General features: G+C 64.2%; 51 protein-coding genes and 2 pseudogenes (2 of these 53 cut by a window edge). 13 read left to right on the plus strand and 40 right to left on the minus strand.

The window, feature by feature from the left end; all coding sequences use genetic code 11:
* The 26 genes from ABIB28_RS13380 to repC form a co-directional block, all read right to left on the minus strand.
* Window positions 1-310, minus strand: the 5' portion of a protein-coding gene (locus ABIB28_RS13380; RefSeq protein ID WP_354288598.1) for a DUF6884 domain-containing protein. It extends 182 nt beyond the left edge of the window; only the first 310 of its 492 coding nucleotides appear in the window; it begins with the start codon at window positions 308-310; the stop codon falls past the left edge of the window.
* Entirely contained in the window at window positions 307-594 is a 288-nt protein-coding gene (locus ABIB28_RS13385) for a hypothetical protein (RefSeq protein WP_354288599.1), read from the minus strand. The genes ABIB28_RS13380 and ABIB28_RS13385 overlap by 4 nt, the downstream gene beginning before the upstream one ends.
* A 12-nt stretch (window positions 595-606) precedes the next feature.
* A complete protein-coding gene (locus ABIB28_RS13390) occupies window positions 607-873 on the minus strand; it encodes a hypothetical protein (RefSeq protein WP_354288600.1) in 267 nt (88 codons plus the stop codon).
* Window positions 874-1057: 184 nt separating this feature from the next.
* Window positions 1058-1516 (minus strand): hypothetical protein, encoded by a 459-nt coding sequence (locus tag ABIB28_RS13395; RefSeq protein WP_354288602.1) that lies wholly within the window; start codon window positions 1514-1516, stop codon window positions 1058-1060.
* A gap of 75 nt (window positions 1517-1591) precedes the next feature.
* Complete coding sequence (locus tag ABIB28_RS13400; RefSeq protein WP_354288603.1) at window positions 1592-1795, minus strand: hypothetical protein; 204 nt, start codon at window positions 1793-1795, stop codon at window positions 1592-1594.
* 72 nt (window positions 1796-1867) lie between these two features.
* Window positions 1868-2092, minus strand: a complete 225-nt coding sequence (locus ABIB28_RS13405) for a hypothetical protein (RefSeq protein WP_354288604.1) — start codon at window positions 2090-2092, stop codon at window positions 1868-1870.
* Between the two features lie 97 nt (window positions 2093-2189).
* Entirely contained in the window at window positions 2190-3149 is a 960-nt protein-coding gene (locus tag ABIB28_RS13410; RefSeq protein WP_354288786.1) for a DUF2493 domain-containing protein, read from the minus strand.
* A gap of 227 nt (window positions 3150-3376) precedes the next feature.
* Window positions 3377-3607, minus strand: coding sequence for a hypothetical protein (locus tag ABIB28_RS13415; RefSeq protein WP_354288605.1), 231 nt, complete (start codon window positions 3605-3607; stop codon window positions 3377-3379).
* 306 nt (window positions 3608-3913) lie between these two features.
* The gene (locus tag ABIB28_RS13420; RefSeq protein ID WP_354288607.1) at window positions 3914-4225 is read right to left on the minus strand and encodes a hypothetical protein; all 312 of its coding nucleotides are present in this window, start codon (window positions 4223-4225) and stop codon (window positions 3914-3916) included.
* Between the two features lie 73 nt (window positions 4226-4298).
* Window positions 4299-4526: a hypothetical protein gene (locus tag ABIB28_RS13425; protein ID WP_354288608.1), complete on the minus strand. Its 228-nt coding sequence runs from the start codon at window positions 4524-4526 to the stop codon at window positions 4299-4301.
* A complete protein-coding gene (locus tag ABIB28_RS13430; RefSeq protein WP_354288609.1) occupies window positions 4519-5463 on the minus strand; it encodes a hypothetical protein in 945 nt (314 codons plus the stop codon). Before ABIB28_RS13430 ends, ABIB28_RS13425 begins: the two co-directional genes overlap by 8 nt.
* Window positions 5456-6067, minus strand: coding sequence for a DUF6927 domain-containing protein (locus ABIB28_RS13435; RefSeq protein ID WP_354288610.1), 612 nt, complete (start codon window positions 6065-6067; stop codon window positions 5456-5458). Before ABIB28_RS13435 ends, ABIB28_RS13430 begins: the two co-directional genes overlap by 8 nt.
* A 23-nt stretch (window positions 6068-6090) precedes the next feature.
* Window positions 6091-6726 carry a hypothetical protein gene (locus ABIB28_RS13440; protein ID WP_354288611.1) on the minus strand — a complete coding sequence of 212 codons (636 nt, stop codon included), beginning with the start codon at window positions 6724-6726 and terminating at the stop codon, window positions 6091-6093.
* 115 nt (window positions 6727-6841) lie between these two features.
* On the minus strand, window positions 6842-7111 hold the full coding sequence (locus ABIB28_RS13445) for an HU family DNA-binding protein (protein ID WP_354288612.1): 270 nt from the start codon (window positions 7109-7111) through the stop codon (window positions 6842-6844).
* A gap of 85 nt (window positions 7112-7196) precedes the next feature.
* A complete protein-coding gene (locus ABIB28_RS13450; RefSeq protein WP_354288613.1) occupies window positions 7197-8168 on the minus strand; it encodes a phosphoadenosine phosphosulfate reductase domain-containing protein in 972 nt (323 codons plus the stop codon).
* The gene (locus tag ABIB28_RS13455; RefSeq protein WP_354288614.1) at window positions 8165-9088 is read right to left on the minus strand and encodes an ArdC family protein; all 924 of its coding nucleotides are present in this window, start codon (window positions 9086-9088) and stop codon (window positions 8165-8167) included. The genes ABIB28_RS13450 and ABIB28_RS13455 overlap by 4 nt, the downstream gene beginning before the upstream one ends.
* A gap of 138 nt (window positions 9089-9226) precedes the next feature.
* On the minus strand, window positions 9227-11299 hold the full coding sequence (locus tag ABIB28_RS13460; protein WP_354288615.1) for a ParB/RepB/Spo0J family partition protein: 2073 nt from the start codon (window positions 11297-11299) through the stop codon (window positions 9227-9229).
* A 125-nt stretch (window positions 11300-11424) separates the two neighbouring features.
* Window positions 11425-15645 (minus strand): strawberry notch-like NTP hydrolase domain-containing protein, encoded by a 4221-nt coding sequence (locus ABIB28_RS13465; protein WP_354288616.1) that lies wholly within the window; start codon window positions 15643-15645, stop codon window positions 11425-11427.
* Window positions 15646-15712: 67 nt separating this feature from the next.
* The gene (locus tag ABIB28_RS13470; RefSeq protein WP_354288617.1) at window positions 15713-16228 is read right to left on the minus strand and encodes a type IV secretory system conjugative DNA transfer family protein; all 516 of its coding nucleotides are present in this window, start codon (window positions 16226-16228) and stop codon (window positions 15713-15715) included.
* A complete protein-coding gene (locus ABIB28_RS13475; protein ID WP_354288618.1) occupies window positions 16189-17124 on the minus strand; it encodes a DUF7146 domain-containing protein in 936 nt (311 codons plus the stop codon). Before ABIB28_RS13475 ends, ABIB28_RS13470 begins: the two co-directional genes overlap by 40 nt.
* Window positions 17063-17773: a hypothetical protein gene (locus ABIB28_RS13480; RefSeq protein ID WP_354288619.1), complete on the minus strand. Its 711-nt coding sequence runs from the start codon at window positions 17771-17773 to the stop codon at window positions 17063-17065. The genes ABIB28_RS13475 and ABIB28_RS13480 overlap by 62 nt, the downstream gene beginning before the upstream one ends.
* A gap of 49 nt (window positions 17774-17822) precedes the next feature.
* A complete protein-coding gene (locus tag ABIB28_RS13485) occupies window positions 17823-18329 on the minus strand; it encodes a hypothetical protein (protein ID WP_354288621.1) in 507 nt (168 codons plus the stop codon).
* Between the two features lie 292 nt (window positions 18330-18621).
* A complete protein-coding gene (locus tag ABIB28_RS13490) occupies window positions 18622-18945 on the minus strand; it encodes a single-stranded DNA-binding protein (protein ID WP_354288622.1) in 324 nt (107 codons plus the stop codon).
* A gap of 51 nt (window positions 18946-18996) precedes the next feature.
* On the minus strand, window positions 18997-19644 hold the full coding sequence (locus tag ABIB28_RS13495) for a hypothetical protein (protein WP_354288623.1): 648 nt from the start codon (window positions 19642-19644) through the stop codon (window positions 18997-18999).
* 433 nt (window positions 19645-20077) lie between these two features.
* Window positions 20078-20977: a replication initiator protein A gene (locus ABIB28_RS13500; RefSeq protein ID WP_354288624.1), complete on the minus strand. Its 900-nt coding sequence runs from the start codon at window positions 20975-20977 to the stop codon at window positions 20078-20080.
* A 223-nt stretch (window positions 20978-21200) separates the two neighbouring features.
* On the minus strand, window positions 21201-22553 hold the full coding sequence (repC, locus tag ABIB28_RS13505) for a plasmid replication protein RepC (protein WP_354288625.1): 1353 nt from the start codon (window positions 22551-22553) through the stop codon (window positions 21201-21203).
* A gap of 753 nt (window positions 22554-23306) precedes the next feature.
* Here repC and ABIB28_RS13510 point away from each other — a divergent pair.
* The 7 genes and pseudogenes from ABIB28_RS13510 to ABIB28_RS13540 all read left to right on the plus strand — a co-directional run bounded on the left by ABIB28_RS13510 (window position 23307) and on the right by ABIB28_RS13540 (window position 30822).
* Entirely contained in the window at window positions 23307-23546 is a 240-nt protein-coding gene (locus ABIB28_RS13510) for a helix-turn-helix domain-containing protein (protein WP_354288627.1), read from the plus strand.
* 19 nt (window positions 23547-23565) lie between these two features.
* Window positions 23566-23739: pseudogene (locus ABIB28_RS13515) on the plus strand (integrase); the annotation flags it as partial.
* A 130-nt stretch (window positions 23740-23869) separates the two neighbouring features.
* Window positions 23870-24331 (plus strand): hypothetical protein, encoded by a 462-nt coding sequence (locus tag ABIB28_RS13520; protein WP_354288628.1) that lies wholly within the window; start codon window positions 23870-23872, stop codon window positions 24329-24331.
* A 117-nt stretch (window positions 24332-24448) separates the two neighbouring features.
* Entirely contained in the window at window positions 24449-25651 is a 1203-nt protein-coding gene (locus ABIB28_RS13525) for an ATP-binding protein (protein ID WP_354288629.1), read from the plus strand.
* Window positions 25648-26757 (plus strand): metallophosphoesterase family protein, encoded by a 1110-nt coding sequence (locus ABIB28_RS13530; RefSeq protein ID WP_354288630.1) that lies wholly within the window; start codon window positions 25648-25650, stop codon window positions 26755-26757. The genes ABIB28_RS13525 and ABIB28_RS13530 overlap by 4 nt, the downstream gene beginning before the upstream one ends.
* A complete protein-coding gene (locus ABIB28_RS13535) occupies window positions 26754-29390 on the plus strand; it encodes an AAA family ATPase (RefSeq protein ID WP_354288632.1) in 2637 nt (878 codons plus the stop codon). The genes ABIB28_RS13530 and ABIB28_RS13535 overlap by 4 nt, the downstream gene beginning before the upstream one ends.
* A gap of 172 nt (window positions 29391-29562) precedes the next feature.
* Window positions 29563-30822: an nSTAND3 domain-containing NTPase gene (locus tag ABIB28_RS13540; protein ID WP_354288633.1), complete on the plus strand. Its 1260-nt coding sequence runs from the start codon at window positions 29563-29565 to the stop codon at window positions 30820-30822.
* Here the strand turns inward: ABIB28_RS13540 and ABIB28_RS13545 are convergent.
* A pseudogene (locus ABIB28_RS13545) lies at window positions 30810-33774 on the minus strand (Tn3 family transposase). The gene ABIB28_RS13540 and the pseudogene ABIB28_RS13545 sit on opposite strands and share 13 nt — an antisense overlap.
* Window positions 33775-33909: 135 nt before the next feature.
* On the opposite strand from ABIB28_RS13545, the gene ABIB28_RS13550 reads away from it, so the two are divergent.
* Window positions 33910-34479, plus strand: coding sequence for a recombinase family protein (locus tag ABIB28_RS13550; RefSeq protein WP_354288634.1), 570 nt, complete (start codon window positions 33910-33912; stop codon window positions 34477-34479).
* 330 nt (window positions 34480-34809) lie between these two features.
* On the opposite strand, the gene ABIB28_RS13555 is transcribed toward ABIB28_RS13550, so the two are convergent.
* The 9 genes from ABIB28_RS13555 to ABIB28_RS13595 all read right to left on the minus strand — a co-directional run bounded on the left by ABIB28_RS13555 (window position 34810) and on the right by ABIB28_RS13595 (window position 45464).
* The gene (locus ABIB28_RS13555) at window positions 34810-35688 is read right to left on the minus strand and encodes an SDR family NAD(P)-dependent oxidoreductase (RefSeq protein ID WP_354288636.1); all 879 of its coding nucleotides are present in this window, start codon (window positions 35686-35688) and stop codon (window positions 34810-34812) included.
* Between the two features lie 186 nt (window positions 35689-35874).
* Complete coding sequence (locus tag ABIB28_RS13560; RefSeq protein ID WP_354288637.1) at window positions 35875-37311, minus strand: NAD-dependent succinate-semialdehyde dehydrogenase; 1437 nt, start codon at window positions 37309-37311, stop codon at window positions 35875-35877.
* 9 nt (window positions 37312-37320) lie between these two features.
* The gene (locus tag ABIB28_RS13565) at window positions 37321-37959 is read right to left on the minus strand and encodes an isochorismatase family protein (RefSeq protein WP_354288638.1); all 639 of its coding nucleotides are present in this window, start codon (window positions 37957-37959) and stop codon (window positions 37321-37323) included.
* On the minus strand, window positions 37956-39839 hold the full coding sequence (locus ABIB28_RS13570) for a hydantoinase B/oxoprolinase family protein (protein ID WP_354288639.1): 1884 nt from the start codon (window positions 39837-39839) through the stop codon (window positions 37956-37958). Before ABIB28_RS13570 ends, ABIB28_RS13565 begins: the two co-directional genes overlap by 4 nt.
* Window positions 39839-41905 carry a hydantoinase/oxoprolinase family protein gene (locus ABIB28_RS13575; RefSeq protein WP_354288640.1) on the minus strand — a complete coding sequence of 689 codons (2067 nt, stop codon included), beginning with the start codon at window positions 41903-41905 and terminating at the stop codon, window positions 39839-39841. Before ABIB28_RS13575 ends, ABIB28_RS13570 begins: the two co-directional genes overlap by 1 nt.
* A 2-nt stretch (window positions 41906-41907) precedes the next feature.
* On the minus strand, window positions 41908-43020 hold the full coding sequence (locus ABIB28_RS13580; protein ID WP_354288641.1) for a class I SAM-dependent methyltransferase: 1113 nt from the start codon (window positions 43018-43020) through the stop codon (window positions 41908-41910).
* Window positions 43021-43032: 12 nt separating this feature from the next.
* A complete protein-coding gene (locus ABIB28_RS13585) occupies window positions 43033-43449 on the minus strand; it encodes a GlcG/HbpS family heme-binding protein (protein WP_354288642.1) in 417 nt (138 codons plus the stop codon).
* The gene (locus ABIB28_RS13590; protein WP_354288643.1) at window positions 43449-43793 is read right to left on the minus strand and encodes a hypothetical protein; all 345 of its coding nucleotides are present in this window, start codon (window positions 43791-43793) and stop codon (window positions 43449-43451) included. The genes ABIB28_RS13585 and ABIB28_RS13590 overlap by 1 nt, the downstream gene beginning before the upstream one ends.
* Before the next feature lie 51 nt (window positions 43794-43844).
* The gene (locus tag ABIB28_RS13595) at window positions 43845-45464 is read right to left on the minus strand and encodes a tannase/feruloyl esterase family alpha/beta hydrolase (protein WP_354288644.1); all 1620 of its coding nucleotides are present in this window, start codon (window positions 45462-45464) and stop codon (window positions 43845-43847) included.
* A 162-nt stretch (window positions 45465-45626) separates the two neighbouring features.
* On the opposite strand from ABIB28_RS13595, the gene ABIB28_RS13600 reads away from it, so the two are divergent.
* Window positions 45627-47015, plus strand: a complete 1389-nt coding sequence (locus ABIB28_RS13600; RefSeq protein ID WP_354288646.1) for an MFS transporter — start codon at window positions 45627-45629, stop codon at window positions 47013-47015.
* 10 nt (window positions 47016-47025) lie between these two features.
* On the opposite strand, the gene ABIB28_RS13605 is transcribed toward ABIB28_RS13600, so the two are convergent.
* The 3 genes from ABIB28_RS13605 to ABIB28_RS13615 all read right to left on the minus strand — a co-directional run bounded on the left by ABIB28_RS13605 (window position 47026) and on the right by ABIB28_RS13615 (window position 52063).
* On the minus strand, window positions 47026-47490 hold the full coding sequence (locus ABIB28_RS13605) for a hypothetical protein (RefSeq protein ID WP_354288648.1): 465 nt from the start codon (window positions 47488-47490) through the stop codon (window positions 47026-47028).
* Between the two features lie 141 nt (window positions 47491-47631).
* Entirely contained in the window at window positions 47632-50220 is a 2589-nt protein-coding gene (locus tag ABIB28_RS13610) for a TonB-dependent receptor (RefSeq protein WP_354288649.1), read from the minus strand.
* Window positions 50221-50380: 160 nt separating this feature from the next.
* Window positions 50381-52063 carry an alpha/beta fold hydrolase gene (locus ABIB28_RS13615; RefSeq protein WP_354288650.1) on the minus strand — a complete coding sequence of 561 codons (1683 nt, stop codon included), beginning with the start codon at window positions 52061-52063 and terminating at the stop codon, window positions 50381-50383.
* Between the two features lie 188 nt (window positions 52064-52251).
* Here ABIB28_RS13615 and ABIB28_RS13620 point away from each other — a divergent pair, with 188 nt between their 5' ends.
* The 3 genes from ABIB28_RS13620 to ABIB28_RS13630 are packed head-to-tail and all read left to right on the plus strand — an operon-like array spanning window position 52252 to window position 55330.
* A complete protein-coding gene (locus ABIB28_RS13620; RefSeq protein WP_354288651.1) occupies window positions 52252-53166 on the plus strand; it encodes a hypothetical protein in 915 nt (304 codons plus the stop codon).
* Window positions 53163-54527, plus strand: coding sequence for an MmgE/PrpD family protein (locus tag ABIB28_RS13625; RefSeq protein ID WP_354288652.1), 1365 nt, complete (start codon window positions 53163-53165; stop codon window positions 54525-54527). Before ABIB28_RS13620 ends, ABIB28_RS13625 begins: the two co-directional genes overlap by 4 nt.
* Window positions 54524-55330, plus strand: coding sequence for an alpha/beta fold hydrolase (locus ABIB28_RS13630; RefSeq protein WP_354288654.1), 807 nt, complete (start codon window positions 54524-54526; stop codon window positions 55328-55330). Before ABIB28_RS13625 ends, ABIB28_RS13630 begins: the two co-directional genes overlap by 4 nt.
* On the opposite strand, the gene ABIB28_RS13635 is transcribed toward ABIB28_RS13630, so the two are convergent.
* Window positions 55323-56885: an amidase gene (locus ABIB28_RS13635; protein ID WP_354288655.1), complete on the minus strand. Its 1563-nt coding sequence runs from the start codon at window positions 56883-56885 to the stop codon at window positions 55323-55325. The two genes, ABIB28_RS13630 and ABIB28_RS13635, sit on opposite strands and share 8 nt — an antisense overlap.
* A gap of 114 nt (window positions 56886-56999) precedes the next feature.
* Here ABIB28_RS13635 and ABIB28_RS13640 point away from each other — a divergent pair, with 114 nt between their 5' ends.
* Window positions 57000-57671: the 5' portion of an acyl-CoA dehydrogenase family protein gene (locus ABIB28_RS13640; RefSeq protein WP_354288656.1), read on the plus strand. It continues 480 nt past the right edge of the window; only the first 672 of its 1152 coding nucleotides appear in the window; its start codon is at window positions 57000-57002; its stop codon lies off the right edge, out of view.

The following is a 57671-nucleotide window of genomic DNA, read 5'->3' on the forward strand; positions in this document are numbered from 1 at the left end:
TCGGGCCGGCGTAGCGCGGCCCGATCGCCCGGCGTAGCTGGCAAACCGTTTTCTCGCCCCATAGACGCCGCTCTGCGGCCGTCAGATCGCAGAGGGTGGCGTCATAGGGCGCAAGGCGCTTGGTAGGCTCCACAAGGCCGTGTGCGGCCGAGCGGACGTACCAGCGCGCGCCGGTCTCCTCGACATAGGTTCGCGCTTTGCGGAACCAGTCGGAGCGGTAGAGGTCGGCTGCGGGAGCGCGCCAGTCGAGTTTCTTCGAGACGCAGGCGATCAGGCAGATTGGCGGCGCCGAAGGCGCGTCGCCGGTCATGGATCGATCAAGCCAGGACGGCGAGGGCGCGCCGGGGCACCGAGCTGGTCGATGGTGAGCTGACGATGGATTGTCGCCGGCAGGTCGGGGATGTGTCGGCGCGCGATGACGATCAGTGGGTCGGGCGCACAAACCTCGCCGTAAAATGCGCCAAGCCAGATTGAGGGCTGTTCGTCCTCATCCTGGCCGTCGCCGGTCCAGATCTGGAGGAAGAATGACGCGAGCGGCGCATCCCACCCGATCGACAGGCGGGTGTTACCGTTTTGGAAGTCGTGGCGGCTCATGCGGACGTCTCCCTATTCGGACAGTTCGACGAGGCGTTTTTCAGCGTCGTCGAGTGTCGTTTTGGTCAAGGCGTCCACCCGGCTTGGGCCTTGCCGATTGCGGATCCAGCGCAGGGCGTTACCGTTGGGCTCGCTGTCATCCTTGCCGAACAGGTAGAGGTCAAGGAGCTTGCTCTTCCAGCGTCGTCCGTTGCGGCGACGAAAATCGACGAGGGTGCGTAGTTCCTCGTCGGTCCATTCGGGCATGGGAACGCGGACGGGTTTGGTGGTGTCGGTCATGGTCCTCACTCGGGGTTGGGGCTTGTGGCTCGGAGGTAGCGGAGGAAATCCCGGCTCCAGGTGTGCGGGATTGGCTTGGGCGGGCGCTCATGCGTCACGGTCGGGCCGTCGAAGAGATCGGGCTGTCGCCCGATCACGAGGGGCTGGGTGACGTAGCGCGGTTGCCGGATGCAGTCGCGGGCCATCAGGCCGCGACCAATTCCGGGTAACCCGCGCGGAGGTTGGCGATCGCCGCTTCGCCGTCGGGGAAGGGCGGGCGCATGATGCTGATCGCGGAGCGGATCGCGCCAGCTAGATCGGCGTGGTGGATCCTGGGTGCCGTGCTGTCGGGATACTCGACCGGCGCGGTGAAGCCGGCATGAAACCAGCGTCCGAGCCCTTCGTCGACGCGCTCGGCGTAGCAGGCGTGGGCTTCGTCCGAAGGATCGAAGCGTAACGCGAGTTCGGTGTAGCGCCCGAAATCATGGTTGGAGGTGTCGTGCGCGAAGGCCGCACCGGCGGGGGGCAGGCCGTAGCGCGCGATAAGTGCGGCTTGGTAGCAGTCGACTTCAAGGCGGTTGAGCCGTTGGAAGTCGGGTGTCCGGCCGAGCTGAGCGCAATCTTCTTCGGCAGGGCTCGCGCCGATGGTCAGGGTTTCGATCATGGTGATGGCTCCGCGCGGACCGGGTATCGGACCGCTCAAAGCCGCAAAGTTGCCTCTCCTCTCTCCCGAAGCGTGTTACTCGGAGAGGGGCTGGGTGAAGGTGCCGCTACCATCGCGGAAAGCACCGACGACATTCCCGCCATCCCAAAATCCGCCAACGATTCCTTTGCGCGGGATGCTGCCGATCGGCTCGCGGCGTGCGACAAGAGGGCAGGCACGCCGAGTGTCGCGATCGACGGGATTGCCCATCATGTCCTGCGCCTGGCGGAGCGGCTTCATGGGTTCACCTCTAACATTGTTGGGGGATGCGAAAACGGCTGCCCCGTTCCTGCGATGCTCGGGAGGGCGGTGTCAGCCGCCCGTCGCGATGCCGAGCAGGAACGGATCGCACGATGCCGCGATGTCCTCGGGCGTCAGATCCTCGGAGGCGAACAGGTCGCGGTCGGACATGACCGCACGCGGAGCGGCAGGATTGTCAGTCATGACGACGTGGTAGGTGTCGCCGTCAGCGGCTGCGCGGCGCAGCGCGAAGCGCCAGCAATGCGCAGCCGTCTGGAATGGATTAGGGCGAGGCATCGGGTTACTCCATCGGTGTTGTGGGTGAGAATGATCTCCTGCGGCAAAGACGCAAGAGGCGAAGCCGCTGGCGGGAAGCCAGCGGCCGAGCCGAAGCTCAGGCGACCTTGCGGTCGCGCTGAGCGTTCTGTGCAGCGGGAGGGGTTCCGAGCGGTCCGCGGCGATCGACCACGCGGATGCCGGCCTTCTTGGCGTCGATCACTAGACGCTCGGTCACACCGTTGCCCTGGAAGGCGATGACGTAGCGGGGCTTCAGCGAGAGCATCTGCTCGTTGCGACGGAAGCCGGCACGATCACCCAACTTGCGATCGAGACCGAAGCGGACTTGCTGGATACCGTTCTGTTCGGCCCACGACGCCGCGATGCGCTCGATCCCCTTCATGTCGCCGCCATGGACGAGATACATGTCGCCGACGCGCTCCCGGACCGCACCCAGGGTACGCAGCAGATTGTCGCCAAACGCCTTCATGTCCTCGTCGGTCCGGAAGGTCAGCCGCCCCCCGGCGAACACGACGGGGGTGCCCTGTGCCGTGTTGGCGTCGCGGACGCGCTCGCGGCGAGCCTGAAGGAAGGCGCGCCCGTCAACGATTGCCGATGTCACCCCGAGCGAAATGCGGTTGCCGGTCGACGGGATCCAGGAACGGCCGGTCTCGCGGATATAGTGTGCCGCTGCGGTGTCGCGCATGTGTTCGTAGCAGGTGGCGGCTTCCTCGATCTTCTTGGCAAGGTCGATCTTGTCCTCGAGGTTGGCGGTGTTGATCTCCGAACCGTCTTGTTCGGCCAGGAGGAGCCTGATCTCGTCGGTGAGACGGTCGATGGTCGCGTGCTTCTTCGCCGCGGCCCGGTGGAAGAGGTTGACCAGGCCCCAGCCCATTTCTTCGATGTCGCGCTCGAGCGACGTGTTCTGGAGGGTTGCGAAGAGGTCGCTCCAGATTGCGGTGGTGGTCTGCTCAAGTGCCTCGGTCGAGGGCGGGCACATGCCCGAAACGTCTTCGGCGCGGGGTTCGAGGTGTCCAAGCTCCAGAGCGGAGAGTGTGGCAGCAAGGGAAGTGGTCATGGGGTCAAGCCCTTCATCTGATCGAGGCCGGCGGCCTATCCGCCGGATGCGCACCTCCTGGGCGGCCGAATAAGAGGCGCCCGCACCGCAAGCGTAGCGGAGGGAAACCGCAAAAACCGGGGTGGAGCGGGCAGCCGCGAAGCGGCAACTCGGCCCGGATTTTTGCGGTTGCGGGGGTCTCGCGGCCGCCCATATGCCGCATCTCTCTGGCGGAAGGCCGTCGGGCGTCAGGTGGCGTCGGGCGCAGACGTGACCACGTTTGCTGCTATGGTTGAAGTGGGGCTCAACCCGAACCCCGCAATGTCGTCGAGAAGTGCCTGTCCCGTTGCGCACAAACGGACCATCGCCGCTGGGGTGATCCTCAACGCTCCATCGGCGCCGATCGCATCGACGATGATGCGGATCTGGTCGACCAGATCCTCGCTCCGGGTCGCGGCAAAGCCCGCGCACGCCGCCACCTCAGAGAACAGGCCCGGGACGGGCAGGACGGAGGCATCGCCGCCATCCGGGACAAAGCGCCAAGGATCGACGTCCGCACCTTCAGCGATCGCGCTGACATAAGTGGGATGCTCCGTATCGAGGCTCTTCCACCCGTCGGTCGTATGCGACGCATCGATCGCGGAGCGGCAGGCGCTGACGACATCTTCCGCCTCGACCGTGATTTCCGCACGGTAATGGGCAGGGTACTCGAAAGGGGCGGGTGAAGGTCTTCATGGGACCGGACTCCTGAAGGTTGGCAAAATGGGCGACCCAAGCGGTTCGGGTCATTCGTAGCGGGGACGCTCGGCCGGAAAGGCGAGAGGGGGCCAGCCATCGTGGACGCGGGCCTCGAAGCGACCGGCGGAGAGGACGCTGCTGATCTCGCGCGCGTGATCGCCGACGTTCCAGTCGCGATCGAGATGCGCCTGAACCTCCAGCGCCATCATTCGGGTGCGGTCCTCGTGACCCTGGGCAAAGGTGACGCCGAATGCGGTCAGTGCCAGGTCGGTGCAGAGTTCGCCGGAATCGTAATACCAGCCACCTTCCTCGGGGCCGCCATAGAGCCGTTGGACGAGGTAAACGGCAACGCTGTGCATGATGATGATCCTTTCTCGAGCATGAGCCCAAGGCTCATCTGTCCAAAGGATGCCTCCCCTTCGGGAAACTGTTTCAGTCGATCACGCGCCAGCCAGCAGCGATCCAGCCTAGGCGATTGGGCGCATATTTCGCGGCCGTGGCGAGGATGATCTTGCGGCGCGTATCGGAGTCGCTGGTGTGGTCCACGATCGCGGCCGCGTCGGCGGCGCGCGCGGGCCAGCATTGATCCGTATTAAGCATCGTGACTGGAAACGCGGTCGATCCTTCGACGACGAATTGCTTGATGATCGGATTAGGCATCGTGACGATCTCTGGCGAGCGCGTCGGACGCGCGATGAAAGTCGTCGAGCCAGCGCTCCATCGGGGCGCGATGCTCGGGCGGAAGCGCGGCCTGTGCCGCCTGAAAATCGAGCAGCGCCGTCGGCGCGTCCTCGATGATGCGGTCGACTTCTGCCGGTGAGAGGAGGCCGCGTTCGCGGATGAACTCCGTGATGCTGCCGGGACGCGGCGTCGCACCGCGACGGCCAAGCACCGGCCTGCGCCACAGGCCCTCGACATTGCGGAGGCGGGGCTTGGCTCGCGCCTCCATCAACACGATGATGCGCAGCTCCTCGGTTGAAAGCTCCAGCACCTCGTCCGGCTTGATGCTCCCGCAGAAGTAGCAGCTCGACTTGGGTGGGACGGGGAGGCCGGCGCGCGCGATGCGCGCCTCGCAGTCGGCTCGCGACCATTCCCATTCCCGCAAGGGATAGCGGTAGACGTAGCGAGGATTTTCGCACCCGACCGCGTGATGGTAACGCTGCGTGTCGCGTCCCGAGGCGTCGTAGCCGATCAGTTTGACGACGCGCCCGCCTGCGTCCCAGCAGCGGCGCGCGGGTTCCCACTGGGCAGTCCAAGCATCTTGCGGGGCCGCCTTCCATTTTTGCGAGCACGATCCCCCACCAAATACCACGGAGGTCAGGGTGGCGTTGGTCAGCATGTTCTCGGCGATGCCCGCATAGGGCGGCCAATGTTTGAAGTTGCGGGGCTGGTAACGGACGATCTCGGACGGGATGCCGCGTTTGGACATCCAGGCCCGGAACACGGGGATGAAAGCATAGGTCGCCGATTTCTCGGCGCCGGGGTCGGCGAAGAGAACCATGTCGACGGGCTCGCCGCGTGTCGCGAGCTCGACGATCATGGCGGTGGAATCGACGCCTGCACCCCAGGCCGCGATGACGGGCGGCCGGTCAACCACTGGCGGCGTCCTTGGGGACGATCGCCGGATGGATGATCCGGTAGGCGCGTTTGCGAAATGCCGGAATCCGGCAGAGCAAGCGACTTTCCGGGTCGCGGAACAGCGGGGTCTTGCCCTTGGGATTGGCGACCACCTCGAAGCGGGTGCGGTCGCTGCCGTCGCTGAAGCGCATGGGCTCATCGAAGATGATGGTCTGTCCAGGCTTCGGGGTCGGCTTGGCGCGATCGAGCTTGCGCGCGAGCAGGTTGGCGCGGCACCGCGCGCGCCATGCCAGGGCGTATTCGCTGTCCGTTTCGGTCAGCTCGTCGAGGATGGCGCCCGGGCATTCGCTCTCGTTCGGCCCTACCGTCTCGTCCATATCCTTAAAACCGAACGTGCAGCCGTCGCGCGCGCCGGTGCTGGTCTTGGTGAGGCAGACGATAGCGAACACCAGTCTGTCGGCGTCGTCGTCGATGCGCTCGCACGCCGCGTAATAGGTCGATCCGACCATGGCAGAGGCCAGCACGGTCAGACGATGTGTGTCGCGCTGGTAGGTGAACTGGTTGTCGAGATAGGAGCGCGGGGTAGCGAAGCCGCCCAAATCGCGCATGAAGAGCCAACCCATGATAAGTCTCCTGTGTGTGAGGATCACGCGGCAGCGGTGAGGCGTAGAGCGCCCACATCGCCAATCGTCGCGGTGAGCCGACGCTGAAACGCGCTCGCGTCCAGCAGCTCGGCGATCGGCGCGCGCTGAACGGGGCCAGCGTGTTCGCCGCCCCGGCAGCGGTTGAAGGTAATCTCGCTGTCGGGAAGGAAGCTGTGCGGACGCACACGGATCGAAATATGCGCGTGGCGCAGTTCGGTGGTGCCATCGTCGGAAAGGCCGCGCATGTCCGTATTAACGAGGATGTCGTGCGCCGCGAGGCCAATCGCCTCGGCGAGCGAAACGAGAGCGAGGCGCGCCTGACGATGGAAGGTTCGCTTCGCCGCAGGATCGCCGACGACGCTGTTGCCGGCAATGTCGAGCAGGGCGGATCCTGCGATGACGGTCAGGCGGTCTTGCGCGCAGCGCAGACGCAGGTCGTTGGTGCTGGGCGCACCACGTTCGGCGACGGATGCCAGGTTGCGGATCAGCAGCAGGATCGACGCATCGCGGTCGATCGGCTTACCGGCTCGCCTGCAGTCGGCAACGCCCGCGTTCAGGGCATGGAGCGCTGCGGGCAGGGTGCCGAGCGCATCGGGGGAAAGCGCCTCGTTGTGGCGGTAGTGCGTATCGTAGAACATGGCCGAACCTCCTGAGCCCCGGGGCGCGCTCAAAAGGCCGAAGGCTTCCTCTCCTCTGTCAGAAAGCCGGTCTCGGTCGTGAAGGAGCCGGCGATCACTCGCCGGCGTTAAAGTTTCAGAGCTTGTCCTTCAGACCCTTGGCAGGCGTGAATGCCACTTTTTTCGAGGCCGCGATCGTAATCGCTTCACCGTTCGCCGGATTGCGGCCTTGACGCTCCGGACGATCCTTGACCGTGAACTTCCCAAAGCCAGGAACCGCGACCTCTTCGCCTTTAGCGGCCGCGCGCGCGATCTGATCGAAGACAGCCGTGATCGCCTTCTTTGCGTCAGCTTCACTCGATCCAGTCGATTCTGCGACGCCCTTGGTCAGTTCACCGATATTCATGGTATTTGCGCTCCCTTTGAAAGTCGCCAAGTTTAGCTATAGCAACCAGTGTGGTGAAGCCTAAAAGCCCTTGGCGTGGCGGCGTTCATGGCGGGCCTGCATGGTCGCCAAAGGCGCCGGCAGGGAGCGTCCAGCGATCCGCCAGGATCGAGAGACGCCAGACCGGATCGTCGGCTTGCGCCAATTCGTCGGGATGCAGCGTCACTGCCGGAAACGCAGTGCCGCGGTTAGCGAGCTGTGTGACGGTGAGCAAGCGATGGATGGTCTTACCGCTCGCGGCTTCGTGAGCCGCGACCCGTCGAAAAGCGGCAGGGAAGACGAGCCGAAGCGTCGCCCATTGGTCGGGCGATCCGAAGATGCAGGCTCGGCATGACAGGCGGCCCCATCTCAGGACGTAGGCCGGGTGAGGACGAATCCGCGCTTGCGCAATCACGTCCCAGATCAGGCGTTCGGTCCAGTCATGGACCGGGCGCCAATGATGGACCGCACGCGCGAGGGTCGATGTGCGATGCGGTTCGAGCGTCGCGTAGCGCGCGCGCGACGAACTTTCCTCGGCGCGCTCGCCTGTGATGACCAGCGTGCGGCCGTCGAGGAAGCGCGGTTGATTTCGGATCGCGGCCGCGAGGACGTCGATCTTCAGCGCGGGGCTGCACCAGCGCACCCGAAGATCGGGAGACGTTTGGGGGAAGAGCCCGCGCGTGCCGGCAGGGCCGTTGCCTCCGGCACGGCCGATGCCGGTCGGCGTCTCGAACAGGATGGGCGCGGTCGGCGCGTCGTCGCGCGCCAGCTCGCGCGCGAAGCCGCCCTCGCGCCAAGAAACGTAAAGCGCGATGCCGAAGTGGTCGGCGATCGCGCGCACGTATCCGGGTGTGCACGGCCAATCCATGAAGGTCGGGCCATGGCCGTCGACATCATGGTGATGCAGCTCGATCGCGTGTGCCGGCACGCCGAGGCTGAGGAGGTGGAGCAGGGCGGCAAGGCTGTCCTTGCCGCCACTGAACGCCACGACGAAGCGCCGGTAGGCGCCAAGGTCGGGGAGGGCGGCCTGCCCGGTCATGCCGCTTCACGGATCTGTTCCTCGGGTTCGGCCGAGGTGTCGAGGCCGGTCGCGCGCAGCAGATAGTCGGCTGCGGCTTCGGCCTTCGCCGCAGCGGTCATAATCGCGCGGCTGTCCTTACGCAGGACCTTCAACCAGGACCCAAGATACGCCGCGTGATCGTCGAGGTGCGACGTGGGGAGACCGAGATCCGCGCCGAGCAGCGCGGATGTCATCTCGGCGACCAGTTCCTCGAATGCGTAAGCGTCGTCGCCAAAACGCTTGCCGAACTCGCGATTAAGCCGGTTGGGGTGGCCGCTGGCGTGACCTGCCTCATGGGCTAAGGTCGCCGCGAAAAATGCGCGAGTGGAAAACAACTCGACAGGCGGCATCGTGATGCTGTCGGCGATACGGTCGTAGAACGCTCGATCGCCGCGCTGATCAACCTTCACGGGTAGAGAATCGATAAAACGCTGCGCGCGCTCTGGGAGCGCGTCGGCCGGGGGCACGACGTTGACTGGGCTCGGATAGAAGTCGGCGGGCAACCCGTCGATCTGGTCGCAATTAAATACAGCATACGAGCGCAGCACCCGGCGCATTTCATCGGTCATGTCGCCGGTGACGACGGATTCGACCGTTTTGCTGTAGGATTTGTAGAAGATCGCGATCTGCGAACGCTCGCCTTCACGGACCTGGCCGCCAAGCACCTGGCTTTGCTTGTAGGTCATCCAGGTGCGCGAGTTGTAACCGGCACTTTCGGCGCAGAGCCACAGCCAGAAGCAGTTGATACCTTTGTATGGGTCGCCGGTTGCGCGCAGCGGACGGCCGCCAAGGCCGGGGCGCCACGGTTTGACCCAGGGCCGTACCCCGGACTCGAGCTTGTCGATGATCGTGTTGGTGATGATGTCGGCAGGCGACAGCTTGTCGGTGGTCTTTGCCACGATCGTTCTCCTGATTAGGTGAGGCAAACCCGCATGAGCATCCTCCCCTCTGGAAGAGACTGTGACGGGTCACAAAAAGAGGGGCGACACTCCGCAAAGAGTGCCGCCCCCAGGTGCCTCGACATGTGTAAGCCGGCGTCAGGCTGCTTGGCTGAAATCCTCCTCGTTCTCGTGGGCGTCAGGATCGATCACGGCATCGTCGTCGCCGTCGAGGTCGGTATCTTCGTCCTCGTCAGGATCGATGCCGGTCTCGTCCTCGGCGAAGCTCGAGCGCAGCGGGGTGCGCGCCGCCTTCTCGATTCCGTCGAAGCGCATCGCATCGGGCAACCAGGCAGTCGCCTTCTCGCGGATCTCGGCCTCGACGATGCCCTGTCCGTTGCACAGCGAGGCACAGGTGCCGGCAAGGTCGCCCTTCTTGGCGTTCTTGTAGCGGCCGCGCAGGATCGGGCCTCCGATCTCCTCCAGCGCATCGAGCATGACGGTCTTTTTGACCCGACCGAAGAAGTTCTCGGCCGTCGGGCGCCACCAATTCTCGACCTGGATATCGAGGAGGCGACCGAGATGGTCGTGGAAGCCGTTGCTACGATACCCCTCGGTGACGTTGAGGGTCGGTTCGAGCGTGCGTGCGATCGAGAACGCGACCCACGCGCCCCGCGCCTCGTCATCGAGCGCCCGGAAGGCGTCGAAGCGCGCGGTCATGGTCGGCGATCCCGCCCAGCTCGTGTCGAGCTTCTGGCGCTGGTCGTCGATGGTCTGCGACGCCATCGATCCCTCGTCGCGAAACCCGAAGATCGGGAAGCTCGCAGCGCTCGACTTCAGGGTCGAGTGGTTAGGAATATGCGCCTGCTCGAACACCACGTTCTGCGCCATCAGGAAGATAGTCACGTCGAGCGCCATCGCCGGGTCGCTGACGATATGAGCGACGAGAATCTGGCGGCGCTGCGTCGCCAGTTCATCGATCAGCGTGGCGCTGAGCTTTGGACCCTGTTCGCCGTCGCCGGCATCGCCTTCGCCGGCTGCGCCGCCCGACTCCTTGGGCGGTGCGTTCGGATCCACGACCGGCTTTTCGCTGAACAGGCGGGTGTGGACGCGGGGTTCGCCGTCACCGCCGATATAGACGAACGTGCCGATCTGCGCTTTCAGCACCGGATCGATCTCGTGACGGGCGTCCTCGATCGTTTCCAGCTCGCGCTCGATCGCCTCGATGCGCGCGTTCGCGGTCTCGGCTTCGGTGCTGCCGTTGGGCAGTTCCTGCTCAAGCTGGTCGATCAGCGCGTCGTTTTCGGCCGACAGCGCCTCGACACGCGCCGTCTCGTCCTCGGTGAGGGCGCGGGCGGGAGCGTGATACTCGTGAAGCTGACGCTCGAGGTCGTAGGGGACATGCGTCGCCGCGACCGGGGTGACGAACGCGAGGCCTTGGTCTCGTGCCAACTCGGCCGCTGCGGCTTCGAGCTTGGTGGCGGCGAGCGTCTCGATCAGATCGACGTCGATCCAGTTCTCATCGCCTTCCGTCGCGAACAGGTCGCCCTCGATGCGACCGCCTGCGGCGACATAGGCTTCGCGACCGACGAAGCGCGCCTTGGCGTCGTTCGCTTTGACGGTGCCGTTGAGGATCGCGCGACGGATATTGTCGGGATTGTCGCCGTAGTAGGACGTGCTCATCTGCGTCAACACACGGGCCTGGCGGTCGACGTCGGTGGTGACGGCGTAAGCCTGCGCAACGCCGAGTGTGATCTCGCCGGCTGCGAGTGCCTCGAACACGGGAGGAGCAAGTTCGGCGAGGCGCACGCGCTGTTCCACGAACCGGGTGGTGACGCCCTGCCGCTTGGCGACGTCTTCAGCGGTCATACCCTTTTGGATCAGGAAGTTGAATGCGGTGCACTCATCGGCCGGATTCATCGGCACGCGCTGGAAGTTTTCCGCGAGGCTCGCTTCGGTCGCGTTGTCGTCGTCGCTCAGCACGAGGACCGGGACGGTGTGATCGACGGGGAGGGTGCCCTGATCGATCAGGCGCTGGAGCGCGCGCAGACGTCGACCGCCCGCCTTGACGGTGAAGTGCCCCGCCTTCTTGAGCGGGGTGACAACCAGGTTCTGCAACAGGCCCTGGGCTGCGATGTTGGCGGCGAGGGTATCGATCCCTGTATCGCGGTTGGATTTGCGGACATTGTCCTTCGAGAGCGAAAGGTTCTTGACCTTCACGGACTGGATCATCGGTCGTACTCCATGTGGGATAAGCGCGCCGCTGTCCGGCGGTCACGCGAGCCTGCTCATCAAGCTCACAAAGCCGAAGGCGCCCTCCCCTCCCTCGGGAGAGCGGAGAGAAAGTCCTTGGTCGGTCAGGCGGTGATGCGGTCGATCACGGTCGCGGCAGTGGCGACGGGCACGAACATCCGCGTCTTGTGCTGGATGATCTCGGTGAAGCATCCGGCCGCCTTCAGCTCGGGCAACCGCGTGTGCGGCCAATCTAGCAATTCGAGACGCTGCTGGCCCGCCACCAGGCTGCGCTTCAGCCGGTATGCGCCCACGGCCGTGATCTCAGCCGTCCCCATGACGTGTTTGGCGGTTTCGGCACCGGACACGGTGATGGTCGCGGCGATGCCGAAGGCGTCCGCGAGTTTGGTGACGAGTGGGGCAGGGACGATGCGGCCGAGGAAGGACTGGCCGTCATCGGTATTCAGGCGCCAGACCTGGACGTGATCGTCGGGAAGGCGGTCCCAGACCGGCAGGAGCAGGCCGGTGACGAGGTAGAGCGTGTTGGTGCGGGTTTTGCCCGACATCTCCTCGACCTCGGCCTGCCACAGCGTCGAGAACTCGGCTTCGCTCGCATCTTCCCACATCGTCTCGAGGAGAAGATCCTGCCGCATCCGCTCCGTGCGCGTGGGGCGCACAAGCTCGTAACGGCGCACGATCTCGCCATCATCGTCGGTTAGCGAGTAGGTGCTGCACCGGATCGCGGCCTTGCCCGACTTGCGGTTGACGATCGGGCGGGCATCGTCGCCGAAGATCTTGAGCGCGCGATCCAGCGCGAGCGGCTTGTAGCGTTCCTCGGTTTCCAACCGGAGGATCTCGGTCTCGGCGCCGCTGGTCTGGTCGCGCCGGATGACGGTGCGATCGAGGATGGTGATGCGCTCGGCGTTGATGCTCTCGACGCCAAGATCGAGCGTGCCGGCTTCCTTGGCCGCCTCGATCCGGGCCTCGATCAGGCCGAGATATTCGTCGAAGATGGCGTTTTGCATGGCGATCCGGAGAGCGAGGATGCGGTTCAGCCAGCGCTGGATGGGCGGCATATCCTCCTTGAGACCGCCACCTTCGCCTTCCAGCTCGAGACCAGTCAGCTTCTGAAACTCGTCGAGCGTGGTCGAGCGCAGCTTGCCGTTGGCAAGCAGGCGAAACCACTGTTCGAGCGACTCCTTGGCATAGTCGCTTTCGAGATTGTCGCGTGGATCGAACAGGTTCTGACCGCCCGTCTGGCGCTGGCCACGGGTGAGCGCGCCGAGGCTGTCGAGCCGGCGCGCGATCGTCGAGATGAAGCGACGTTCGCCCCGGCAGTCGGTCGACACCGGCCGGAACAGCGGTGCAGTCGCCTGATGGGTGCGGTGCGTGCGACCGAGCCCTTGGATCGCGGCGTCAGCGCGCCAGCCCGGCTCGAGGAGGTAATGATTGCGGCGCGACTGGTTTTCGCACGTCAGGCTCGCATGATAGCTGCGGCCCGTGCCGCCAGCATCGGAGAAGATCAGGATTTTCTTGGCACCGCCCATGAAGGCGTCGGTTTCTGCCAAGTTGGTGCGGGGCGAGCGGCTTTCGACGCGCTGGCGACCGTGCGCGTCCATGATGACGCGACGGCTACGCCCCGTGACCTCGGCGACCGCATCGGTGCCGAAGTGCCCGATGATATGGTCGAGCGCAGAGCCGACGATGGGCAGCGCGCAAAGCTGCTCGAGAAGATTGTCGCGCATCTCGAGCGCTTCCTGGCTGAACACAGGGCGGCCATCGTCGTCGGACATCGGTTCGGATCGGGTTTTGCCGGTATCGTCGACGAAGGTCTTCATCTGCCGCACCGGGAAGGCCGCGGTCAGATAGGACATGAGGAACTCGCGCGGCGACAATTCGATGTCGAGGTTCGCCCGCTCTTCGACGGTCAGCGCCGCTAGGGCCCGGTTGAGCATCGCCTCGGACGTCGAGACGAGCTGGATGACGACGCTCTCGCCGCGCGCGAGGTCGGCGTGGATCGCAGGAACCAGCGAGGGCAGTTTCATGCCGATGAGGAGTTGGCAGAAGAAGCGCTGCTTGGTGGATTCGAAGATCGACAGCGCGGCCGCCTTGGCACCGCTGTTGTAGGTGTCGTTCGAGAAGCTGTCCGTGACGCGGGTCGCGTCCAGCGCCGCGCGAAGGTTGGCGTGGATGATCGCCCACGCGTCGGCATAGGCGTCATAGACCTCGATCTGGTCGGCGGTCAGCTTGTGTTCGAGGATGTCGTATTCGACACCGGCGAAGCTCAGCGCGCGCGAGACGTAGAGGCCCTGCATTTTCAGGTCGCGCGCGATCAGTTCCAGTGCGGCGATCCCCCCACGGCGCAGCGAGTCGACGAAGGTCCGGCGATCGGCGAACGCCGTGCCCGGCCCCCACAGGCCAAGCCGCGTGGCATAGGCCAGATTGTTAACGTCGGAGGCGCCGGTCGCGGACACGTATAGGACGCGGGCGCGGGGCAGGAGATTCTGCAGGCGAACGCCGGCGATGCCCTGGTCGGAACCGTCCTTGGTACCAAAGCGGCCTTCGCCGCCTGCGACACCGGCCATTTCGTGCGCTTCGTCGAAGACGATCATGCCGTCATAGTCCTCGCCAACCCATTCGAGGATCTGCTGGAGCCGCGTGCCCTTGTCGCCGCGATTGGAGCGCAGCGTCGCATAGGTGAGGAACAGGACGCCCTCGGCTGCACCGATCGGCGTGCCCAGCTTCCACTGGTTGAGATGCTGGATGTCGAGCGCGAGACCGTCAACCGCGGTCCAGTCGCGACGTGCATCTTCGAGCAGCGTCTCGGTCTTGGAAATCCAGATGTGCTTGCGGCGTCCGCGCAGCCACTGGTCGAGGATGATCGCGGCGACCTGGCGGCCCTTGCCGGCGCCGGTGCCGTCACCGAGGAAGAAGCCGGTCCGGTAAGGGCGGCCATCCTCGGATGGTGCGATCGCGAGACCTTCCTCAACGGGTTTGAACAGGCCGGGGATGTCGCGCTCGAAGGCGTCGCCGGCATAGATCAGTGTCTCGAGCTGCGCGTCGGAGAGCGTCTTCGCATCGACGACGGCTTGGGGCAGGGTCGGGACATAGATCGGCCGCGGCGCGGTAATTGAGCCCATGGCGATCGATTCCACCAGAGCGGTCGGGTGCGCCGATGCGCACGGGATCGCGATGCGGCTCGGCCGATAGGGCAGGTACACGCCGACCGCTTCGCCGGTCGGGAGCGGCTCGGCGAACACGGTGTAGTTTATCGCGGTTGCGATCTGTGACTGCGCGGCTTTTGCAGGTGGTGCGCTTAGGCGCGGTTTGATCGACAGGCCGCCAAGCAGCGAGCTGCGCCCGCTGGGGCGTGCGAGCAGCGAGGACGCGGGCATGACGGGCGCGGTTGCGGGTCGAACGTTGCGGGCGGCGATCGCCGCGAGCGCCGCATCGAGCGTCGCGCAGCGGATCAGCTCGGCAGGCGTGCCGGTGCCTTTCTCCAGCACCATGATCTTCACAATCTGGCTGGTGCCGTGCTTGGCATAGGCGTTCGCCGGCAGTTCGAGGTGAAGCGTGAGCGTGCACCCCTCGGTCGCCTTGGCCCAGGCGCGGCTCGACGTATCGACGCGGGTCGGCAGGATGGCAGCGCAGCGACCTCCGGCACCGAGACGCATCAAGGCAGCACGAAGATGCCGGAACGCGGCCAGCGGGTCGGCGTGGCGACCGATGCTGCGCGAGAAAGGCGGGTTGATGAGGACGGCCGTTGGCCGGATCGTTGGTTCGAGTAGATCGTGGATCAGCTCGCCGTCGTGGCGCGTGACAGCGACGCCCGGGAAGGCGGCCGCGAGCATCTCGGCGCGGGCTGGATCGATCTCGTTGAGGACCAGGCGGGCCCCCACGCGGTGTGCGAAAACCGCGAGAAGGCCGGTGCCCGCAGAGGGTTCGAGGACCAGATCCGTAGGCGCGATCCTGCCAGCGAGCGCAGCGAGGTAGGCGATCGGGGCAGGGGTTGAGAATTGCTGAAGCTCGACCTGTTCTTCGCTGCGAACCGTGTGGGTCGGCAGGCTGCGGACCAGCTCGGTGAGCGCGGCAAGGCAATCGCCCGGTGCGGACGGCAGATCGGCCTTCGCCAGGTGCATGACCTCGGCGAGTTCGAGCATGTCGTACGCGTCGCGAAGCGACCAGCGACCATCGGCCGAGGATCCGCCATAGGCTTGCTCCATGACCCACAACAGCGTGTCGCGCTGGAGCGACCCGTTTCTGTCAATGGTGTCGGCGACCGCCTTGGCGGCGGTGATCGAGGGTTCGGTGAAATCGAGTTCGAGAGCTGCGGCTGAAGTGCGCATCGAGGGCCTCCGGTTTTATCGCCCGGTGCTCATCACCGGATCAACAAGCCGAAGGCTCCCTCTCCTCTCAATGCATGGTGTCGGGATTCGCCTTGCGATCAATGATCTGGACGGGACCGTGCCAGCCAAGCAGCGTGGGAATGATGGTCGCGACCCCTTTGCCTGACCGGGTCGGCGCAGCCACGAGAACGGTATATTCCCTGGAATGGCGGCGGAAATGGAGCCACTGGGCGAAGCGTCCAGCCATCGTGCCGCGGTCGTGAGCGACGTCAGCGTCCAGCGCGGCGATCGCGCCCGACGCGTCGTCCAACGCGCCGTCGAGGCCGCTCATCGACATGCCATCGAGGTACATGGGGAAGAACTGGAACTCTTTGAGCACGGCCTGAACCCGTTCCCGAACCTGACGCGAGGGGCGCCGTGCATAGGGGGCCAGTGCGTTGTCGATCGCGCGGTGAGCGCGAGCGATGATCGTGATGACGTCGTGCGCGCGGTGCGGTTGCGCAGAGAAATTGCGGGGAGAGGTGGAGGCGTGAATAGCGTTTTCTACTTCGTAAGCCGAGGCGCAGCCGTACCGATACCGCACGAAAGTTGCGCTCTCCAGGCGTCGTTCCAGTCGTCGTGACGCTCGGGCACGCGGTTGACCAGCTCGCGCCCATTGGCAGTGAGATAATCGCGAGCCTTGGCGAGCAGTCGATCGGCCGCCCTCCCGCGATCGCCATAGACAATGATGCGGCGCACCTTCTCCGGGATGGCGACGAAGGCGAGGCGTTCGACGCCGCCCAAGGCCCAGGTCGGCGTGCCGAACCACTCCATCGCCGACAGGGCGTCCTCGATGCCTTCGGCGAAGCCCAGCTCGTCCGTCGCCGGCGCAAGCCGGATCGATGCGGTGCCGAGCAGGCCAAGCGAGACCTTGGGCTTTGGCATCGGTTTGTGCAGCACGTTCTCGGGATCGAGGAACGTGCGTTGCACCGCGACCACGCCCAGATCGTTTTCGACGGCCGCGATCATGGCGGGCATCGTCCGCTTGGACGGCCCGGAGCCGTGGATGGTCGCGGGGTTGAAGCGCAGCGATTTGGGGAAAGGGCCAGTGAGGCCGCGTGCGAGGAGGTACTCCCCGGCGAGCGTGCCGTCGACGGGAACGCTGGCTTTCCAGAGGCGGAGCGCGAGCGCCCCCATGTCGCGCTTGGGTTTGGCCTCGGGCATTGACACTGCCGCGCGATCGTGGAGATTGCGGCGCTGCAGGGCCTTCAGCACTTCAATCGTTGTGCAACCGGCGAAGCAGTGGAACAGGATCGCAGTGTCACCGAGGCGAACAGACAGGCTCGGAGAGCCGTCGTCATGCGCTGGGCAACGACATTCGCCGCGCGTGCCGCGCCAGATCCCGCCGAGTTTCTCGACGATATCCTTGGCGCGGATCTCAGCGTCGAGGGGAAGACGTGCCATGGCGATCGTCCTGTGGGTTTGGTGGAATTCGGTCATCGGTGCCTCCGCAAGTCTTGAACAGAAAGGCAGTGGGCATCCTCCCCTCTGAGAGGATCTGCGCGAGCGGGCAAAACAAGCTGTTAGCAATGTAAGCCAGCATGTTGCGCTTGTGCCACAAGTGGCACACGTAGACACGCCACGCGCGAATACCAGCGACGCTCCGTCCAATCGGAGGAGCCGGGTCTTTTAGCGGTAAAGCCCGGAAAACAGGTCGCCGAGCGCGCCCGCGAAAGGCGTTCCACCAGCGGCGCCGGCGATGTTCGGGCCCGTCGTGGATCATGTGGCAGCGTTGGCAGAGCGCTGCGAGGTTCCGCCAGCGCGGTCCGGAATAGGTTGGATCGTGGTTGAGATGGGCGGTTGCAAGATAGACGGGCTTGCGCGTCATACCGATCGCCTCGAGCGGCACGAAGGCGGGCTGGCGGCGAAGCTGGCGGCCTCGGCCGTCGCGCCAGACGTGGATTTCGGTATCCCACCAGATGCCATCGGTGCCGAGGAGCAGCGTGGCGTAGCGTCCGTGCGGGCGCTGGCAATGTTCGCAGCGCCCGCCTGCGCGTGTGAAGCGCACGATCCGGCTGATCTCCGGCCAGTCGATCGGGTAGAGCCAGCGATGTTCCGGGCGGATCGGCATCGCAAGATTCTGAATCATTCGTCCAAAGAACGAAAGGGGAAAGTCTGCGGCGGGCAAGCATAGCCGATCAGCCTTTTGGCTCGGGGGAGGGGCTCTGCTGAGCAGGTCTCTGCGGCCGGGCTCGCCTTGACGTGTTCCCGGCAGGAAACGCTGGTTGCGCTTCCGTGTTCGACGCGGCGAATGGTTCGTCGATCAGCGTTGCCAGAGCGGCCAGGTCGCGAGCATCTGTAACGTGCGCTCTTATGATCGAGACCAGAGCCCGGTGGAACTGCGGATCCCTATGGGCTTCGGCCAGAGCAAGGTCGCCCAGGATGAACTTGCGGCGATTTTCCAGTTTCCGTTTGGCGGTGTTCTCGCGTGCGAGGACAGAGCCGAGCCGGTTTTGCATCTGGGTCGCCTTGATCGCTGCTTTTTCGGCAGTTATCGCTGCGATCAGAAGTCTCCTGTCGGTCGGCATCAGCTCGGCCGTCTTGGCCAGCTCTAGAATAACGGACTGAGGAAGCGTCGGTTTTTTGAGTTGCCGCATCGCTGGGAGATGATGGGCGAGCCATTCAACGTCGATCTGTGCTGTCATGCCCGAAGCCTCGGTATCGCTCCGGTTGGGTGAAGCGACTGAAGCCGTGCGGCGATATCGGCCATGCTGAGCCTTCCGGCGAACAAGCGGATGGTGCGATAGCCGGCCGAAGCGGTCATTGCGTCGTTGGGCCGTTGGGCCGTTGGAATTCTTATGAGGGCCGGGAGGGCACGCCTTGCCTGCGCCCTCCCGGCTAGGCGAGGATCGTCACCCGGATGGGCCGAGACCGCGTGCGGGCTCGGTCGGTGCGCAGCCCCGATAGAGCCGTGCCGAAGGCCGCCCGCGCGTCCCATCAATTATCCTCGGTTTCGGCCTTGGTCAGGACCGAAAAGGTGTCCGCGATCAGCTCTGTCCGATAGGACGTGTCGTTCGCTTCACCATGCTGGCTCTCGCGGACGCGCCCAGTGATATGAACCAGGTCGCCTTTGGCAGCATTATCGACTTGGGCGGCGACGTTGGAGAAACACACCACGCTGTTCCAGTGGGTGTCGGTCTTCCATTCCTCACCGTCACGCCGGTTATAATTAGCGGCCACGCTGACGTATTTCACCTTCTCGCGCGATGTGATCTTGCCGATCCGCCCGATGATCCGGAACTCCGCGATATTCTGGGGCATCATAGTCTCCTTGGCTGAAGTGAAATGCTGAATGGGGGCGGCTAAAGATCGCTAGTCGCGCTCCTGCTCGCTTTGCCGGAAGTGATATTTCGCGATATTCCCTGGCGTCGCGTAGAGCTGATACGCTTTAGTCCAGTCGTGGCTGATGTCGCGCTGGGCGGCGTCGAGCAGCACCTGATGCGTGCAGACTAAACGCCACAGCACATAGGCGAGGACGTTCTTGTCGCCGGCGTTCGCCTGCCCTTGCCGCGATTGAAGCCACAGGTCGCGCATGTCGAGCGGCGCCCCTCCAATCGAGATTGGAATCAAGTGATCCAGCTCGTAATCGGCTCCAGCCTCGCCGGGGTGTTGCGCTTCCATCATGCGGCGCTTCAGCGGGCCGGTGACCGCATAGCTGGGACGGGCCGACCGGGCGTAGCCGGGGCGGCAAATCGTGGCGTCGATGTTAGCCTGAGTGATCGCGGGGTCGATCGCGCCGGGTGTTTCGGGCGGAGGCAGCAGGTTCGAGCGATTCCCCGTCAAGACCGGGTCGTGAGCGACCTTCGAAAGGCCGACGACGGCATCGCAGATCGAGCCGTCTCCGCGGGCGGTGCAACCGAAGGGGTTCGCGTTTGAGGCGTCGCGATCAGTCGAAGGACGGTGCCACAGGAATACGGCCGCAAGAATTGCGGCGCCGCCGAGGATCGCGCGGCCCCTCATGCGAGGATAGCCAATCGGAAAACAAGGGCGGGCCAGCCTATGAACGGCGGCGCTGTGCCGTTCGGGGCGCTGTGTCGATCCAACATCACGTCATTATTATGCTATCGGACAAATATGGACAGCATTAATTTAGAGGCCCGACGCATCGCGCGTCAGGACAGCCCAGCTTCATGAAGCGGAGACCAGATAATTGCGTAACATGAGCATAAAGACGGCCATTTAAGAACGCAGAACGCCGCACGCTTGCCCCGAGACACCGCGCCGCTTGTGGGTCAGCCGTCAGTTACATCATTGTGTGACGCGCTTGGTTGAGCGGTTCAGTAGTGCACGAAACGTTGAGCCGCCATCAAAACACGTTTCTCCAGACCCAGTTAGGGCTGGCTATCGAACCGCGGAGTCCGCGCTAGACGATCATTTGATGTCGTCCGCAATATCATGCCGCCTGGATCTCAAGGCGAGACACAGGTACACGATTACGCGGTGTCAGCACCACGACGGTGTCGAGTTTGGTCACCCGGCGTCCTCGCGTGTCGAGACGGAGTTCGCTCGGCACGACCTCCTTGAGCGATAGCTTATACTCGGGGAGGTCGTCACGGGCTTGCACCGCTTTCAAATGCTGCTTGAACTTCGAAGCTTCCGCGGTCGAACCGACCTTTCGCGACAGAAGCTCGATTGGCAACTCGATTTCTTCGCCTTCGCAGTGGCAGTGCGCAATCTCATAGAGACGGCGCTCGATCGTGCCGAGCCGGAAGTAGTCGTGGTGATAGTGGTAAATATGGCCGTCGAGCTGGATGGCACGATGCAACCATGGACAAAGCCGCACTTTAACGACTCTCAGTTGCTGTTCCCCATTGGGAAGAACAGCATATTCAGCCGTCGCTTCCGACAGCCATGAAAACCAACCCTTCTCAATCTTGGAGCCGGTCTGGATGTTGGTCTTGATCTGCGTGCCCTGCAGCCGCTCCAAGGCGTCGGTGAAGCGATCATAATCGCGCTTCGAAGGGCGGGGGACCCCGGTAATGCGGAAGAAATCATGCGCGGTGAAGGTGAAGTTCTGATCGACTTCCTCGCCCCGACTGATCGCCTGGGCCATCAGCGATGCGACGTAGAGGATGATCTCCTTGTCATACATCGTGGCGATCCCAGTTGCGCTCGGTCTGATCTGGATGCTCAGCTTGCCGATCTTGAACTCGAGTTCTTTCTCAACCGGCACCTTGGAAAGCGCGAAGAAGGGAAAGTCCATAACGCTCCGCTCGCCCCGGACCTTGCCGTGAAGCGGGCTGTCGGGCTCGAAAAGATTGCCCTGGCGTGTGACGATGGCTTGCTTGCTCATGCCGGTCCCTTGGCGCCTGATTCTTCTAACGTGATAATAGCCTCGTTTCGGATGCCGCGCATCGCCTAAGGACGACGGTCTGCCCGAAAGCACGAGTCATGTGGTGCTGCGCCGCGCTAATCCGGCGCACCTCAGCGTGCCTGCCCACAGGGCGGAGTGGAAGGGCTCGTGCTTTCGGGCAGGTTGTCTCGGCCGCGTTGGCGGGGCTCGCGGTACTGTCCGGTCATGACGATCTGCCCGAAAGCACGAACTGACTCATGGCACGCCGGGCGAAATCACCGACAGGCCTTGGGTCACCGCCGGCCTGCATTGTGTGCATGGCTCCCGCCTTGCGAAGATCCTTCAGGCCATGGAAGGTGCGCCCGAGGTTGAGCTCGCCCTTGGCGGCGCGCCCGGTCATGCCGCGGAGATATGCACCGGGCCTTTGCACCTCACCGACCTGATATTTGCGAACGGTCGCAATAACCGAGGCGGCAGCGCCACGTTGCCCCATAATTCTGCAGGCTTCGTGCCAGGCGTGGCGATGGATATGGTTCTGGTCAGCGAGCTGCTCAGCCAAGTGGACTAGCTCTCCCCAGCCGCGGCGACCAAGGCCAAGGGAACCGCACAGTTCAGGCGTCACCGAGTCGATGAAATCTGGATCGACGCCGTGCTTCTCCAGATCCTCCTCAACCTCTGATTGCGGCAGCGCTGATCCCACGCCGTAATTCCCGCTACTTCTCCTCGCCGAGCCATTACTGGTAACTGCTTTAGCAGTTTGGGGTTGATTTGTAGTTGTAGAGTGCGTGCAATCATGCACATCCTTGGGTGCACTATTAGGTAATTCGACAGGCTGATTGAGCGCTTCGCGCTCGAGGAGTGTGGCGGCAACCTTACGTTCCAATGCCCGCCCGCGCTGCTCGATCTGTTCTACACTGCCAGTCAATAACGCGATGTCACGGACATTTCGCATCTGTCGCGCCGCGCTCTGCGCCAACTCAAGCTCCTCATCAGCGCCTGTGTTGAGTATCATGTCATCCAGCACAGCCTGGGCAAGGCTTGCCGTACGCCGACGGGCGGCCGTCAGCCGGCGCTTCAATCCATCGATCTCTTCGTCTTCGCGCGCGCCCCGCGCCGCAATTGCCCTGAACTCCTCAAGCCGGGTCCCAATCGGAGCCAATACGATGCCGTAAGCCCATTTGATCGTGCCATCGGCCGCTCTGGCACCCCCGCGATGCCCGTTGGGGCTGTCCTTATGGCTGATGAGCCGGAGCGCTATCGCGCGGTCGAGCAGGTTTTGCACTTGCCTCACCTTCAACCCCAATTTGCGCGCGAGCTTATCGTTGCGCGGCCAGACGATCGGTGTCGAGGCGGAGCGCCAGTCCTCCGGCTTCGTCCAGGCGAAAAGCACGTCAACGAGTTGCACGACGCTCGGAGGAATCGCGAGATACGCGGCCGCCCGCTTGAAGGCGGCAAGTGCTTGGCCGGGCCCGTGGCCTTCAGGCAGGCCTCGAAAGGCCTGTGCAAGCTGCTCGGCCTCCGCCGCCGCACCGTCGAAGCGGCGAAAGCCTGCCCCTGGATGATAGGCATACGTCATCGGTCGGTAACTCCCCTTTTGGAGCCCGTGCGGACACACAGCATCGCGGCGCAAAATGCGCGTTCCGCTTGTGGATGTTGGGTGTTTTCGCTAGGAAGTGATTGTCACCTCGCTCCTAGTAAGCACCTCGGAAAAGCCCGGCCTCGCGCCGGGTTTTTCATGTCAGCACGGCGTCTCCCTTACACGTCGATGGCACCGGCTGGGTGTGCGTACCAACCGGCAGCGCGCCGCATCCCATCGCGTCGGACCCGAGGGCCGAATCGAGAAATGTCGCGCTTGATGATTGTTACGGAGAGGGGGCGGTGGTGGCGTGTTGCGATACTCGTGCTATCGGGCAGATCGCCGTGCAAATGTTCGTGCTTTCGAGCACATCGTTCCGTGATCGTCCGTTTTGGTATTGGGACCGGACTCGTGCTTTCGGGCAGATCGTCGTGGATCCCGTCTCATATACGCCGAGATCCGTGGCGTCGGGACGCGAAGATTCACCCTCTCCCGTGCGATCTCCGATCCCAGGTGATCGCCTGAAGATAGCGTGATGTGGCGAGCCGCAAAGGCTGGGGTCGCACATGCAATAATAGTGCATCGTCGACTCGTAGGGCCGCGGCGGTGGCCGTTATGCTGACCCGTCGGCGGTCGTCCGTCACGAGCGTCGTTTGCCGATTCTCGGCTTTCCTTAAAACGCCGCGCCGAGGTATGCTGTAACAAAATGGACACGACCCGTGGCCGTGATCGAGCGGCACGAGGCATTCCTGCATGACGACGAGGCTCAACCTAGAGGAGATAATCCAGCCTGCCGCGCAGCAGTTTGGCGCGCGCCTGAAGGCGCGTCGGAAGGAGCTCGGACTGACCCAGACGGACATTTTCAAGCGCACGGACATTACCGTCAGTTATCTATCGACTATCGAGAGAGGGCGCGCAAATCCTTCTCTGGACCTGATCGTTAAACTGGCGGCTGCGGTAGACATGGATATTTGGGATATGTTCAGGTCTTGAGGCATTCGACCCGTGGTGCCGGCGCAGGAAGCGCATTAGTGCCCATTCGACGCGGGTTGGGCGCAACCAAGATGTGTTCGCCAGCGGCGTGGACGCGCCGCGGTGGAAGTCGCGGAGGATGCCGCTCGCTTTTAATCGCAATTTAGCTGCAGAGTACGGCGCTGCGGGGCGGCTGGTGGCGAAAATAGGTTAGATTCCGAATTTGTCCTAGGGGCGACTACCCACCAACCACGTTCTCTCGATAGGCAACGCCGCTAATGAATGGATTCGCCGCAAGAAGAGGCCGTCGCGGCCCTGAACTACGGCACCTCAAAGGCGCCGTAGTGAATCTTGTGGGCAGTAACGGCGGGGGCACCTGCTTCTTCCGCTCAGCCGCGCTTGTCCTTGATGTTCCAGGCACTGAGCTTTGCTTCGGCATATTGGCCGGAGCCACCGAAGAGGAACTTGCCGCAAATCCCGACGGGTCGCCAACACCGTTCATTCACAGCTGGGTTGAACGGGGCAATACCATCTTCTCACCGACGCAGATCGAGCGGGAAGGTGAACTAATCCCGTGGCCGAAGGCGACCTATTACGAAACCAACGGCGTTTGCCACGCGCATAGGATCAGTCGGCCGGTGCTGCTGAAGCTTTCGGGTGAGATCGGCCTTTCGGCGCATCTCCGCCTCGGACGTCCACTTAAGACGAAAGCATCGTTCGTGTTCACCGTGCTCAACATGGCGGGAATGCCCTATGCGATCGCCAAAGACGGCGGGCTAGTGCCGCCGGATTTTGGCGAGCGGTAGCGCAGGTACGCTCGTGAAATCTCAGTGGCAGGCGCACGGCGGTGTCCGAAGCTGATCTGTTATAGCCATATTACATAGTTCTATGCGAATCGAATAGAACTGTCTAAGCGGCGTAGAATGGATCCACGTCGAAATCCCTTCGCACCTGGTGCAGGCAGCCGTCCACCCGAACTTGCGGGTCGCGAGGACGTTCTCGAAACCGTCGCGATCGCACTCGACCGCATCCGTAATGGCCGCCATGCGCAGAGCATGATCCTCCTAGGCCTGCGTGGGGTGGGCAAGACGGTGCTGCTCAACGCCATGCGCCGGGCGGCCGAGGGCGAGGGCATCTTGAGTGTGCCGATCGAGGCACCCGAGGGCCAGTCCTTGCCTGCCATGCTGGTTCCGGCGCTTCGGACCGCGATGTTGAAGCTTGATCGCGGTCAGGCCGCAATGACGCTGGCGAAGAGAGGCTTGGGCGCTCTGGCGAGGTTCGTGAAGGCGTTCAAGCTGAGCTATGGCGAACTCGAGGCTTCGCTCGACCTCGGGGAGGTAGGGGTCGCCGATAACGGTGATCTCGAAGCCGATCTCATTGATCTCATCGACCTGGCCGGAGCCGCTGCCGCCGAGCGCGAGACAGCGCTTGTGCTGTTTATCGACGAACTGCAGTACGTTCCCGAGCGCGAACTAGCGGCCCTAATCACGGCGCTTCACCGCGCCCGCCAGAACGACCGCCCAATCACGCTGGTCGCTGCTGGCCTTCCGCAGTTGGCTGGGCAAATGGGCAAGGCCAAGTCCTATGCCGAACGACTGTTTCTGTTCACCAGCATCGGCCCGCTGGGGGCGGCTGCGGCCACCTCGGCCATTGTCCACCCGATCGAGGTGGAGGAATGCGCCATCGAGCCGGACGCGGTCGCAAAAATCATCGCTGTGACCGAGGGATATCCCTATTTTCTGCAGGAATGGGGAAAGCAATGCTGGGACGCGGCAGACGCTTGTCCGATTACCACAGCAGACGTCGACCTAGCCCATCCCACGGCGATCGCCGCACTTGACGACAGCTTTTTTCGCGTTCGCTTCGATCGGCTAACCCCGTCGGAGAAGCGTTATCTACGCGGCATGGCTGACCTGGGGGAGGGGCCTTTCGCCTCAACCGCCATCGCCGATCATATCGGCCGCAAGCCCTCCAGCTTTGGGCCGGTGCGCGCATCGCTGATTGCAAAGGGCATGATTTTTACGCCGGGCTACGGGGAGACGGCGTTCACCGTGCCGATGTTCGGCGCGTTCATGCGCCGGGCCATGCCTGTCGGCGAAATCGCTGCGGGGCAGAATCCGTCATGAAGTTCATTCACACCGCCGACTGGCAGCTCGGTAAACCCTATGGGCGTTTCGAGCCTGATGTGCGCGCCGCACTTTCTGAGGCGCGCTTCGACGCGATCGATGCCATCGGTACAACCGTGACCCTTCACGGCGCCGACCATGTGCTAATCGCGGGCGATGTCTTTGATACCGAAGGACCTGAGGACCGCACAATTGTGCAGGCGATCTCCCGGATGGAACGGCATCCGTGCCGCTGGTGGCTCCTTCCCGGCAACCATGATTTCGCTCGGAATGGCGGTCTGTGGGATCGGGTGCGTCAGCGCTCGGGCGACCGGATCACCATCCTCGCAGAGCCGCAACCACACGAGATCGAGCAAGGTGTCTGGCTTTTGCCGGCACCGCTTACGCATAGGCACAACCTCGAGGACCCGACCGAGTTGTTCGACGGCATGGAGACGCCGGGCGCGCGTCTGCGCATTGGTGTCGCGCATGGATCGATCCGGGATTTCAGCACCCAGGGTGAAACCAAGAACCAGATCGCGCCTGACCGCGCGCGGCGATCGTCACTTGACTACCTGGCGCTCGGAGACTGGCACGGCACCCTGAAGGTCGATGCACGCACCTGGTACGCCGGCACGCCGGAAACCGATCGCTTCCAACGTGACGAGCCCGGGCACACGCTGCTGGTCGATGTGGATGGGGGGAGGGAGCCCATCGTCACGCCGATCCGTACCGGCCGCTTCCAATGGATCAAACGTAGCTGGACAGTGAACGATCAGGCTGGCTTCGACGCAAAATGTGCTCGGTTGCTTGGGGCGATCGACCCGTCGGCAACGCTCCTTGATCTAACCCTTGCCGGCATCACCAGCCTCACTGATCGAGTAGCCATGCTCGGCCGGCTTGAGAACGACGTCAGCCACCGGGTGCGCTATCTCGACGTTCGCGCCGCAGACCTGGTCGGGCGACCCAGCGATGACGATTTTTCACAGCTCGCTGTGGAGGGCATGCTCGGGCTTGCCGCTGCAAAACTTTCCGCGCGGATCGAAACCGGTGCCGCCGACGCTGCCGCCGCGAAACGCGCGCTGGAGCGTCTGTTCGTCGAATATAGCCGGGAGGAGAGGGCATGAGCCTGCGCCTTAGGCGGATCGCGGTCGATGGCTTCCGCAAATTCCGCGAGCCGATGGTGATCGATGGTCTGACCGATGGCCTGAACATCGTGATCGAACCGAACGAGACCGGCAAATCGACCTTGCTCGAGGCGCTGCGGGCCGCATTCTTCGTTCGTCATGGTACCAAGAACCAACTTGCCCAATCCTTCGCACCTTATGGCGAAGCGGTTGGACCGGAGATCCAGGTGTCGTTTGAGGCGAACGGCGCGCCCTGGACCGTCACTAAGCGGTTCCTTAGAGGTGCCACGATCGAGGTGACGGGGCCACAGGGGAAAGCTCAAGGCGAAGACGCCGAAGCCCGGCTCCACGCGCTTCTCGGATCTGTGCGCGATACCAGCCAAAAGGGCGACGCGGCGACCTATGGCGCGTTGGGTTTGCTCTGGGTGGCGCAAACCGAGGCGCTCGCGGTCACGGCGCCTGGGCAGATCGTCCGCGATACCGTGCGGTCGACCCTCGAGGCCGAGGTTGGCTCGATCATGGGAGGGCCGGCCTACAAGCGCGTCCGGACAAGAATCGACGAGCAGTTCGGCCGATACTGGTCACCGACCGGCCAGAAGCGTGGCCGCCAGAATGAAGCGACGGAGCGGGTCGAGATCGCGGAAACCGCGGCCCGTGAAGCTACCGAGCGGGCCGCGGGGTTGGAGAAGACATTCGCCGAACTGGAGACGGCGCGAGCCAGGCTAAAAGTCGTCCAGCGTGAAATTGCTGATGATACCGATGTCGAAACTCGGAGGGATCTGATTGCCTCGCTCGAGATTGCGCGGGCGGCGGCGCAGATTCTCGCCACCCGCCGCGCGGAGCATGAAGCCGTCAGCGCGAAGGGGAAGGGTCTGGAAGACCTCACCGAGCGGCACCGCACCGCGACGGAAGCGCGTGACAAGGCCGGTCTTGCGCTGGAACAGGCGCAGACGCGCAGGGCCAGTCTCAGTGAAAGATTGACCGATGCCAAGCAGCGGCTTGTCGACGCGCGCAGTGCGCTCGATAGCGCGAGAATAGCGCGCCTGGATGCACGCTCTGCGCTCAGCGCCGGGGAGGATCGCGTGCGCGCGATGCGTCGAAAGGCTGGCGTGGCGGCCGCGCGCAAACGGCACGTGGAGCTGATCGAGCTTGAGCGGCTTCAAGACGAGGCCAAGGCCCTTGCGGCAACCTTGATTCCAGCGAAGGCGATGGACGTGCTCGAGGCGAACGAGCGAGCGGTCGCGGAAGCGCATGCGGTGCGGAGCGCCGGCGCGACGCGCATCGCGCTGTCGGGTGTAACCACTGGCGTCCTGATCGATGGCGCGCCGATGGGCGTGGGTGAGCGAACGCTCACCGGCGAAACCCATATTGGTCTGGGTGAAGCTGAACTGATCATCTACCCGCCGGCCGGGGCGACAAGTGCCGAGGAAGCCTTTTCGTCGGCGTTGAAGCGGCACCAATCGGCGCTCGAGGATCTCGCGCTGGAAGATCTTGCGGGCGCGCGGGCGCGCAATGATGCTGCACGCGATGCGGCGGGTGAACTTCGCACAATCGCGGCGCGGATTGAGGCATTGACCCAGGCCGACGAACATGTGGGCCTCGTGGCTGGGGCGGCAGCGCTCAAGCTTTTCATCGTCGAGCTCGGAGACGATTCTGAAGAACCCGAAGACGATGCTCCGGACATTCTAGACCTGATCAAAGCGATGGAGGCGGCGGACTCTGCGCTGGCGCGGGCGGAGGGCACCCATGACAGCGCGGTCGACGCCCTGAGAAGCGCCGAGGAAGAGGATGGCCCGCTCGCCACCGCCGAGGCGCGGGCGGCGAGCGATCTCGCCAACGCCGAAGCCCAGATCGATACGATGCAGAGCCGGCCGGGCTTCGCCAGCCTGGCGGCAGATCTGATCAGCGCGCGCGAGCAGTCGGCCGTGGCCGCGGTCAAGTTGGAAGAAGCGACGCGCGACGCGATGGCGCACGACCCAGCGGCCATCACACGGAAGATCGAGACGATCGATGCGCGGAGTCGCGCTGCCGGAGACACGCGGACGAAGCTCGAGATGGAGATCGCCCGGCTGGAAGGGACAGTTGAAAGAGAAGGCGGCAAGGGCCTGGCTGACCGAGAAGCGGCCGCCGGCGAGGAGGCCGAGGCCGCTCGAGCTGCCTTGCAGCGGATCGCCGACGAAGCCGCCAGCCTGAAGCTGCTGCGCGAAATCCTGGACGAGGCGCGGGACGAAACATCGGCGAAATTCGTCGGCCCGGTGGCGAAGCGGGCCAAACGGCATATTGAGCGGCTGTTACCCGGCTGCGACTTGTCGTTTTCGGAAGATCTCACGCTGGAGGCGGTTGTCAGAGGCGGGATCAGCGAAGGTTGCGGAGACCTTTCGCGCGGCACGCAAGAGCAGCTTTCGGTGCTGACCCGGATCGCGTTTGCGGACATGCTGCTAGAGCAGGGACAGCCGGTTTCGCTGATCCTCGACGACCCGCTCGTCTATGCTGACGATGCGCGGCTCGACCTAATGGTCGAGATACTGAGCGAGGCGGCTGAACGGATGCAGGTCATCCTGTTGACCTGTCGCGATCGGGCATTTCGTCATGTACCAGCCAATCGTCTTTCACTTACGAGTATTAAGCAGTGAACGCGGCATGTAGCGGTGTTACTCTACTGCTGGGCCGGTCACGGGACCGCCAGTGGTGAATCCTGACCAGCCCATTCAAGCCACTTCGCAGAACAGGACGGCGGTTGGCCCCTGGTCCGATCTAGCGCTACACACGATTGGATGGCGCGCCTTTCAGGATCTTTGTTCCCAAGTGTGCGAAGTCGTCTTGCAGCGCCCTGTGGAGGTATTCCGGGAGGCACAAGATGGCGGGCAGGATGCCGTCTTTTTGGTTCCTGGCGACGCCGCAGAGGCACGCCCAATAGCCACTGTGCAGTGCAAGCATACTTCCGATCCCGCCAAGGCGTTGAAGAACAGCGACCTCAACGCCGAGCTCGAACATATCGAGCGACTCGTCGCGGATGGGCAGGCCGATACATATGTCTTCATGACTAATATGAGCATCGATGCTCCAGTGGCGGCGGCGATGCGCGCGCGGCTGGCCGCTCTCGGCATCAGAAAGCCGCACATACTCGGCCGCCAATTTCTGATCAGAAGCATTCGGAGCAGCGCGCGCCTGCGCGCTTTGGTCCCGCAGGTGTATGGGCTCGGCGACCTGACATCGATCATAGACGCACGTATCAGTGAGCAGAGCCGGGCGTTACTCGATAACTGGATACCCAAGCTCAAAACCTATGTGCCAACCCGAGCCCATCGCGATGCCGTTAGAGCGATCGGTGAGCATCGTATCGTGCTACTCCTCGGGAATCCGTCGAGCGGCAAATCGGCCATCGGCGCCATCATTTCGACGATCGCTTCTGAAGATCCCGATCATACCGTCTTGGCTCTGACGAGCCCGCGTGACTTCGAGGCAGGCTGGAATCCTAATGATCCGGGCCGATTCTTCTGGATCGACGACGCATTCGGCTCAAATAATTTGCGCGATGATTTTGTGCAGAATTGGGCTGCGGTTTTTCCAAAAATTCGGGCAGCGATCGGACATGGAAACCGTTTCTTGCTGACGTCTCGCAAGCATATTTACGAGGCAGCCCATCGACGGCTTGGACAACGTAATCTGCAGCAGTTTTCCGATCGCAGTGCGATCGTTGACGTCGGGGAGCTCACACAGGAGGAAAAAGCACAAATCCTCTACAACCATATCAACTATGGGCGGCAAACACAGAGTTGGAAATCGCGCGTAAAGCCCCACTTGGCGGCGGTCGCCGCGGTTCCAGAATTCCTACCCGGCATTGCTGAGCGGCTTGGGGATCCGAATTTTACAAAGAGCCTGGCCCCACGCGTGGATCCGCTCGTGCGGTTCATGCGCGAACCGCGCGAACATCTTGTGGACACCCTCAACGCGCTCGATGAGCTTCTTCTGGCAGCCCTCATCCTTGTCTACGTGAGGGCAGAGCGCTGGTTTGACGCTAAACAACGGCAAGGCAGAACATTTGCGAACGCTCAGCTGGAATAGCCATCGCTTGGGATATTGAGCGGCTTGCGGCGCACGGTTTCAGCCGCACGATCCCACAGGAAGTCGCCGGAGAATGCAATATGCTCCCAGCCGACTGGGGAGGTATGCGCGAGCAGCGCGGGGTCCGGTGCCTCGCCGATGGTGCCAAGATGCTGGACTGCATCGGCAATGTAGGTGGAGTTCCAGTAGACGATCGCAGCGATGACGAGGTTCAGGCCAGAGGCACGATATTGCAGCGTTTCGTGGGTCCGATCGATGATCCGACCCTGGCGAAACGTGCAGATCGCTTGCGTCAGAACGTGGCGCTGCTCGCTCTTGTTCAGGCCCGCCTGGCAGCGTCGGCGAAGATCGGGATTTTCCAGCCAGTCGAGCATGAAGAAGGTCCGCTCGATTTTGCCAATTTCCTGGAGGGCGACGTCGACCTGGTTCTGGCGTTCGTATGCGGCCAGTTTGCGCAGCATCGCCGATGGCGCGACGTGCCCCGCCTTCAGCGATGCGACGAGGCGGAGGACCTCTCCCCAATGCTCGCGGATCGTGTCGGTCTTCACGCGCTTCCCGAGCAGCGAACCGATCGTCGGATAGGAGGTCACGGGGACAAGCGCGGCCATATGCCGGTCGGGAAAATCCCGCAGGCGTGGGCAGAACCGGAATCCCAGCATCGCGCAGAGCGCGAACACGTGATCGGTCGCGCCACCCGTGTCGGTATAATGCTCCGCGATCTTTAACGACGAGCCGTGATGAAGGAGGCCATCAAGGACATAGGGTGCCTCATGCGTCGCCGCGGATATGACGGTGACATTGTACGGTGCGTGCTGGTCGGAGACATGGGTGTAGAAGCTGAATCCGGGATCGACGCCGTACCGGGCGTTGATATCACCGACCGCCATCCGCTTGCCGCCCCGGAAGAACTGGCCGTCCGAACTCGATGTGGTGCCCGCTCCCCATGTCGAGGCGATCGGGAGGCGATGATGCGCATCGACCAAGAGGGTGAGAGCGCGGTGGTAGCTGTCCTCCCGGACATAGGCGTCCTTCGTCCAGACCAGCTGGTCACGCGTAACGCCTTGGCTGGCTGCGGCCATGCGCGCGAGACCGGAGATTGGTGCCGTCGGCGAGGATGGCCGCGAGCAGCGCATTCAGGTTGTCGCTCTGCCGGCCGGTTCGCAGGTTGGTGAAGCCGGCGAGGAAGCCGGTTTCGCTGGCGACATCGTGGAGCAATTCGGTGATCCTGACCCGCGGCATCAGTCCATCGATGCGATTGCCCAGCGCCTTTGCCTCGGCGTCGGGATCGGTTCTGACCGGCGTGATCCGCAACCGGCCCTCGACCAGCCGGACGCCTTCGAGCCGACCGTTAGAGAGGTTGTGCGCGAAGCGTTTCAACCGTTGGTCGAGACTGGAAGTCCGCTCTGCCAGCCACGCATCGGCGGATGGGGGCAGATTGAGCCCCGCGACGATCGGCGCGCTGACCTCGGCCGGCAGAAGGTAGCTGTCGAACCGGCGATAGCCTGAGGACCGCGCAACCCAGATGTCGCCGGATCTCAGCTTGTTGCGGATATGCGCCATCGTGGCGGTTTCATAGAGGCGGCGGTTGATTCGGCCGTCCGGGCCGACCACCAGCCTGCGCCATTCTTTGCGGAACGGCATCGGTGCGTTGGCCGGCACATCGCGTTTGCCGGAGGCGTTCAAATCGCGCAGCAGATCGATCGCTTTCACGCTGGCGGCACTGCCGCGCCCCGACTGAAATTCCAGCACCTCGATCAGAAGGGGCGCGAACTTGCGCAGCGTCGCATATCTGTCGCCGGCGATGACGAGCGGATCCTGTTCCACGAGATCCGCAATCTCGCCCACTTGGCCACGCGCCTTCATGAGGGCAGGCCATCCGACCGAGGCCTCCAGCGCTGCAATCGGATCGCTGCCCTCTTCGTCGGCCCGCGCAAGCGTGTCGATGGTGATGCGGAAAAGGCGCATGAGCCGCCCGACCTCGCGCGATGACGCGGTATATCGGCGTTGCTGCATGGTAGTCGCTCGCCGGAACATGCTGCCGATCAGTTTGTCGGCAATGTCGAGCGCAGCGTCGATCAGTCGCGCCTCCAGATCGATCAGCAGCGCGACGATGATCGCGCGACGCCGGGGCACCGTATAGCGCTGGATAAGATAGGTGGGCGACAATCGCCCTTCCTGGACGAACTGGTGACGGCGGTTGGGATGGACGCAGGCACCAGCGTCATGGGAAATTCCGATCGCGCGCACGACGCGCAGACGTTCAACGATATGACGCACGCTGTCCGTCTTCGTCGCGACCGGGACGGTCTTGAGCCAGCCGAGCCGCGCCCCATCCTGTTCGACGAACAGCGCGTCGATGCGGCCAATCTGCATCGATGACAGGTCGGCGACCATCATGCCCGCTGCATTCTTGCGTGCGCGGGCGCGGCCCGCGATACCCGCCCGTTCGATCGTCGAGGGCATCGGCAACAGGATATCGACGTTCCGCAGGGCCTTGATGATAGCGATAGCGATCGGGAAAGCTGCATCGGTCGCGGCAGCCGCCTGCTCGGCGCTGGCGATCATCAGGGCGACGTCGCTACGCACGGGCGGACGGACATTCGTCGCCGCGGCGATCAGCCGGGCATGATCGGTCATGGTCTGCGGCCGGCTTGCATAATCGGACAGGACGGAGGGTTCGAGCGAAAGCTGACGCGCGATAAAGGTGACAAGCGGGCGTGGTACGTCGCCCTCGATCTGGAGCACCTGTGCGAAAGTCATTCCGGAATGACGGATCAACGCGAACTGCAACGCCACGCCCAGGCGATTGCGATCGTGGCGGCGCTGCCCGATCAGGTCGAGGTCAGGCTGCTCAAGCGTGAAGCGCCGAGCCAATTCGTCCGGGTCTGTCGGAATGCGGAGCAACGTTGCTCTTTCGGCATCACTGAGAAGAACATGCTCGCGTGCTGGCATTTAACCGTCCCTAAAACGTGCCTGGCGCGCGTAGACGGATCAGGTTAAAGAGACGTAGTTTGTGGACGGGTTTCGGCGCGTCGGCGGTTGGTCGGCGTGGTCGTCCACAGAACGGCCGTTTGGGAGACGTGATCGATGGGCGGCATTCTGGGTTATGCCCGCGTCAGTACCGGCGATCAGGATGTCGCAGGCCAACGGATGCGCCTTGAACAGGCCTGCGCGATCCGAGTGTTTACCGACGTGATGTCGGGCAAGAGCATGGACAGGCCTGGGCTGACCGACCTGCTCGGTTTTGCGCGCAAGGGCGACACGCTAGCGATCGTGCGGCTCGACCGCCTGGGTCGGTCGCTCGGCGAGCTACTGACGACGGTGAATATGCTGCGCGAGCGCGGCATCGCACTGCTCAGCCTGGAGGAGAAGATCGACACCTCGTCCGCAGCGGGTGAACTGGTCTTCCACGTCTTCGGCGCCATCGCGCATTTCGAGCGCAGGCTGATTTCCGAACGCACCCGCGACGGGATTGCCGCGGCGCGGGCGAAGGGAAAACTGCCGGGGCGGCAGCCGCTCGACGGCGACAAGGTAAGTGCCGCGCTCAAGCTGATCGCTGCGAGCGTATCGCCGGCCGAAGCCGCGCGGCAGCTCGGCATCGGCCGATCGACCGTCTATCGCGAAATGAAGCGCGTCGGCGTCGCGAGGCCGGCATGACAGATATTCTTCCAAAGTCGTTGGGAAACACCGTCATCAATCCGGACGATTTCCTCGAAACCGACGTCGGACGTGTCTGGATGCCCCAACGAAACATTGAAGCATGGCAAAGCGCGTTTGCTGCCCTGGAACGCATTTTGTCCGGAACTCCAGGCGCCTTGGTGATCGTCGTCTGCGGTCTTCAAGGGGCAGGAAAATCGACCTGGATTACGGCTCAGCCGCCTCAGGCTGACACGGTTTACTTCGACGCGGCGCTACCGGGTGCCCGCCATCGCAGATCGATCATCGACATTGCCCGGTCAGCCGGCGCTACACCGGAAGTCGTTTGGATCAAGGCCTCCCTTGACACCGCTCTCGTGCAAAACGCCCTGCGAAACCCCGACAAGCAGGTTCCCGAAACCTCCATACGCTCGATGCATGACCTGTTCGAACCGCCAACGATCGAAGAGGGCTTCGAAAGCGTTCGCATAATCGATATTGCCAATCCGCCCGGCGGCGGACCGGCTCTTGCCGTTGTTTAGCGTAGTACCAACGCTCTGCCCTCAGAAAGGCCACGGTTTCGGCGATCTCACTTTCCAGCCCGAGCCGGCCTGACGGCGAGCGGCGCCGGAGCGCATCGAGGGACGTCTGCGACGAACCGGTCGCCTGCTCGACGAGCGCGGTCGCGACATAGCCCGGATTGATCGAGCAGACCCGCACGCCGCGATCTGCCCATTCCGAAGCGAGGACCTTGGTCAGCCCCTCTAGGCCGTGTTTCGACGCGACATAAGCGGCGCGAAGACGGTTGCCGGTCAAGCCGAAGATCGACGAGACGTTGATGATGACGCCGGAGCCCTGGGCGAGCATCGTCCGGCCGGCAGCCTGCGCGCAATAAAACGGGCCGCTCAGATCGGTCGCTATGATGGTCTGCCATTCCTCGATGCTCAGGTCTTCGGCGGGCGCGACGCTGGGCCGGCCCGCATTGTTGACCAATATGTCGATCCGGCCGAAGCGAGCGAGTGCGCAGGCTACCAGATCGGTGACCTGGGCGGGGTCGCTGACGTCGGCGGCAATGCCCTCGGCCTCGATGCCGTCCTCACGAAGCGCTTCGGCGGTCTGCCGCGCGCGCTCCTCCGTACGCGAATTGACGACAACGCGGGCGCCGGCTTTGCCCAGACGGTGCGCGATGGCGAGACCCAACCCCGAACTCGAGCCGGTGACGAGCGCCACCGATCCGGAGAAATCAAAGCCGACATCGGCACGGGGACGACTCACGAGACGGCACCGTGCGGGATACGCGCCGTGGCGCACACCTCGTTCGTGATCGTTCGGCTGATGCAACTTGGCATGGTCGTCCTTCGGCTGTTGCGGTCTCGATCGTGCGCCCGTTCGAACATTCGGCGTTTGGGCGCGTCGTCAGACCATGTGGACGGTTTTGGTGACAAGATGCGCCGCGACGCCCTCCGGGCCATCCTCCGAACCGTGGCCGCTGTCCTTGACGCCGCCGAACGGGCTGTCGGGCGCGCTCAGCCGGACGGAATTGATCCCGATCATCCCTGCTTCGATCGCGTCGCCGAGCAGGTTCTGACGGCGGCCATTCTCGGTAAAGCAATAGGCGGCGAGGCCGAAGGGCAGGCGATTGGCTTGCTCGATCGCTTCCTCCACGGTCGTGAACGGGCGCAGCAACGCGATCGGCCCGAACGGCTCCTCGTTCATTGCCCTTGCGTCGAGCGACACATCGGCGAGCACGGTGGGGGAGAAGAAGAAGCCGCCATCCCGGGCGAACGAGTCGCCGCCTGCCAGAACGCGCGCGCCGTGGGCGCGGGCGTCGTCGACCAGGGCGCCGATCGCCTCGGGCCTGCGCGGGTTCGCCATCGGACCCATCTGGCTTTCCGGTGCCATCCCGTCGCCGACCTTCAGGGCCTTGGTCCGCTCGGCGAAACCCGCGGCAAAGCGATCGTAGACGCCTTCCTGCACATGGAAGCGGGTCGGCGCGACGCAGACTTGTCCGGCGTTGCGGAATTTGTGCGCGACGAGCAGGTCGAGCGTCTTGTCGAGATCGCAATCGTCGAACACCAGCACGGGTCCGTGGCCGCCCAATTCCATCGTCGTCGCCATCATCGTGTCGGCGGCCAGCTTCATCAGATGCTTGCCGACCGGTACCGATCCGGTGAAGCTCAGCTTTCGGGTAATCGGCGAGGCGAGCAGTTGGCGCGAGACCATGTCGGGTTCGCCGAACACGCATTGGGCGACGTCGCCGGGCAACCCCGCATCCTGGAAACAGCGCAACACCTCGACCGCGCTTCCCGCGGTTTCCTCGCTCGGCTTGATGATGATCGAGCAGCCGGCGGCAAGCGCGGGGGCTATCTTGCGCACCACGTTCATGATCGGAAAGTTCCAGGCGCAGAACGCCGCGACGGGGCCAACCGGCTGGTGCAGAACGAGCGAGCGGCTCCCCGGCGCGCGGGGCAGTACGCGGCCATAGATCCGCACCGCTTCGCCGGCATGAAATTCGAGCAGGTTGGCGGCGAAGGCCAGCTCGCCCTTGGCTTCGGCCAGAACCTTGCCCTGTTCGAGCGTCGCGATCCGGGCGATATGATCGGCGCGCTCGCGCAGCAGCTGCGCAGTCTTCACGAGCAGCGACGCCCGCGCCTCCGGAGCGGTTGCGCGCCACTGGACGAAGCCTCGTTGGGTGGCCTCAAGTGCCAGATCGAGATCGGCTGCGCTTGCGAGCGGTAGGGCCGCCTGCACTGCGCCGGTTGCAGGATCGCGCACGCCCTGCGTGTCGCGCCCACCGCCGCTCAACCATTCACCGGCGATGTAGAGACCGAGTTTCGCGTCGTAGGTCGTCATTGCACAATCCTAAGTGGGTCTGGACAGATCTCGTCCGAGCAGCGGTAGCATCTCCGCCAGGCTCACCACCTCGGCATATTTGGCCTGGAGATCAAACAGATTTGCCTCGTGCGGCGCGCGTGCACGGTCGCCGCACGCTTCGCGCACGACATAGGGGATGAAGCCGTGCTGGAGCGCGTCAAGCGCCGTCGCGCGGACGCAGCCTGAGGTGGAGAAGCCGGTGACGACCAAGGTATCGATGCCGAGCGCGGTCAGGCTGGCGGCAAGCGAAGTGCCAAAGAATGCCGAGGCATATTGCTTGGTCACCACGATCTCGTCCGGCAACGGCCGAAGTGCATCGTCGAAATCGCCGAGGGGATTGTCGTCGAGGTAAGCGACGAGCGCTGGCACCTTGCGGAAGAACAGCCCGCCGTCGCGCCCGTTTGCGCTGTAGCAGACGCGCGTGAACACCACAGGCACGCCCGCCGCCCGCGCTGCCGCCGCCAGACTGACATTTGCTGCTAGCGCATCCTCGACACCGGCGTAAAGCGGCGACGCCGGATCGAGATAGGCGCGGCACACGTCGACGATCAGCAGCGCCGGCCGCTTTCCGAACGGCAGATGTCCGCCAAAGCCGGCCTTGGCGTAATCCGCGTCGAGCTCGCTCATTCGGCGGCGATCGCCAGCGCGGGCTGGCGCCGGATCGGCGGCTTGGGGCCGTCGAGCCCGGTTTCTGCCTTGGCGTTGGCGCGCAGCGCCTCGATGCCGGGGCCGTAGTTGAAGAGCGGAATCTCCTCCCCACGCGCGGCCCGCATGGCGCCGCGCAACGCCTCGGTTGCCGTCGCATCGATCGCGCCATCGGTCATCACCACACCATAGGCACGCGCACCCGCCACGGTAACGAGACCCTGCAGGATCTCCTTGGCGACCAGCGCCGGATCGCGCTCGAGCGGATCGCCCCAGCCGCCGCCACCCCAGGTGATGAAATCGAGCTCGTCGCCGGCCTCCACCGCCATGTCCTCGCGCTTGTTGCCGACGATCTCCTCGCGACCGTCCGCGCGCCGCAAGATCTTGCGCGCCCGCGCACCTGGCGCGCCGCCGTTGACGCCCCACGGATAGGTCAGCCAGCGATCGTCGTGAATTGCGATCAGTCCTGGCTCGAGGAACTTGTAGGTCATCAGGATGCCGTTTCCGCCGCGGTGCAGCCCGGCGCCGCCACTATCGGGCACGGTTTCGTAGCGCTCGATCATCAGCGGGAAATAGCGTTCGAGAAACTCGTTGGGCACGTTGGTAAAATTCGGCCACAGTGAATGCCCGTCGGGGCCGTCGCCGAGCGGACGGCCGGGGATGCCGCCGAAGCCGATCTGGAAGAGCTGGAACCACTCGCCCTTCGCATCGCTGCCCGAATAGAAGAGGTGCGGCGACGACGAGAAGCCGGCGGCGTTGAGGAACTCCGGCGTCTTCTGCCCCAGCAGGCCGCCCAGAATGTCGAACAAGCGCCCCAGCGCATGCGTGCGACCGCTGAGCGCCGCCGGGAATTCGGGCTTGAGCAGCGAACCTTCCGGGATGCGGATGTCGATCAGGTCGTAATAGCCGTCGTTGAACAGGATTTGCGGGTCGAACACCATGATCATGTAGATGCCGAAGAACATCCGCATCATGTTCTCGTTGAGCAGGAAATTGATCGAGCCGTTCGACTGTGGATCGGTGCCGTCGAAATCGAGGACGACGCGTCCGTCCTCGCGCCACATCGTGCACTTGATCTTGTAGGGGCCGTAGCCCAGGCCGTCATCGCAGATGTAATCCTCGAAACTGACCGGCGCCTCGCCGATCGCGCTTTCGATCAGCGCCTTCATCGCGCGGTGGTTGCGCGCCAGCAGGTCTTCGCAGGCCGAGACGAACACGTCGTCGCCGAAGCGCTCCGCCATCTCGATAACGCGACGCGACGCAACGCGGCACGAGGCGATCAGCGCGTTGAGGTCGGCCTTGCACCATTCCGGGCTGCGCGTTTGGTGCATCACCAGCTTGATCAGGTCCTCGTTATAAACGCCCTTCTTCCAGATCTTGACCGGAGGAATGCGCACGCCCTCCTGGAAGATGCTGGTGGCATCGATCGGCATCGATCCGGCGACCTTGCCGCCAATATCGCTCTGGTGCCCGAACATCGAGGTATAGGCGATGATACGCCCGTCCTTGAACACCGGAAGCAACACCAGCCAGTCGTTGAGGTGGCTGATCGCGCCCTGCACCGAGTAGGGATCGCTGAGGAAGATCATGTCGCCTTCCTCGACGGTGCCGTCATAGCCATCGAGGAACGGCCCGATATATGAGCCGAACTGCCCGACGATCATCCGCCCCTTGTGATCGGCGATCAGCGGGAAGGCGTCGCCTTGCTCGCGAATCCCGGGCGACATCGCGGTGCGGACCAAGGTCGCGTCCATCTCGATGCGAGCGTTGCGCAGCGCGTTCTCAATGATGTCGAGCGTCACCGGATCGATTGGAATTTGCCGGAACGGCGTTGTGTTGGTCTGAACGATCGTTGCGGGCATTACTTGCTCTCCCCGGAGACCGTGGGCGTGATCAGAATATTCCCGAACGCATCGACGGTGCCGATGTGGCGGGTCTCGATCAGCGTGGTCGAATCCATCTCGATGACGATTGCGGGACCGACGATCACGTCCTCGGCCTCCAGCTTCGAGCGATCGTAGATCACCGCTGCCTGCTCGGCGCCGTCCATCCACAGCTTATGCTCGCGCAGCTTGGCCTGCGCCGGATCGCCGTCGCCCCTGGCGAGTTCGAGCGCGGGCAGTTCCAGCGCGCGGCCGGACGCGACGGCGCGCAGGTTCACCAGTTCGTGCTCGGCATCCATGTTGAAGGTGAACAGCCGCGCATGCTCCTCGTCGAAACGCTGCGTCAGTACCGACAGGCCTTCGCCCTCCAGCGTGGCCAGCTCTATCGTCATCGGCACCTCGAACGCCTGGCCCGAATAGCGCACGTCGATCTCGAACCCGGTCTCGATCTCGTCGGCGGCAACGCCGTCCTGTACCAGTTGCGCGCGCACCTGCGCGTCCATCTCGCGGAGCAGCGCGAGCACCGCGTCAAGATCGGTCTCGGACAGACGCTTCGACAGCGAGCGCGCGGTTTCGGTACGCATCCGCGTCGTCGCATCGCCGAGCGCGCACAGCACGCCGGGGCTGACCGGCGACACGGCAGGATAGCTGCCCATCAACCGTGCAACTGCGTTGACGTGAAGGGGCCCGGCGCCGCCGAAGCCCATCAGCGCAAAGTCGCGGGGATCGTAACCCTGCTGCACCGAGATCATGCGCAGCGCACCGAACATGTTCTCGTTGACGATGTCGATGATGCCGCGCGCGGCCTCCATCAATCCGATACCGAGCGCATCGGCGATCGTCTGCACCGCGATCTGTGCCGCCGGCCGGTCGAGCTTGAAGGCGCCGCCGAGCAAATTTTCAGGCAGATAGCCCAGGACAACGTTCGCGTCGGTGACGGTCGGCAGCGTGCCGCCCTTGCCATAGGCCGCCGGGCCGGGCACCGCGCCCGCCGACTGCGGACCGACGCGCAGCGCTTTGGTCAATTCGGGAACATAGGCGATCGATCCGCCGCCCGCTCCGACCGTTTTTACGTCGAGCGACGAGGCGCGCACCGACAGATGCCCGACCTCGGTGGTGCGGACGCGCCGCGGTTCGCCACGCTCGATCAGCGCGACATCGGTTGAGGTGCCACCGACGTCGAGCGTCAGGATGTTCTTCAGGCCCGCATTCTTCGCGACCCACAGCGCACCCGTAACGCCTCCTGCCGGGCCGGACATGAGCAGTGCAACGGGATGTTCCTCGGCCTTCTGGCTCGACATCAGCCCGCCGTCGGAGCGGAGCAGCGACAGCCGGCCGTTCATCTCGACCTTCGCCAGCTTGTCGCGCAGATTGCGAACATAGCGCCCGACCAGCGGCCGCACCGCCGCGTTGGCAACCGTCGTCAGCGTCCGCTCATATTCCTGCATCTCCGGTAGGACGAGGTGGCTGAGCGAGATCGGCACACCGGGCAAAATCTCTGCGGCTAGTGCCGCGACGCGGTCCTCATGATCCCCGTTCACATAGGCATTGATCAGGCTGACGGTCAGCGCCTCGACGCCCTGCGCCTTCAGCTTCTCGAGCGCAGCCCGGATGTCGGCATCGTCGGTCGGGCGGACCTCCACGCCAGCGGCGTTTATGCGGCCCTTGATCTCGACTGTGTCCTCGAGCTTCGCCAGCGGCTCCGGCTTCGGCCAGACGATCCACCCGGCAAGGCCGCCCGGCACGAAGCTGCGTGCGATCTGCATGATCTGGCGATAGCCCTCCGTCGTGACGAGCCCGACGCGTGCGCCCTTGCCCTCCAGGACGGCGTTCGTCGCTACCGTCGTGCCGTGCAGGAAGTAGGCGATCTCGGTCGGCGAGACGCCGGCTGCCGCACACAGCGCCTCCACCCCGGTCAAGATGCCCTCGGAGCTGTCCGACGGCGTCGAAGGCGTCTTGTGCCGCCAGAAATCGCCATTGGCTTCGTCAAACAGCAACAGATCGGTGAAGGTCCCACCGACGTCCACACCCAAGCGATATCCCATGATTATTCCTTGATGGCACCGATGAAACTGATCGGCGGCAATTGGCCCTTGAGATAAACCGGGTCGCGCGTGCCGCGGACGAGGTTATCCTTGGGGAAACCCGCATCGAAGAACGCCTGATCGTAATCGAGCGACTTGAACCCGGCCGAGAATGGCTCGTTCGCATTGTTGCCGAACCAGCTGGTCAGTAGATTTTCGAACGGATCGGAAGCATAGGATGCGCCGCCGTCGTGGATCGTCACACCGCCCGGCGCAAGCAAGCGGTGCGCTTCCTTGAACAAGTCGCGGATTACCGGTTGCGGGCATTCGTGCGTCACCAGCATCGACACGACGATATCGAAATAGCCGTCCGGAAAGTCGGTGGCGGTCGCGTCCTGCTGGCTGAAGTGGATCGGTACGCCCATCGATTCGGCGCGACCGTGGGCATAACGGACCTGTGGCCCGCCGACATCGACGCCGTACACCTCGGCATCGGGATAGGCCTCTTTCCAGGGGATCGTCGTAAAGCCCGGACCGCATCCCATATCGAGGAGGCGCTTGGGCTTGAGATCAGGGAAGCGCTCCTTGACGAAAGCCGCATGCGCGACGCCGAGGCCGTCGTTGCGGGGCCCGAGCCCGCCGAACGAGAAGACGTGGACGCCGCGATCGTACAGCGCGCCTGCATAGGTATCGTTCGGCGACAGCTCGGTGTGGAAATTGCCCGGCATCACATGGATGTCGACCGCCTCGATATAGCGCGGGATCGCCAGATCGGGATTGGTGCGCAGCGTGCCGATATCGTGATCGGTCGGCCTGGCCGCCGCGTCGAGCGTGTCGAGCTGGCGCTCTACGCTTTCGCCGACGGTATCCCACAGCAATTCCTGTGCGGCGCGCCCGACGATGTTGGCGCCACGATAATAGAAGCTGCCTTCCATCAGGTCCTTGGCCTCGCGCACCGTATCGGGCGTGCGGCCGTGCTTGGCGGCGAAAGCCGGGCGTTGGCGCTCCTGATAGACGGTGCGCATGCCCGGGAAGAGTTCGGTGGTGAACATCTTGCGCAACGACGAGACGAAGGCATAGCGCGCCGCCTCGTCATGGGTTTCGCTCGGCAGCAGCGCGTGGCGTTCCTGTAGCATCGTGACCTCTCCTCAGCGCAAAACGGTAAGACCGGCAGCCTCGGCCGCCGCGACTGCGATCGCCTCGTCGACGTCGGGCAGACCACCCGAGATGGCGATCGCGCCGACGGTCATGCCATCGCGCTGGACGACCACGCCGCCGCCGAGCGGCACGAACGCGCCGCCGGTCGCCGCAGTGATCGCCGCGACCGCGCACGGATCGGTGAAGATCTTGGACAGATGGAGCGAGGTGCGGTTGAAGCCGAGCGCAGTGCGCGCTTTGCCGACCGCAGTGTCGACACCAAAGATTCCCTGGCTGTCGCTTCTCATCGCGAGGCGAATGTGGCCGCCGGCGTCGGTCACTACGACGGACATGACGGTAACGCCGCGTGCTTCCCCTTCGGCAAAGGCCGTCTGCGCGATCTGCGTTGCGGTGGCGAGCGCGACCATCAGGCGACCGCCTCGGCCAGCGCAGCCGCATCGAACGCCGCGGCGTCGCGCTCCTCGGTGATGACACGGAGCACCCGCCTCAACATCGCCTCGCGGTTCGCCTCGCGCGCCGCCTGGCGTTCGGGGGTGAGTTCATAGGCTTCGATCGCTGCGGTGGCGGCCGAGCCGCCGAGATCAGCGACCGCCTCGTGCGTGTCGATCCGGTCACGCAGCGCGGACACCTCGGACATCAACGCGACCAGCATCATCATCACGGCGTCGACGTCGCTTGGTTGGAGATAGTCCGGCCGGGACTGACCGCGCGCGAAGCGGCGGCGGGGTTTGCGGGGAGTGGTCTGTTCCATCGTCATCAACGCTATGCCACCTCTACGCCACCGCAAACCGACGCCCGAGCGCTAACCGTTATCCGGGGAGCGGGTGACCCGACGCCAGCTCTTTGCGTCGTTTGGATCGCCCTTGCCGGACCAGATTGCGGTGCTCGGATAGGGGAAAATCGGGCGGGAAAAGCGGATCTGATCCGCCGGGCGCGGCCAACTCGGTGCGACATACTGCACCCCGCGCCAATCGAAATTATAGCCGACCAGCATATCGGGTGCCGTGCCGCGCTCGACCCAATTCTCGAGCGCAGTCAGGAAATCGATATTGTCCGCGCCGTCGCCGTCGGACGAACAATGCCGCATTCCGGGCACGGCGTAGAATCGGAAGAACTCCTTCGTCCGATCGTAACCGCCCATCGTCCGCGCGACCGTCTCGTAGAAATCGACCGTTCCCATCGGCACGATCGAGGTGTCGCTCCACCCCTGATAGCCGATGAACTTCCCGCCGGCATCCCGGAAGCCGCGGAAATCGGGATTATCGGCCCGGTACATCGCTTCGTTGATCTGCAGCCGTCGCGGATCGCGATCAAAGTCGAGGTCGTTCAGCGTCCACGATGGCCCAGGCCCGGGGTTGAAGCCGAGATAGCGCCAGACATCGGCGATGAAGCCGCGATATTGCGCCTTGCGGCTCGGTCCGTCGATATAATCGCCGATCCAGTTCAGCTCCGAACCCGGCAGGACACCGCCATAATGACCGATCGCGCGGCCCTTGCTGTCATGCGGGCCGGCATAGAGCCTGCGCGCCGCATCGACCTGCTCCGCCGTGAGGCAGCTGCCCGCGGCCTGGCCGGGCTTGCAGCGGATGGTCGCCGGATCGAACCGGCACAGCCGCGCGTCGCCGATCAGACCGTCCTTAATCCCATCATTCTTGTCGCACAGCGCGACCACAGCGGTGTGCATCAGGCGCGCCTGCATCACCCCGAGAATCTCGCTGCCGTCTGCGCGCAGCACCGCCTTGACCGACCAGGCGAGCTGGACCGAGGATCCGGTCTCGTTGAGCGGCGGCGATCCACCGACGATCCCGGCGAAATCCTCCGGATAGAATTCTGCCTCATGATAGGCCTGCCGCCCACCGGTTGAGCAGCCCCAATAATAACTAAGCGTCGCCGGGCGACCATAAAAGGCCGCGACGACGGCCTTGCCGGCAAGCGCGGCGACGTGCGTGCTGCGAAAGCCGAAATCGCCCTGCAGCTGGATGTTGTTCCACGCCCAGCGCCAAGCGCCGACGCCTCCCTGATGGCCCATGTCGGAGCCGAGACAGGCGTAGCCGCGACGGAGCGGATCGTCACACCAGAACAGCTGCGTCGTGCCGCAGGCGCCGCCGCATCCGCCCTGAAGATATTTGCCGTTCCAGCCATGGGTCGGCATCACGATCTTGAAGCCGATCGTCGGATTGACGACGCCATTGATCTCGCAGACTTCGCGCTTGTAGGGGCCGTAGTTGAGGATTGTGGTCGTGACGATGGTTGTCGGCGCGTCCTGCAGCGCGCCGAAATCGACCGCCCGGACACCGCTGCAGGACTTCGCTGCGTCGAAGATCGCAGGATCCGCCCGCGTCTGGGCGAGGGCGGGCGTATCCGGTAGCAGCAGCCCCGATACGAGCAACAGCGTGATCGCAGTCCAGAGCCACCTGATCATCGCCGAGTCCCACCTATCGTTCCCAAGTGCAGAGATTGCCCTAGCGCAGCCACAGTGCGGCCCGTTACGTCGCCTGCAACCGACATTCGGAGGTCGCTTGGCGCAACCTATGCAGAGCGTGGCCTTTGCGTATCGTCGGTGGCCTGCCTTTAGGAGACGCGCATGCCAACCCTGCCGATCGACGTTCCCGCCGCCGCGCCAATTGCGCCGGCGCTGGACAAGCGGACGATGATCGCCTGGGGCATCGGCACGCTGGGGCCGGTAACGGTGCTGACCGCGACCAACGCGCTATTGCTGCGCTTCCTGACCGATTTCTACGGCCTCGCGGCCGGGGTCGCCGCGACGCTGATCGCGGTCTCAAAATTCTACGACGCCTTCGCCGATGTCGGCATGGGCGTGATCAGCGACCGGACGCGCTCGAAGATGGGGCGCAGGCGCCCATATCTGGTGCTCGGCGCCGTGCTGCTCGCGATATCGATCGTTGCGATCTTCGCGGCCCCCGCCTTCGCGAGCGAGACAATGCGGCTCGTCTATATGGCCGCAATCCTCGTCTTCTACGCGACCGCCTACACGGTCTTCAACGTGCCCTATATGGCGATGCCGGGCGAGATGACGCGGACCTATCACGAGCGCAGCGAACTGATGCGCTGGCGCGTCTATGCGGTCGGCCTGTCGATCATCATCGCCACCGCGATCGGCCCGAAATTGCTCGACTGGTTCGGCGGCGGCGCGCAGGCCTATGCCAAGATGGCGTTGGTGTTCACACCTATCGTCGTCGGCGCTGGGGTAATCGCCTATCTCGGCACCGCGCGCGCGCCATCGGCCGAGCGCGTCACGACGCACCACACGATCGGCCAGCAGATCACGTCAGCGGCCGGCAACCGCCCATTCGTGATCCTCGTGGTCGTCAAGTTCATCACGCTGATGTCGCTCGGTACGCAGTCGATCTTCCCGTTCTTTTTCGAACGCATCTTGGGTGTTTCCAACAGCGTGCTAGGTTATTATTTTCTGTGCCAGTCGGCGATGTTCCTCATCGCACCCTCGTTGTGGCTGTGGGTCTCGGCCCGGGTGGGCAAGAAGGCGACTTTCCTGATCGCGCTGGCGATCAGCCTGCCGGTCTGGTTGAGCTGGGCACTCGCCGTACACGGTGAGTCGCTCGCACTCGTTTATGCTCGGGGTATCGTCAACGGGATCAGCGGCAGCGGCATCATCATGATGGGCCAGTCGATGCTCCCGGACACGATGGAATATGATTTTCGCAAGACCGGCCTTCGCCGCGAGGGCCTGTTCGCCGCGCTCTACACGACGGTCGAAAAGCTCTCCGGTGCGGTCGGTGTGGCGTTGGTTGGCGCGCTGCTCGCCGCCTACGGTTATGTCCAGTCGCGGGGCGCCGCGGTGGTGCAACCCGCAAGCGCCTTGTGGGCGATCCGCGCGACGATGGCCTATGTGCCGACGGCAATCACGCTCGCGGGGATCGTCGCGCTGCTCGGCTATCGGCTCGACGAGCGGACACTCGCGGAGATGAGCGACCTGACGCCGCCCACCTCCTGACCTTCGCAGCCTACTGCGCGGGCGCGACCGATAGCGATACATAGCCGCACGGGCCGATGTGCCCGCCATGACCGACCTTGGCACCGACATCGTCGAACAGCAGCACCGAGCCCGGCGTCATGGCATGCGATTCCTTGGCGGTCTTGAAGGTGAACGACCCGCCGAGCAGGACGAACATCTCCTTGTACGGCGCCGCGTGGAACGGCAATTCGACGTCGGCCGGACCGACCACGATCTCGGGGACATGCTCGCCGGGCTTGGGGAGCATCAACAGCTTGAGGACCTTGCCGGTCTTGAGCATCGGGACCTGTTTGGCGTCGATCCTGAACGGCTCGACCGCGGAATCACCATCGGGGCCGACGAATACGCGGTAGCCGTCGAGATGGTCGAGCGCTGTGGTGAACGCCGTCGTCGCCGGACAGAGCGGCCTCTTTGATGGCGTGGCCGTCGCGCCGCCAGCGTTTGTGGCGGTCATGGCAAGGGCCGCTGCCGCGAGAGAAGCCTTGGCGATCATCATTCGTCTCCTAAAGGAAGGGATGCTCCAAAAAAGGGCCGCGCCGACACTCGGCGCGGCCCGCAGCCAGCGACCGGGGCAGGCTGACGCCCGCCCTGACCATCAGAACTTGGCGCTGGCGGTAAGGCCGTATTGGCGCCCGATCGGCAGATAGCCGTCGAGATCGCCGCCAAAGTCGCTGAGGCGCGCATTCACCGAGGCAATCTCGGGCGTATGGTCGTCGGTCGCGTTGTTGACATATGCGGTAATCGAATAGCGCTCATTCTCGAACCCCGCGCGCAGATTCACGATGTAGCGCGGGCCGTACCAGCTGATGTTGTTGTTGAAGACGTAATTCTTAGATTCATAGCGGCCACTGTAATTGCCGACGAGTTTCCAGGTGCCGCTGCCGATCGGGATCGCCACGTCGGCGCCGGTGGTCACCTGCAGGTTGTTTTCGCGCGGGACGCTGAGGCCATTGAGCGACAGCGCTGCCTTGTTAAAATTGCTCGCATTATACTGGGATTTGGCGGGCAGGATCACGACACGGCCGGCGCATTGCGGGATGATCGGCGTAATCACGCCGGTGGTGACGTTGCTGCTGGCGCACCCGGCGGCGGCACCGAAGTCGAACGCATCCTTGCCAAATTTCGGGTTGGCATAACCGACGCCCGCGCGCAGCGTCAGCCCGGTTACCGGATGCGCGGCGACTTCCGCCTCGAAGCCGGTCGTGTGGACACTGCCGAAGTTCTTGGTGACGAGGCCCGAGTTGGTCGGCACCGACGACGGCCCCGAAATCTGGATACCCTTCGTGTCGATGTGATAGACGGCGAGGTTAACCTGCAGCCGGTTGTTGAAGAAGCTGTTCTTGCTGCCGAATTCGAAAGTTGTGTTGACCTCCGGATTGAACGTCAGATCCGGCTGCGACCCATCGGGGGCAGCGACGGCACGCTGGTTGAAGCCACCCGCCTTGGTGCCGTTCGCGACGCTGGCATAGATATTCGAACTGCGCGAGATCGCGTATTTGAGCGTGCCGCGATAGTTGCTGAAGTTGAAGTTGGCCGATGGCGCCACCGGACCATTGGGGTAGAGATAGTAAGTCGGTGCCGGGCCGGTGCAGCTCGCGGTAGGCGCCGTCAGATAGGATGGGCACCCGGTCGTGCGGATGATCAGCTGGTCCTTCTTCTGGTGCGTGTAGCGATACTCGCCCGAGGCGGTCAGACCCTCGAACAGATCCCACTCGGCACCGACGAAACCCGAATATTGCTTGTCGTGCGACAGCGTCTGGGTGATCCGCGTTGTGCTGAAATTGCCGTTGCTGGTCACATAGTCGACCGCCTGGCCGAAGCCGTTCGCGGGGGCGAGCGTCTGCCCCGCCGGGATGGCCGAGCCGTCGATGCCGACGATCGTCGTCGCGTATGTCTTGCCGTTATAATAGAAGCCGCCGGCCTGGACGCGGATCGGCTTGCTCACGTCCGACTGGATCCGGATTTCCTCGCTGAAATCCGTGTTGTTGGTGTTCGAGCCGAACTGCTCGAGGAGGTTCACATAGGTGTTGCTGGGTGTCAGCAGGAATGGAATGCCGTTGCGGCGGCCAATGAAGTCAGTAAGCCGCTGCTGATCGACCTTGGTATAGCCGGTCAACGAACTGATCTTGAACAGACCGAAATCGTAAGTGACGCTCAGACTGGCGAGGTTGACGCGGCGATCGTTGCCCGATGCGCCACCGAAGGATGGCTGCTTTGGGACTTCGACAGGGTGGGCATCGGGGTCGAACTTGCCGCAGAAGGTGTTATAGCCGGTGCCGCCTGGGTCGAATTTCGATGCCGGTACCGTCCGGGTCCCGCAATTGTTGACGTTGTAGGCGATCGCAGATTCGCCGAACGTGTCATTTCCGTAATAATAGCTGCCCGTGACCGACAGCGCGGGGGTCGGCGTGAAGTAGAGCGTCGCCTGCGCGTCACGCTTTTCGAAGCCGCCGGCAATAGCGCCGGTCACCGAGTCCTTGTAGCTCCCATCGAAATGTTCGTAGCCACCGGCGACGCGGAGGCCGAGCATGTCCTTGATGATCGGATAGCTGATGCTGCCGCTGACGCTGTACTGGCCGGCATTGCCGCCGAACGCGGTGATGGTGGCGTGCGGCTCGGTCAGCGACGGCTTTTTCGTGACGTAGTTGATCGCACCGGCGAAGGCGTTGCGGCCGTAGAGTGCGCTGACCGGGCCTTTCACGACCTCGACACGCTCGATGTCGATCAGGCCGAGATTGATCGCGCTGCTGTTCGAGACGTAGATGCCGTCGAAAAAGACCGCGACGTTGGGGTCGCCGGAGCCACCATTGAGGTTGGTCTGGCCGCGGATGATCGGGTTGACGCCGAATTCGGAGCCGCCGCTGGTCACCTGCAGTCCGGGTGTCAAATAGGCGATGTCGCGCAGGTTGCGGACGTTCGCCGCGGTGAGCGCCTGGCTGCTGATCGACGTGATTGCGAGCGGGACTTCCTGTAACTTCTCCGCGCGCCCACGTGCCGTGACGACGATGTCGGCGCCGGCAGTATTTGGAGCGGCCGTCTCTGCGCTCGTCACGGGCTGCTCTGCCGGTGCCGACGGTGTCGCGACCTGCGCCAACGCTGGGCCGGCTGCGGACAGCGCGAGCAGCGCCGCTCCTGAGAGCAATGTCGTACGATGCAATTTCGGTGAGATCGATATCAAGCGCATGGAGAACCCCTTCTGATCCGTGTGCGGTAAAGGCTGTTCGCGCCGACGTGTCCGGTCACTCTCGTGCGGGACTTTTTTACGGCAGCCTGCCCAGCGAAAAAACTGCGCTTCGACATGGGGAACGCAAAGGCCCAGTCTGTCCCGCGCCGATGACAGAAACTCATACCCCGGCACTGAATTCCGACAGCATCTCGACAAAGCGGGGGTCGCCGTCGTCCAGGCTGACCGCATCCGGACGCAGCGCGGCCAGCCGATCGCTGTAGCGGGACAGCGGTGTCGCCGGGTTGCTCACGATCGCGAGCGGGACCTGAATCGCTTGCAGCGCGATCTCCGCATCGTGGCGCAGCGCGGCGTGAATGGGATGTGCGTACGTCGCGTGTGCCCGCATCACATCCATCGTCCAGCGGTGAAGCGGCACCCCCGAGAAATCCGCCGCCACGCGCCGAAGCCCCGCCAGCCGACGATCATACCATGGCCAATAGAGGTGCGAGTCCCGCAGCATGAGCCAGGTTTTGTACCAATGACTGCCATCGGGCTCGATCACGATCGGTGGTGCGTAGCTTTCGAGCAGCGTCGCGCGGTCGCCTGCGTCGGGCAACGCCACGCCTTGGAGTATTACGGCTGTACACCGCGCGGCATTCGCTTCAGCCGCCGCCAGCACGACCGACGACCCGAAGCCGAGGCCGTACACCGCGGCGGTGGAAATTTCGAGTGCGTCCAGCACGCCGATCGCCGCTTCGGACAGCGTGGCGATCGTGGGCGGCGTGTCGTAGCCATCGGACTCGCCGCTGCCGGGCAAATCGGGCGCGATCACGAAGAAATGGTGGGCGAGGCGGGCAATCAGCGGTTCTGCCTGTTCGGACGATCCCGGCGCGTCGTGGATCAGCAGCAAAGCGGGCGCGGTGCGGTCGCCGGCATAGCGCAGGTGGATCTGCCCTGACGCCCCGTCGACGAACCGTCGCGCGATTTCGGGTGAGGATCCGATCGCATCCTCGTGATCTGGCGCTGGTCCATCGGCGCCGAAGCGCGCGAAGGACTTGGCGATGATCTCGCGCTTGTACTCGAAGGAATTGCCGATCGGCACGATCGCCTGGTCCAGCTTGAGCGGCGGCAGGCGGTCGAGGTGGCGATACAGCATGTCGGTCTCAGTGGCGACGAACACTGTCGGCACGGCGAGCTCGCCTGCCGCGGCGATCGCGCGCGCGCCGTAGAAGCTGGCGGCGCGATAGGCCGGTTCGTAATGGTCGGCTGCCTCGAAATACATCGACACCCACAAATGCGTGCTGTGCGGCGGACCCAGATCATAGCCGTTAAGGTTGGCCGGTACGCGCTCGCTCCACGGGAACCAGATCGACTGGTCGCGAAAGCGCGTCCAGGTTTCGGCGTAATGCCCCCCAAGGTCGCTCACCGGCAACTTGCGGAAATAGTCCTGGAAATAGGCCGCGCACTCCGCATCGGTGAAGGCTGGAACGCCATCCAGGACGAGCCCGGTCACCAACTCGGGATGGCGCACGCCCAGCTCCAGCGCGATCGCAGCGCCGGTGTGCGTGCCGAACACCGGGCACCGCGGCATGCCGATCGCGCCGAGCGTCTCGGCCATCGCATCAGCGAGGTCGGCGACCGTCATCGTCGCGAGCGGCAGCGGGTCCGAAAGGCCGAAGCCGGGCGTGTCGAACGCGAACACGGTGTGATCGCGTGACAGCCGGTCGATCTCCTTCGTCAGCAATCGCGCATTGGCGGGAGACGAGTGGATGAGGACCGCCGGCGGGCCGTCACCAGCACGGAAATAGTGCACGCGGCGCGCGCCGACCTGCAGGAAGCGCCTGGTGGAACGGATCGGCATCATGGTTTGTGCGCCTCGCAGCTGGTTATCGCGCTCGCTGGTTCGAGGAACGTGCCGCGTCAACCTCTGGCAGGGACGGGTAGGACCGATCCGCACCGCGTTCGGCGTTTTAATCATAGGTCGGCACCAGACGTTGCGTCTTTTTGCCCGGGATTTCATGCCTTCGCGCAGACCCTGGGGGACCACCGATGCCCGATGCCATCATCGATACCGAGAACAATGCGCGCATCTGCCGAATCACCTGTGGCTGGAAGAAACCCGATCTGCCGCTCGACGCGGTGCGGCGGTATTGGCGTGACGTGCACAGCCCAGCCATCGCACGCCGACCGGGAATCTGGGAATATCGGCATTATCAATTCGACGCAGTGCGGGCGATCTTCGACGGCGCCGACATCGAGCAGAACTGCCCCGCGGACCAACAGCTGATGTGGCTGTCTGACGTTCGATACGCCGACGACGACGCCCTGGCGACGTTCGCCGCCGAACCGGGCGAGCAGGTGCGCGGCGAACTGCTCGGAGACATCGATCTGATCGTCGACCAGAGCACCACCTACAAAGCGATCGACGCCATGGCGCGCACGCTGCTCGACCGCACGGCTTCGGTGCCACCGCAGGGAAAACCGTCCACCCCCGCCTTCGGCCTGTTCTTGCGCAGCCGGACGGCGGAGCCCGATTTTCGGGCGTTCATCGTCACGCTGGCCGAGCGCTGGGCGGCCGAACCCGGCGTGCTGCGGCTGCGCTACAGCCTGCTCGAAGCACCCGATGTCGCCGCGGAGCGCGCCGCCGGCTATCCGATCAAGACCCATCCGCCCGAGCGGCAATATCAGGCATGGATCGACATCGTGCTGGCCGACGACATGGTGGCATCGGTGTTGCCAATGCACGGGCTGGCCGATCACATCCACGCGCTTCACGCCTATCCGATCGCGGCGAACTATACGTCGAATTATGCCGGCAAGCCGACCTTCGTGGGCCTGCGCGGCTTTCCCGCCTGGGACGCGCTGACTACGATCGGGGGGTACAATCAGGCGCAGCCGGCGATCCTCGGCTGGATGTATGGCCCGGTTGCAGACGGCGTCACGCTCGAGCCCGTCGCGCGATGACAGAGGCGACCACAGCCACGGTTTCCGAGCGACTCGCGCACTTTCTGGTCCGGAACGGAGATCTGCCGGAAGCGGTGCTCCACGAAACCAAGCGTCTCCTGCTCAACCAGCTGAAGGCATCGGTTGGTGCGCATGGGCATCCCGCGATCCGCATTCTGCACGAGTGGGCGACCAAGGACGGCGGTCACGGCGCGAGCGTGCATTGGCACGGAACACCGACCAGCCCCCAGGCGGCGGCGATGGTCAATGGCGCTCTCTACGAAGTGCTCGATTTCCACGACACCTACATCCCTTGCTTTATGCACGCGGTCTCGGCGGTGTTGCCGGCGGTCCTTGCGCTCGCCGAGCAGCGCGGCGCTAGCGGACAGGGACTGTTGCGCGCGCTCGCGCTGGGGGTGGAGGCGGAACTTGCAGTTGCGACGATCCTGATGCCGACCGGCTATTATCGCGGCGCCGTGCCGGCCGGGCTGACCGGCGGGGTCGGTGCCGCGGCAGCGTGCAGCGTGCTGGCAGGCCTCGACGAGGCACGGACCGTCCACGCACTTGGCATCGCCATGTGTACCGCGTTCGGCCTGTATGCCTCGGTTGGCAGCATGACGCTCTCCTACATCACGGGCGCTACCGCGCGCAGCGGCCTGTCAGCGTTCGAACTCGCCGAACGCGGCTTCACCGCGCCGGTCACCGCGTTCGAGGGCGATCGTGGGATGTTTCAGGCACAATGTGACGAGGATCGCGCGAAGATCGGCCCTACGCTGGCGACGCTGGGGACCGACTGGCGATTGCTCGGCCAGACCTACAAGGTCGTGCCGACCGAGACGATCACGCACGGACCGGTCGAATGCGTGCTAGCGCTCCGGCCGCGTGCCGCCGGTCGTACGATCGAGCGCATGACGTTCCTGGTGAACCCGCTCGTCCAGGCAATAGCCGACGAACGCCGTGACCGCTTCGGTGTGCCCAGCAGCGAGAGCGAGGCGACGTTCGACCTGCGCCACTGCGCCGCCGCCGCCTGGCTGCGTGATCGCTTCACCACCGCCGAAACCGCGCCTGCCTGCTACACCGACCCGGATGTGCTGGCGCTGCGCGACCGCATCGACCTGATTGCCGATGAAGGCCGCAAGACCTTCGAGGGGTGCTCGCTCGAGATCACGTTCACCGACGGCAGTCGCGAAACCCACGGGATCGACAATTTTCTCGGCACGCCGGGCAATCGGGTGCCCGACGCCAAGCTCGCCCAGCTGTTCCGGGATTATGGCGGTACCCTGCCGGCGGGCCGGGCCGACACGATCATCGACACGATCTGGGCGCTCGACACGGTGCCCGACATTCATTCGCTGACGAATCTTTTGAGGATCGAACCATGACCTTGGTAACCCTGCCGGGCGGCGAGACGATCTGGTACAAGGTGACGGGGGAGGGGCCGCCGCTGCTCCAGATCCACGGCTCTGCCTTCGGGCATCGCAACTTCGAGCATCTCACGCCGCTGTGCGCAACAGATTTCGCGGTGATTGATTTCGACCTGCCGGGCTATGGCGAAAGCCGCGGCGACCCGCGACCGGGCGGTATGGCGGGGATCGCCGAACTGGTGTTCGAACTGATCGGGCAGCTGCCTTATGACACGGTAAGCATCCACGGCACCTCGTTCGGCGCGATGATCGCGCTGACGTTGGCGGCGCATCATCCCGAAGTGGTCGACACGCTCGTGCTCTCCTGCTTCCTCGCGCGTTACGACAATGCGGCGCGCATGATGCGCAAGACGTGGAAGCAGTGCGCGCGTGAACAGGGGATGGTGGCGGTCGCTGACCTGACATCGGTCGCCGGCTTTGCGCGCGGCTTCTATGATCGTCCCGACGCCGAGGCGGTGCTCGAATCGATTCGCGAGGCTAACAGCAAAACCTTGCCCGAGGCCTTCATCGCCGGAACCGAAACGATCGAGAAGACCGACCTGTCGCCGTTGCTGCCGAAGATCACGATGCCCGTCCTCTTGCTCGCCGGCGCGGAGGACAACATGACCGCGTTCGACACGGCGTCGAGTGGCTTCGGCATGCGTAAGATCGCTGCCGCCCTGCCGCAGGCGGAACTTCACGTCATTCCCGAAAGCGGGCATTATTTGGTGATCGAGCAGCCGGCGATCGCTGCCGAGAAGATCGCGGCCTTCTTCAGATAGGCGGGAACGGCGGACCTCCGCTTTTCCCCCAGGCCGCGGCTTCCCAGGCCGCGGCGGCCGCGAGCAGGCGTCCCTCTTCGCCGATCCGCCCGACAAACTGCACCGACAGCGGCAGGCCATTGCTCGACAGGCCGGCCATCATCGCGAGCGCGGGATGGCCGGTTACGTTGAAGGGGCTGCGGGCCTGGAGCATGTAGGTCCGCGCGACCTCGGCCGGATCGTCGATCCGGCAGGCGGGCTCGAGGCTGCTGGCAGTCAGCAGGATATCGACCTCGGAAAACGCCGCCTCGACCGCCGCGGTCAGGATACCGCGCCGGCGATAAGCGGCGTGCAGCGTTTCGGCCGAGGTGAACGCCCCAGCTAGCAGCGCCGCCCGCGTGAGCGCCGACAAATCTTCCGGCCACTGCCGAAACCGGTCGGCATGCGCGGCAAAGCCCTCGCTTTGCAGGATCACGCGGTTGACCAGCGCGAAGTCGCCGAGCGGGGGCAATTCTATGTCCTGCGCGCCGAGCGATTCGGCGACGCGGTCGAGGGCGGCGGCGACCTCGGGGGTCGCCATCATGTCGCGGGTGTGGAAGTGGCGGACGTAGCCGATGCGCGCCGCTGTCATCGGGTGCAGATCCATCCCGAGCGCGCTTGCCGCGATCGCCATGTCCGAAACGTTGCGGGTCAGCAGCCCGACATGGTCGAGCGTGGCCGCCAGCGGGACTACGCCCTCGAGCGACAGCATTCCGAGGCCCGGTTTTAGTCCGACGATCCCGCACGCGCTCGCCGGGTTGCGCACCGATCCTGCCGTATCAGTGCCGATCGCCAGCGGCACCAGGCCCGCCGCCACGGCCGCGCCCGCACCCGAGGACGATCCGCCGGGGTGATGCGCGGGGTTCCACGGATTTCGCGCTGGCGGGAAGGGAAGGTCGAAGGCCGGGCCGCCGATCGCGAATTCATGCGTCGCGAGCTTGCCGATAATGACCGCGCCGCCCGCACGCAATCGCGCCACGATTCTCGCATCGCGCGGGGCGACGGTTTCGACGGTTGTGCGCGAATGGCAGCGCGTTGCCAGTCCGGCGACATCGATCACATCCTTGATCCCGACCGGCACGCCGTCGAGCGGGCCGAGCGGGGTGCCGTTCGCCCACCGCGCCGCCGACGCACGCGCGGCGGTTTCGGCTCCGCCACGGTCGACGAGAACGAAGCTGTCGAGCTGACCGTCGATCTGCTCGATCCGGGCGAGAAGTGCATCGACCAGCGAGACCGGATCCAGCGTTCCCGTGCGATAGCCGCGGATCATCTGCGCGATCGAGTGCCGCCCGTCTCCCGGGTCATCAGCTAGGACGCGGTTCGTGGGCCAGCGTAATGCCGTGGAAGGACGAGGGTCAGCGGTACCGCGATCCTCGGACCGCCTCCGGGGGAACGACACGATATCTGGCGCCGGCATCGCCATCGCCTGCGCCTGCTTGGCCGCCAGCTGCAAAGCCTTCGTCACTTCGTCCGGAAACAGCGCCAGCATCCGGTCGAGCCGCTGGCGTGTGGCTTCGGCAAGGTCATCGTCGGTCATCCGGCGAGTGTCGGCCGCACCCGCCATGCAATCAACCCGCTATGCCAAACTCGCATTGCGCGTTGCGCATGCCATGCATGGCGGCGATACGACCTCGAGGATAGACCCGCTCGCATGACACAGGAATTCGACGACATTCGCGACTCCGTGCGGCGCCTGTGCGCCGACTTTCCCGGCCCCTATTGGCAGGCCAAGGACCGCGACCGAACCTATCCGGCCGAATTTGTCCGCGCGCTGACCGAGGCCGGCTTCCTCTCGGTGCTGATTCCCGAAAGCTATGGCGGTTCGGGGCTCGGGCTAGCGGCGGCGATCGCCATTCTCGAGGAAATCCATCACTCGGGCTGCAACGGCGGGGCCTGCCATGCGCAGATGTATGTCATGGGCACGTTGCTCAAGCATGGCTCCCAGGCGCAGAAGCAGGCGTATCTGCCGAAGGTCGCGAGCGGCGAACTGCGCCTCCAGGCGTTCGGAGTGACCGAGCCGACCAGCGGCACCGACACGACGCGGATCCGCACCTTCGCGCGGCGCGACGGCGACGCCTATGTCGTCAGCGGACAGAAGATCTGGATCAGCCGCGCCGAATACAGCGATCTGATGGTGCTGCTCGTCCGTACCACCGCACGCGAGGATTGCGCCAAGCCGTCCGAGGGCATGAGCGTGTTGCTGGTCGACATGCGCGAAGCGGTCGGCAACGGCCTGACCATCCGCCCGATCCGCACGATGCTCAACCACGCCACGACCGAATTGTTCTTCGACGATCTGCGCGTGCCCGTCGCCAATCTCATC

Origin of the sequence: Sphingomonas sp. UYEF23 (genome assembly GCF_040546165.1) — a bacterium.
GTDB lineage: Bacteria > Pseudomonadota > Alphaproteobacteria > Sphingomonadales > Sphingomonadaceae > Sphingomonas > Sphingomonas glacialis.

Coding starts and splice junctions, on each gene's coding strand:
- ABIB28_RS13495 (WP_354288623.1), bottom strand. CDS start 19,644: ATGAGGGGCCGCGCGATCCTCGGCGGCGCCGCAATTCTTGCGGCCGTA.
- ABIB28_RS13580 (WP_354288641.1), bottom strand. CDS start 43,020: ATGCTACAGGAACGCCACGCGCTGCTGCCGAGCGAAACCCATGACGAG.
- ABIB28_RS13565 (WP_354288638.1), bottom strand. CDS start 37,959: ATGAGCGAGCTCGACGCGGATTACGCCAAGGCCGGCTTTGGCGGACAT.
- ABIB28_RS13395 (WP_354288602.1), bottom strand. CDS start 1,516: ATGATCGAAACCCTGACCATCGGCGCGAGCCCTGCCGAAGAAGATTGC.
- ABIB28_RS13575 (WP_354288640.1), bottom strand. CDS start 41,905: ATGGGATATCGCTTGGGTGTGGACGTCGGTGGGACCTTCACCGATCTG.
- ABIB28_RS13630 (WP_354288654.1), top strand. CDS start 54,524: ATGACCTTGGTAACCCTGCCGGGCGGCGAGACGATCTGGTACAAGGTG.
- ABIB28_RS13385 (WP_354288599.1), bottom strand. CDS start 594: ATGAGCCGCCACGACTTCCAAAACGGTAACACCCGCCTGTCGATCGGG.
- ABIB28_RS13620 (WP_354288651.1), top strand. CDS start 52,252: ATGCCCGATGCCATCATCGATACCGAGAACAATGCGCGCATCTGCCGA.
- ABIB28_RS13550 (WP_354288634.1), top strand. CDS start 33,910: ATGGGCGGCATTCTGGGTTATGCCCGCGTCAGTACCGGCGATCAGGAT.
- ABIB28_RS13460 (WP_354288615.1), bottom strand. CDS start 11,299: ATGATCCAGTCCGTGAAGGTCAAGAACCTTTCGCTCTCGAAGGACAAT.
- ABIB28_RS13435 (WP_354288610.1), bottom strand. CDS start 6,067: ATGGGTTGGCTCTTCATGCGCGATTTGGGCGGCTTCGCTACCCCGCGC.
- ABIB28_RS13610 (WP_354288649.1), bottom strand. CDS start 50,220: ATGCGCTTGATATCGATCTCACCGAAATTGCATCGTACGACATTGCTC.
- ABIB28_RS13635 (WP_354288655.1), bottom strand. CDS start 56,885: ATGACCGACGATGACCTTGCCGAAGCCACACGCCAGCGGCTCGACCGG.
- ABIB28_RS13490 (WP_354288622.1), bottom strand. CDS start 18,945: ATGCCCCAGAATATCGCGGAGTTCCGGATCATCGGGCGGATCGGCAAG.
- ABIB28_RS13535 (WP_354288632.1), top strand. CDS start 26,754: ATGAGCCTGCGCCTTAGGCGGATCGCGGTCGATGGCTTCCGCAAATTC.
- ABIB28_RS13615 (WP_354288650.1), bottom strand. CDS start 52,063: ATGCCGATCCGTTCCACCAGGCGCTTCCTGCAGGTCGGCGCGCGCCGC.
- ABIB28_RS13605 (WP_354288648.1), bottom strand. CDS start 47,490: ATGACCGCCACAAACGCTGGCGGCGCGACGGCCACGCCATCAAAGAGG.
- ABIB28_RS13440 (WP_354288611.1), bottom strand. CDS start 6,726: ATGTTCTACGATACGCACTACCGCCACAACGAGGCGCTTTCCCCCGAT.
- ABIB28_RS13445 (WP_354288612.1), bottom strand. CDS start 7,111: ATGAATATCGGTGAACTGACCAAGGGCGTCGCAGAATCGACTGGATCG.
- ABIB28_RS13400 (WP_354288603.1), bottom strand. CDS start 1,795: ATGAAGCCGCTCCGCCAGGCGCAGGACATGATGGGCAATCCCGTCGAT.
- ABIB28_RS13465 (WP_354288616.1), bottom strand. CDS start 15,645: ATGCGCACTTCAGCCGCAGCTCTCGAACTCGATTTCACCGAACCCTCG.
- ABIB28_RS13500 (WP_354288624.1), bottom strand. CDS start 20,977: ATGAGCAAGCAAGCCATCGTCACACGCCAGGGCAATCTTTTCGAGCCC.
- ABIB28_RS13390 (WP_354288600.1), bottom strand. CDS start 873: ATGACCGACACCACCAAACCCGTCCGCGTTCCCATGCCCGAATGGACC.
- ABIB28_RS13560 (WP_354288637.1), bottom strand. CDS start 37,311: ATGACGACCTACGACGCGAAACTCGGTCTCTACATCGCCGGTGAATGG.
- ABIB28_RS13405 (WP_354288604.1), bottom strand. CDS start 2,092: ATGCCTCGCCCTAATCCATTCCAGACGGCTGCGCATTGCTGGCGCTTC.
- ABIB28_RS13420 (WP_354288607.1), bottom strand. CDS start 4,225: ATGCACAGCGTTGCCGTTTACCTCGTCCAACGGCTCTATGGCGGCCCC.
- ABIB28_RS13600 (WP_354288646.1), top strand. CDS start 45,627: ATGCCAACCCTGCCGATCGACGTTCCCGCCGCCGCGCCAATTGCGCCG.
- ABIB28_RS13425 (WP_354288608.1), bottom strand. CDS start 4,526: ATGCCTAATCCGATCATCAAGCAATTCGTCGTCGAAGGATCGACCGCG.
- ABIB28_RS13530 (WP_354288630.1), top strand. CDS start 25,648: ATGAAGTTCATTCACACCGCCGACTGGCAGCTCGGTAAACCCTATGGG.
- ABIB28_RS13480 (WP_354288619.1), bottom strand. CDS start 17,773: ATGATTCAGAATCTTGCGATGCCGATCCGCCCGGAACATCGCTGGCTC.
- ABIB28_RS13475 (WP_354288618.1), bottom strand. CDS start 17,124: ATGACCGAATTCCACCAAACCCACAGGACGATCGCCATGGCACGTCTT.
- ABIB28_RS13525 (WP_354288629.1), top strand. CDS start 24,449: ATGGATCCACGTCGAAATCCCTTCGCACCTGGTGCAGGCAGCCGTCCA.
- ABIB28_RS13485 (WP_354288621.1), bottom strand. CDS start 18,329: ATGACAGCACAGATCGACGTTGAATGGCTCGCCCATCATCTCCCAGCG.
- ABIB28_RS13570 (WP_354288639.1), bottom strand. CDS start 39,839: ATGCCCGCAACGATCGTTCAGACCAACACAACGCCGTTCCGGCAAATT.
- ABIB28_RS13450 (WP_354288613.1), bottom strand. CDS start 8,168: ATGACCGGGCAGGCCGCCCTCCCCGACCTTGGCGCCTACCGGCGCTTC.
- ABIB28_RS13410 (WP_354288786.1), bottom strand. CDS start 3,149: ATGACCACTTCCCTTGCTGCCACACTCTCCGCTCTGGAGCTTGGACAC.
- repC (WP_354288625.1), bottom strand. CDS start 22,553: ATGACGTATGCCTATCATCCAGGGGCAGGCTTTCGCCGCTTCGACGGT.
- ABIB28_RS13590 (WP_354288643.1), bottom strand. CDS start 43,793: ATGGAACAGACCACTCCCCGCAAACCCCGCCGCCGCTTCGCGCGCGGT.
- ABIB28_RS13510 (WP_354288627.1), top strand. CDS start 23,307: ATGACGACGAGGCTCAACCTAGAGGAGATAATCCAGCCTGCCGCGCAG.
- ABIB28_RS13585 (WP_354288642.1), bottom strand. CDS start 43,449: ATGGTCGCGCTCGCCACCGCAACGCAGATCGCGCAGACGGCCTTTGCC.
- ABIB28_RS13625 (WP_354288652.1), top strand. CDS start 53,163: ATGACAGAGGCGACCACAGCCACGGTTTCCGAGCGACTCGCGCACTTT.
- ABIB28_RS13595 (WP_354288644.1), bottom strand. CDS start 45,464: ATGATCAGGTGGCTCTGGACTGCGATCACGCTGTTGCTCGTATCGGGG.